The 55,421-nt window shown below is 36.4% G+C and carries 57 protein-coding genes and 3 pseudogenes (1 of these 60 cut by a window edge); 11 read left to right on the top strand and 49 right to left on the bottom strand.

The window, feature by feature from the left end:
- The 9 genes from BM146_RS01225 to BM146_RS01185 all read right to left on the bottom strand — a co-directional run.
- Nucleotides 1-539, bottom strand: a 539-nt coding sequence (locus BM146_RS01225) for a GDP-mannose 4,6-dehydratase (protein ID WP_143087396.1), incomplete at its 3' end; no start/stop codon positions are given.
- Between the two features lie 181 nt (nt 540-720).
- Nucleotides 721-1,284 carry a rubrerythrin gene (gene rbr, locus BM146_RS01220; protein WP_074883138.1) on the bottom strand — a complete coding sequence of 188 codons (564 nt, stop codon included), beginning with the start codon at nt 1,282-1,284 and terminating at the stop codon, nt 721-723.
- Between the two features lie 231 nt (nt 1,285-1,515).
- Nucleotides 1,516-3,063: a hypothetical protein gene (locus BM146_RS01215; RefSeq protein ID WP_143087395.1), complete on the bottom strand. Its 1,548-nt coding sequence runs from the start codon at nt 3,061-3,063 to the stop codon at nt 1,516-1,518.
- Nucleotides 3,064-3,270: 207 nt separating this feature from the next.
- Entirely contained in the window at nt 3,271-4,296 is a 1,026-nt protein-coding gene (locus BM146_RS01210; RefSeq protein ID WP_074883130.1) for a DarT ssDNA thymidine ADP-ribosyltransferase family protein, read from the bottom strand.
- Complete coding sequence (locus tag BM146_RS01205; RefSeq protein WP_177201558.1) at nt 4,289-5,143, bottom strand: macro domain-containing protein; 855 nt, start codon at nt 5,141-5,143, stop codon at nt 4,289-4,291. The genes BM146_RS01210 and BM146_RS01205 overlap by 8 nt, the downstream gene beginning before the upstream one ends.
- A 14-nt stretch (nt 5,144-5,157) precedes the next feature.
- Complete coding sequence (locus BM146_RS01200) at nt 5,158-5,379, bottom strand: hypothetical protein (RefSeq protein ID WP_074883123.1); 222 nt, start codon at nt 5,377-5,379, stop codon at nt 5,158-5,160.
- 245 nt (nt 5,380-5,624) lie between these two features.
- Nucleotides 5,625-6,140, bottom strand: coding sequence for a hypothetical protein (locus BM146_RS01195; RefSeq protein WP_143087394.1), 516 nt, complete (start codon nt 6,138-6,140; stop codon nt 5,625-5,627).
- Nucleotides 6,141-6,178: 38 nt separating this feature from the next.
- Entirely contained in the window at nt 6,179-7,498 is a 1,320-nt protein-coding gene (locus tag BM146_RS01190; RefSeq protein ID WP_074883116.1) for an ATP-binding protein, read from the bottom strand.
- Nucleotides 7,499-7,669: 171 nt separating this feature from the next.
- Nucleotides 7,670-7,909, bottom strand: coding sequence for a hypothetical protein (locus BM146_RS01185; RefSeq protein WP_143087393.1), 240 nt, complete (start codon nt 7,907-7,909; stop codon nt 7,670-7,672).
- On the opposite strand from BM146_RS01185, the gene BM146_RS01180 reads away from it, so the two are divergent.
- Nucleotides 7,848-8,399, top strand: coding sequence for a flavin reductase family protein (locus tag BM146_RS01180; RefSeq protein ID WP_083413346.1), 552 nt, complete (start codon nt 7,848-7,850; stop codon nt 8,397-8,399). The two genes, BM146_RS01185 and BM146_RS01180, sit on opposite strands and share 62 nt — an antisense overlap.
- Nucleotides 8,400-8,522: 123 nt before the next feature.
- Here the strand turns inward: BM146_RS01180 and glmS are convergent.
- From glmS to BM146_RS01150, 6 genes and pseudogenes are all read right to left on the bottom strand, one after another.
- Nucleotides 8,523-9,680: pseudogene (gene glmS / locus BM146_RS01175) on the bottom strand (glutamine--fructose-6-phosphate transaminase (isomerizing)); the annotation flags it as partial.
- Between the two features lie 112 nt (nt 9,681-9,792).
- Entirely contained in the window at nt 9,793-10,488 is a 696-nt protein-coding gene (locus BM146_RS01170) for an HNH endonuclease family protein (RefSeq protein WP_177201556.1), read from the bottom strand.
- A 39-nt stretch (nt 10,489-10,527) separates the two neighbouring features.
- On the bottom strand, nt 10,528-11,835 hold the full coding sequence (locus BM146_RS01165) for an AAA family ATPase (RefSeq protein WP_143087392.1): 1,308 nt from the start codon (nt 11,833-11,835) through the stop codon (nt 10,528-10,530).
- Between the two features lie 296 nt (nt 11,836-12,131).
- Complete coding sequence (locus BM146_RS01160; protein ID WP_074883105.1) at nt 12,132-12,911, bottom strand: hypothetical protein; 780 nt, start codon at nt 12,909-12,911, stop codon at nt 12,132-12,134.
- 1 nt (nt 12,912) lies between these two features.
- On the bottom strand, nt 12,913-14,118 hold the full coding sequence (locus BM146_RS01155; protein ID WP_143087391.1) for a hypothetical protein: 1,206 nt from the start codon (nt 14,116-14,118) through the stop codon (nt 12,913-12,915).
- A gap of 297 nt (nt 14,119-14,415) precedes the next feature.
- A complete protein-coding gene (locus BM146_RS01150; RefSeq protein WP_074883099.1) occupies nt 14,416-15,042 on the bottom strand; it encodes a hypothetical protein in 627 nt (208 codons plus the stop codon).
- A 145-nt stretch (nt 15,043-15,187) separates the two neighbouring features.
- Between BM146_RS01150 and tnpA the strand changes: the two genes are divergently transcribed.
- The gene (tnpA, locus tag BM146_RS01145; protein WP_074883096.1) at nt 15,188-15,385 is read left to right on the top strand and encodes an IS66 family insertion sequence element accessory protein TnpA; all 198 of its coding nucleotides are present in this window, start codon (nt 15,188-15,190) and stop codon (nt 15,383-15,385) included.
- 655 nt (nt 15,386-16,040) lie between these two features.
- On the opposite strand, the pseudogene BM146_RS18975 reads toward tnpA, so the two are convergent.
- Both BM146_RS18975 and BM146_RS01130 read right to left on the bottom strand, forming a co-directional pair.
- A pseudogene (locus tag BM146_RS18975) lies at nt 16,041-16,877 on the bottom strand (transposase).
- A gap of 159 nt (nt 16,878-17,036) precedes the next feature.
- Complete coding sequence (locus BM146_RS01130; protein ID WP_143087390.1) at nt 17,037-18,521, bottom strand: IS1634 family transposase; 1,485 nt, start codon at nt 18,519-18,521, stop codon at nt 17,037-17,039.
- A gap of 5 nt (nt 18,522-18,526) precedes the next feature.
- Between BM146_RS01130 and BM146_RS19310 the strand changes: the two genes are divergently transcribed.
- Nucleotides 18,527-18,775 (top strand): hypothetical protein, encoded by a 249-nt coding sequence (locus BM146_RS19310; RefSeq protein ID WP_177201555.1) that lies wholly within the window; start codon nt 18,527-18,529, stop codon nt 18,773-18,775.
- Between the two features lie 185 nt (nt 18,776-18,960).
- On the opposite strand, the gene BM146_RS01125 is transcribed toward BM146_RS19310, so the two are convergent.
- The 5 genes from BM146_RS01125 to BM146_RS01105 form a co-directional block, all read right to left on the bottom strand.
- Complete coding sequence (locus BM146_RS01125) at nt 18,961-19,893, bottom strand: glycosyltransferase family 2 protein (protein WP_074883087.1); 933 nt, start codon at nt 19,891-19,893, stop codon at nt 18,961-18,963.
- Nucleotides 19,894-19,945: 52 nt separating this feature from the next.
- Entirely contained in the window at nt 19,946-20,494 is a 549-nt protein-coding gene (locus BM146_RS01120) for a hypothetical protein (RefSeq protein WP_074883084.1), read from the bottom strand.
- A complete protein-coding gene (locus BM146_RS01115; RefSeq protein WP_074883081.1) occupies nt 20,481-21,743 on the bottom strand; it encodes an AAA family ATPase in 1,263 nt (420 codons plus the stop codon). Before BM146_RS01115 ends, BM146_RS01120 begins: the two co-directional genes overlap by 14 nt.
- Nucleotides 21,744-22,075: 332 nt before the next feature.
- Nucleotides 22,076-22,519, bottom strand: a complete 444-nt coding sequence (locus BM146_RS01110) for a hypothetical protein (protein WP_143087389.1) — start codon at nt 22,517-22,519, stop codon at nt 22,076-22,078.
- 438 nt (nt 22,520-22,957) lie between these two features.
- The gene (locus BM146_RS01105; protein WP_083413349.1) at nt 22,958-23,794 is read right to left on the bottom strand and encodes a transposase; all 837 of its coding nucleotides are present in this window, start codon (nt 23,792-23,794) and stop codon (nt 22,958-22,960) included.
- Between the two features lie 215 nt (nt 23,795-24,009).
- Between BM146_RS01105 and BM146_RS01100 the strand changes: the two genes are divergently transcribed.
- Nucleotides 24,010-24,306: a hypothetical protein gene (locus BM146_RS01100; protein ID WP_074883070.1), complete on the top strand. Its 297-nt coding sequence runs from the start codon at nt 24,010-24,012 to the stop codon at nt 24,304-24,306.
- Between the two features lie 22 nt (nt 24,307-24,328).
- On the opposite strand, the gene BM146_RS01095 is transcribed toward BM146_RS01100, so the two are convergent.
- The 12 genes from BM146_RS01095 to BM146_RS01045 form a co-directional block, all read right to left on the bottom strand.
- A complete protein-coding gene (locus BM146_RS01095; protein WP_143087388.1) occupies nt 24,329-25,222 on the bottom strand; it encodes a hypothetical protein in 894 nt (297 codons plus the stop codon).
- Nucleotides 25,223-25,326: 104 nt separating this feature from the next.
- Nucleotides 25,327-25,617, bottom strand: a complete 291-nt coding sequence (locus BM146_RS01090) for a hypothetical protein (protein ID WP_074883064.1) — start codon at nt 25,615-25,617, stop codon at nt 25,327-25,329.
- 30 nt (nt 25,618-25,647) lie between these two features.
- On the bottom strand, nt 25,648-25,842 hold the full coding sequence (locus BM146_RS01085) for a hypothetical protein (protein WP_074883061.1): 195 nt from the start codon (nt 25,840-25,842) through the stop codon (nt 25,648-25,650).
- Nucleotides 25,843-26,099: 257 nt separating this feature from the next.
- Entirely contained in the window at nt 26,100-26,939 is an 840-nt protein-coding gene (locus BM146_RS01080) for a S1 family peptidase (RefSeq protein ID WP_177201554.1), read from the bottom strand.
- 43 nt (nt 26,940-26,982) lie between these two features.
- Nucleotides 26,983-27,738 (bottom strand): hypothetical protein, encoded by a 756-nt coding sequence (locus BM146_RS01075; protein ID WP_207649885.1) that lies wholly within the window; start codon nt 27,736-27,738, stop codon nt 26,983-26,985.
- Nucleotides 27,739-27,769: 31 nt separating this feature from the next.
- The gene (locus BM146_RS01070) at nt 27,770-28,045 is read right to left on the bottom strand and encodes a hypothetical protein (RefSeq protein WP_074883051.1); all 276 of its coding nucleotides are present in this window, start codon (nt 28,043-28,045) and stop codon (nt 27,770-27,772) included.
- A 304-nt stretch (nt 28,046-28,349) separates the two neighbouring features.
- Nucleotides 28,350-28,550, bottom strand: coding sequence for a hypothetical protein (locus tag BM146_RS01065; protein WP_074883048.1), 201 nt, complete (start codon nt 28,548-28,550; stop codon nt 28,350-28,352).
- A gap of 4 nt (nt 28,551-28,554) precedes the next feature.
- Nucleotides 28,555-28,770: a hypothetical protein gene (locus tag BM146_RS18970; protein ID WP_083413343.1), complete on the bottom strand. Its 216-nt coding sequence runs from the start codon at nt 28,768-28,770 to the stop codon at nt 28,555-28,557.
- Between the two features lie 81 nt (nt 28,771-28,851).
- A complete protein-coding gene (locus BM146_RS18965) occupies nt 28,852-29,082 on the bottom strand; it encodes a hypothetical protein (protein ID WP_083413342.1) in 231 nt (76 codons plus the stop codon).
- Entirely contained in the window at nt 29,060-29,620 is a 561-nt protein-coding gene (locus BM146_RS01055; RefSeq protein ID WP_074883045.1) for a hypothetical protein, read from the bottom strand. Before BM146_RS01055 ends, BM146_RS18965 begins: the two co-directional genes overlap by 23 nt.
- Before the next feature lie 139 nt (nt 29,621-29,759).
- Nucleotides 29,760-30,440, bottom strand: a complete 681-nt coding sequence (locus BM146_RS01050; RefSeq protein WP_074883042.1) for an RloB family protein — start codon at nt 30,438-30,440, stop codon at nt 29,760-29,762.
- The gene (locus tag BM146_RS01045; protein WP_074883039.1) at nt 30,441-31,631 is read right to left on the bottom strand and encodes an AAA family ATPase; all 1,191 of its coding nucleotides are present in this window, start codon (nt 31,629-31,631) and stop codon (nt 30,441-30,443) included.
- Nucleotides 31,632-31,844: 213 nt separating this feature from the next.
- On the opposite strand from BM146_RS01045, the gene BM146_RS01040 reads away from it, so the two are divergent.
- From BM146_RS01040 to BM146_RS01030, 3 genes are read left to right on the top strand one after another with little or no spacing between them, the layout of a single operon-like run.
- Nucleotides 31,845-33,041 (top strand): nucleotidyltransferase domain-containing protein, encoded by a 1,197-nt coding sequence (locus tag BM146_RS01040; RefSeq protein WP_074883036.1) that lies wholly within the window; start codon nt 31,845-31,847, stop codon nt 33,039-33,041.
- Entirely contained in the window at nt 33,041-33,703 is a 663-nt protein-coding gene (locus tag BM146_RS01035; RefSeq protein ID WP_074883033.1) for a YecA family protein, read from the top strand. The genes BM146_RS01040 and BM146_RS01035 overlap by 1 nt, the downstream gene beginning before the upstream one ends.
- Nucleotides 33,687-34,538, top strand: a complete 852-nt coding sequence (locus BM146_RS01030; protein ID WP_074883030.1) for an S-4TM family putative pore-forming effector — start codon at nt 33,687-33,689, stop codon at nt 34,536-34,538. The genes BM146_RS01035 and BM146_RS01030 overlap by 17 nt, the downstream gene beginning before the upstream one ends.
- 418 nt (nt 34,539-34,956) lie before the next feature.
- On the opposite strand, the gene BM146_RS01020 is transcribed toward BM146_RS01030, so the two are convergent.
- From BM146_RS01020 to BM146_RS19110, 5 genes are all read right to left on the bottom strand, one after another.
- The gene (locus tag BM146_RS01020) at nt 34,957-35,199 is read right to left on the bottom strand and encodes a hypothetical protein (RefSeq protein ID WP_074883025.1); all 243 of its coding nucleotides are present in this window, start codon (nt 35,197-35,199) and stop codon (nt 34,957-34,959) included.
- A gap of 14 nt (nt 35,200-35,213) precedes the next feature.
- Complete coding sequence (locus BM146_RS01015; RefSeq protein WP_074883022.1) at nt 35,214-36,935, bottom strand: IS1634 family transposase; 1,722 nt, start codon at nt 36,933-36,935, stop codon at nt 35,214-35,216.
- 715 nt (nt 36,936-37,650) lie between these two features.
- Nucleotides 37,651-39,237: a hypothetical protein gene (locus tag BM146_RS01010; RefSeq protein WP_074883019.1), complete on the bottom strand. Its 1,587-nt coding sequence runs from the start codon at nt 39,235-39,237 to the stop codon at nt 37,651-37,653.
- Between the two features lie 9 nt (nt 39,238-39,246).
- Nucleotides 39,247-40,563, bottom strand: a complete 1,317-nt coding sequence (locus tag BM146_RS01005) for an MBOAT family O-acyltransferase (protein WP_207649884.1) — start codon at nt 40,561-40,563, stop codon at nt 39,247-39,249.
- Nucleotides 40,564-40,861: 298 nt separating this feature from the next.
- A complete protein-coding gene (locus tag BM146_RS19110) occupies nt 40,862-41,119 on the bottom strand; it encodes a helix-turn-helix domain-containing protein (protein WP_242949315.1) in 258 nt (85 codons plus the stop codon).
- 309 nt (nt 41,120-41,428) lie between these two features.
- Between BM146_RS19110 and BM146_RS01000 the strand changes: the two genes are divergently transcribed.
- Nucleotides 41,429-41,872 carry a hypothetical protein gene (locus BM146_RS01000; protein WP_074883013.1) on the top strand — a complete coding sequence of 148 codons (444 nt, stop codon included), beginning with the start codon at nt 41,429-41,431 and terminating at the stop codon, nt 41,870-41,872.
- 285 nt (nt 41,873-42,157) lie between these two features.
- A pseudogene (locus BM146_RS00995) lies at nt 42,158-42,799 on the top strand (IS1634 family transposase); the annotation flags it as partial.
- 303 nt (nt 42,800-43,102) lie between these two features.
- Here BM146_RS00995 and BM146_RS00990 read toward each other — a convergent pair.
- Together BM146_RS00990 and BM146_RS00985 are read right to left on the bottom strand one after the other, a co-directional pair.
- On the bottom strand, nt 43,103-44,044 hold the full coding sequence (locus BM146_RS00990) for a glycosyltransferase family 2 protein (RefSeq protein WP_074883182.1): 942 nt from the start codon (nt 44,042-44,044) through the stop codon (nt 43,103-43,105).
- A 187-nt stretch (nt 44,045-44,231) separates the two neighbouring features.
- The gene (locus tag BM146_RS00985) at nt 44,232-46,178 is read right to left on the bottom strand and encodes a DUF2142 domain-containing protein (protein ID WP_074883007.1); all 1,947 of its coding nucleotides are present in this window, start codon (nt 46,176-46,178) and stop codon (nt 44,232-44,234) included.
- Nucleotides 46,179-46,817: 639 nt separating this feature from the next.
- Here BM146_RS00985 and istA point away from each other — a divergent pair.
- Nucleotides 46,818-48,368 carry an IS21 family transposase gene (gene istA / locus BM146_RS00975; RefSeq protein ID WP_074883001.1) on the top strand — a complete coding sequence of 517 codons (1,551 nt, stop codon included), beginning with the start codon at nt 46,818-46,820 and terminating at the stop codon, nt 48,366-48,368.
- A complete protein-coding gene (gene istB / locus BM146_RS00970) occupies nt 48,365-49,141 on the top strand; it encodes an IS21-like element helper ATPase IstB (protein ID WP_074882995.1) in 777 nt (258 codons plus the stop codon). The genes istA and istB overlap by 4 nt, the downstream gene beginning before the upstream one ends.
- Before the next feature lie 89 nt (nt 49,142-49,230).
- Here istB and BM146_RS00965 read toward each other — a convergent pair whose 3' ends face one another.
- From BM146_RS00965 to BM146_RS00935, 8 genes are all read right to left on the bottom strand, one after another.
- On the bottom strand, nt 49,231-49,560 hold the full coding sequence (locus tag BM146_RS00965) for a hypothetical protein (RefSeq protein WP_074882992.1): 330 nt from the start codon (nt 49,558-49,560) through the stop codon (nt 49,231-49,233).
- On the bottom strand, nt 49,535-49,690 hold the full coding sequence (locus BM146_RS19300; RefSeq protein ID WP_177201552.1) for a hypothetical protein: 156 nt from the start codon (nt 49,688-49,690) through the stop codon (nt 49,535-49,537). The genes BM146_RS00965 and BM146_RS19300 overlap by 26 nt, the downstream gene beginning before the upstream one ends.
- Nucleotides 49,691-50,051: 361 nt before the next feature.
- Nucleotides 50,052-50,561, bottom strand: a complete 510-nt coding sequence (locus BM146_RS00960; RefSeq protein WP_074882989.1) for a hypothetical protein — start codon at nt 50,559-50,561, stop codon at nt 50,052-50,054.
- A gap of 339 nt (nt 50,562-50,900) precedes the next feature.
- Entirely contained in the window at nt 50,901-52,022 is a 1,122-nt protein-coding gene (gene aepY / locus BM146_RS00955; protein WP_074882987.1) for a phosphonopyruvate decarboxylase, read from the bottom strand.
- 35 nt (nt 52,023-52,057) lie between these two features.
- Nucleotides 52,058-52,777, bottom strand: a complete 720-nt coding sequence (locus tag BM146_RS00950; protein WP_177201551.1) for an NTP transferase domain-containing protein — start codon at nt 52,775-52,777, stop codon at nt 52,058-52,060.
- Between the two features lie 19 nt (nt 52,778-52,796).
- Nucleotides 52,797-53,927 (bottom strand): 2-aminoethylphosphonate aminotransferase, encoded by a 1,131-nt coding sequence (locus tag BM146_RS00945; protein WP_074882986.1) that lies wholly within the window; start codon nt 53,925-53,927, stop codon nt 52,797-52,799.
- Between the two features lie 63 nt (nt 53,928-53,990).
- Complete coding sequence (gene aepX / locus BM146_RS00940) at nt 53,991-55,289, bottom strand: phosphoenolpyruvate mutase (RefSeq protein ID WP_074882983.1); 1,299 nt, start codon at nt 55,287-55,289, stop codon at nt 53,991-53,993.
- Nucleotides 55,290-55,334: 45 nt separating this feature from the next.
- Nucleotides 55,335-55,421: the 3' end of a hypothetical protein gene (locus tag BM146_RS00935; RefSeq protein WP_207649883.1), read on the bottom strand. The gene runs 738 nt beyond the window's last position; 87 of the gene's 825 nt are visible here — the last part of the coding sequence; its start codon lies beyond the right edge, outside the window — the gene reads right to left on this strand; it ends in the stop codon at nt 55,335-55,337.

Below are 55,421 nucleotides of genomic sequence, written 5' to 3'. Positions count from 1 at the left end.
TTGAAAAGAATACCTGAGCAGCAGAACATGTTATAAGCTTCTCTGTACTCTTTGATAATCCAGTAGCCATAGAGCTTAGCTACAGCATATGGGCTATATGGATGGAAAGGTGTCTTTTCATTCTGAGGAACTTCCTCAACCTTTCCGTAAAGTTCTGAAGTTGAAGCCTGATAGATACGGCATGTGTCTGCAAGGCCGCACTGACGTACTGCCTCCAATATTCTCAAAACGCCTGTAGCATCAACATCTGCTGTAAATTCAGGTGAATCAAAAGAAACCTGAACGTGTGACTGAGCTGCAAGATTGTAAATTTCATCAGGACGAACCTTACCAATTACACCAAGGATACTCATTGAATCACCAAGATCACCATAGTGAAGATGGAAATGTGGCTGACCTTCAAGGTGAGCGATTCTCTCTCTATAATCTACAGAAGATCTTCTGATTATACCGTGAACATCGTAACCTTTTTCCAAAAGAAACTCTGCAAGATATGAACCATCCTGCCCTGTTATACCTGTTATTAAAGCTGTTTTCATAACAATCCTTTCTCATAAAGACAAACATATTAGTATTCATAAAGCTAATACATTTTATACAAAAAACAAATAAAAAGCAAATTATTTATTTGCGACAGGCTGTAGACAAAGTGGTCCATAAACCTGAACTTTCAGTGGCATTTTTTAATACAAAGCCCGTAATATAACAGTCATTATCCTTTTAATAATTCTCTGCCTTAAGCTGGAAATAATCTCTTGGATGATTGCAAACAGGACAAACTTCAGGAGCTTCTTTTCCAATAACGATATGTCCGCAGTTACTACACTGCCATACGCAATCCCCATCTCTTGAGAATACAAGCTTGTCCTCGACGTTCTTGAGAAGTTTTCTGTAGCGTTCTTCATGTTCTTTTTCAATTGCAGCTACGCCCTCAAAAAGCTCAGCAATCTCATCAAATCCTTCCTCTCTTGCCTTCTTTGCAAAAGAAGGATACATTTCCTTCCACTCATAGGACTCACCTTCAGCTGCTTCCTTAAGGCAGTCTATTGTGCTCCCAATGCCTGTAAGAATCTTATACCAGATTTCAGCATGTTCTTTTTCATTAGCTGCTGTCTCTGCAAAGATATTTGAAATCTGTACATAACCCTCTTTTTTAGCTTTTGATGCAAAGAATGTGTACTTATTCCTTGCCTCTGACTCACCTGCAAAAGCTGCCTGAAGGTTCTTTTCTGTTTCTGTCCCCTTTAGATCCTCTGCTCTACATCTCCATTTGTTTTCTGCCATAGAAATCTCCTTCCTATTATTCAAAAACTTTGCCTTTCCATGTTCTTTTTATTAAGAGTATTATACATTATCAGATGATAAAGAAACATATTGAATCGACTTACGAAATTCTTTTTCTATCATCAAAAACTGCTTCCAATATAAACTCATAAATGTATCATTAATCATCAGTCCCCACTCTCCTATTAGCATAATATATTGGTGTTAACTTTTCGTTCTGAAACAGCGTACTTATTCATCATCAGATGAGCCAGAATTAATCCTATATAAATCCAAATATGTATCGCTTAATCCCGGATCCAAAAACCTCTTAAACCAAGCATATCTATCATAGCCAAACTCTACATGCTCAGCCTGTTGTTTATATCCTTCTAAAGTTTCTAAATACTCTGCATATTCCTTATTATTTCTACCTGTAGGTTCAAAAGTTGTCAGCGCAAATACATCTCCGTCCCAGTTTTCCCATATATCCTTCCAGTTTGGATTCAACTGCTGTTGCTCAAATTGTTGATAACCTTCAAGCAATATGACGTTATATCCCTCATTCCTCAGATAGTAAATAATTACCGCATCTTTTGAGATAACAAGCGTAGAGTCCACATCTTCAGTATTGTCATGAATATAATCTATAACCTCTGCAAAAGGCATATTCCACTGATTCTTTGTAGTATCTGTATGCGTGATGACATTATAAAGTCCTCCAACAGTGCCTAATACGGTCAATACAAGAACTATATTCTTAACCACTTTTTTATGCATATTAGCAAAAACAACACTCACAAAAAAGCCTTGTAATGGAAAGATTCCTGTATAATTCCTTAAAGCCCCCAATCCAGATACCATATAAATGATGTATGTTCCAAGAAAAAATTGATTGTATTCATTAGATACAATTTTCTTAATATTTAATACAAATGATATAAACAAGATAAGATTGGCAAAAATCAGGAAAATTCCCCAAATCGATACCGGCATTACACCTTGTCCACAAAGCATATTCTCCGCACCATAAATTACCCCCTTTAATATGCCTCCTTTAGCACGGTCATAGCCATAATTATTTACTCTAACAGTAAAAAAAATGTAAAACTGATGTGCCATGATAAAAAGTGTAGCTAATCCAAAAAGAACAATCGGTAAAATTTCCTCCTTGATTTGCTCTTTTCTTTGAAATAGAAGTACCATAAATGAGATTGCAATTATAATTGCCGTCGTATTCTCCAAATAAAATATCCATGCGTACACAACATAAACCATTTCCCAAAAAAGCCACTTATTTATCTTGGAATGATTCATCAATAACCCCAGTACGCAAACACATGGGAATACATATGTAAACCACCTGATGCTTGTCCCCCACATTAGTATCGCTGGATTAAGGCAGGTTACTAAAAATGAAAATATTGTATTAACCAATATTCCATTTGTGTTATCCAATCTATTGACAATGCATAGTTTCCAAAACAAAAATATAAAAACAGCATTTACAATCCCACTAATCATCCTAACCAGATGCCAATCAGATGTAATCTTCCATAAAAAAAGACAAATCAAATAACTTCCAGGTGGATGAATATCAACTGAATTATTAATCGCTAGCTGTTGCGCAAATGTCGGATATGACTCAACATCAGCAATCGTATAAAACTCATCATCATAGCCATAACTGCTATATCCTACATACCCATATAGAAATACCAAGAATAAGAACAACGTAGCATACATAAATACAGCACGTTGTCTTACCATTATTTCACCATATTCTTTATTCGTTGCCAACCACATAAATCCTCCTCTGGCATCAAGTATAGATTATTTACGAAGATTATTATTTTCCTTCTAACTTTTTATATAAATAGTGTATGCTCAGCAACCGGCTGATTTTTCAGCCGACACTTTCGCATAAAATATAACAACAATTGTACCTTAAGTATTATTGAAGTATACTGTTTTTTCATCACCCATGTCTAATAGTTCAGTATTTTTTTACAAAACATCTCCCTCATTAACCCTGTACTTCATAAAGCACACTATATTTGAGTCAAAATATACCTTTACACTCATGTCTTTTGCACCCTGGATGGTTGGAATATTACTAAACGTAAGTGAATGTGGATTCAAATATGGCATATCTTTTTTGAAACCTCTACGAAACAGAACTCCATTTCTATTGTGCCATTCAAATTCAACTATAACCTGTGTAGTAAGAGCATAAATATCAATGCTTTCTGATTTTGATGCAACTTTTTTTGCATAATCATATTTGTTTTTCGTATCAGAAAATCGAATTGCTAAAGAGGTACCATCATAATCACAATCAGTCACAAACAACCCATTATATTCAAAAAGATCATCTCGTACTACTCGAATCATGTCTTTATATTTATAAAATGACTGTCGATTTTTTTCCTGTAACATATTGAGTAATGACTGTCTTTCAAGTTCAGTTCGACAAGCTATCCCTACTAAAGCTCTGTCAATATCATAAAAGTCAGGGTAAATAATCTCTGCATGCTTATAAGCCACTTCATCTTTCGCTGGAATTGGATTATATATTTTTTCAAAATCAAATTTTGCGAACTCTTCTTCAGAATTACATGTTTTATTTCCATGTCCTGCCTGACCGAGTTCAGAAAACCTTGTTGACGGATCTTCTAATACTTTTTGTAAATCAAAAAATAAAAAAATCGGTACAGGAATATTAGCATTGTCATCACTGTCATATCGTAGTTCTCTATGCTTATACCCTTCATTGTGATACTGTGTAGGAGTTAAAGGTCGGAAATAAAATCTAACAAAAGACATCACTTCTTCGCTGGTCATATCTATAACCTGCTTACTGGCATTGTCATTTTTCATTATCTTGAATTGTTTCGCACCAATTCTGCTATACAATCTACCAAGCGCTAATATGTTTACTGCATTCCTAATATCCGTAAAATGATAGGCATATTTGGGCCACCACCTGATTGCAGCATTTGCCATGTTTTGTTTAATAATATCGCTATACATTTACTGTTCCTTCCAATGAATAATATCTTCCAATGCCTTCATTCAACTGATAACCTTCCTTTTTATCATTGCCATCCACAATGTATATTTTAGTAAAGTATCCAAGTGAAAATATCATATCTAAAATCACAGTTGGAACTTGCTCATTTTCTCTATACACCACATCTTTTCTTCGTATCTTATCCCAATACTCATACAAAATGTCTTCCGATATGTTTTTTTCTTCAACCCCATCATTCATTTTTATTCCATCATTCCAAACAATCTCTATCTTTTTTTCTTGACTATAAAAAACATAAGGAATAATAGAGCAGTTATACCTTATATCATCACAAAAGCCATCAAATGAAATGTCTTTTGCATTCTGTTTAAGCCAATTACTCATATTATTTTGATCCTTGTGTTCTGGTAAGCTATCAGACACGGTGCTTGTGTAAATATAAACATCAATTGGCAAAGTCTTAAGATATTTCTCCATTAAAGGCTTTACCACATCCCAGTTCAATTCTCCGTTTCCACATCCCAATTTAGGAAATGCGATAGATGTAATTCCATACTCCGCATATGTATTGCAAAACTTCATCAGTCCCTGTTCAATATATTCAAGTCTCGAAGGATTCCTCCAATGTTCCTTGGTTGGAAAAAGTAAAGCCCAATGGTCAGCTTCATAACAAAGCATAAGATTACCTATTTTTAGCTTCTTTTTTTCACATGCAATTTTATATTTTTCAAACATACTGGGATATCTTTTTTTAAATTCTAATGCTATTCCTTTTCCCATTACCCCAACTGTATTTACAGTATTAACTATTGTCTGTGCAGGAGTAGCAAAAATATCACCTTCCAAATATCTGATCATTTTCAGTCCCCCAACTCTATTCTTTCACCATCAGGTAATACAAATGCACATTCGAGCTTGCATCCTGTAACCATTGCAATATCTTGTAATTCTGCAACTGTAAAATTATTTCTTTTGCACTTTTGACTAAATGATTGCGGAGATTTATCCAATCTTCTTCCAATCTCTGCTAATGTTGCGTCTGATTTTACTGCAAGTATTTTCAACTGTTTATCAATTCTCATGCGGCACCTCTAAAATAAATAATAAACGTATTTGTTTATTGATTCAACATTTTCAAATATAAAAAATCTGCCAGCATCCTCAAATGCTAGCAGAATTTTTACATTAACAGGCTTCACAATTATAGCCTTTATTTCCCAATATCTCTTCTATTTACTCTACAGTTACACTCTTTGTGTCTGTCTATTTGTTGTGCCTCAAATTATATTTAGATAACTATAAATAAAAAATTAATGCATTTATATCATTATTCCTCTTTGCAACAACCGATGTCAGCCTTTTCTTTTCCCCCAAAATACTTGTCTAACACACTGATTAGGTTACTTTTCCCCTTACCGTACACCTTTGCTTTTAGGTTATCTGCCTTAACTTTCCTATTCTTGCTGTTGGCAAAATATTTCTTCGCAGCGTCTGTCTTTTCACTATTTTCAACTGAATGCCCCAGAAATACTTCCTCTACATCATGACAAAACCAAACAAAATCATATCCCTTATCCTTACAGAACTGTTCTTCAGTTCGAATAATTTTGGCATCTTCAGGGCTACTGTCATATTTGTCTGTATCAAAGCAATATATCACATATGTATCACCATTGACTTTATAAGCATTGATAGCTTTGTTAACATCCTTTAGAACTTTAGGTTGATCATACTTCCCTTTGCCCGCCATAAAAATTGAAGTGAGCCTTACATCTTTTCTTGCCAAAACATTATAGTAATCCAACAGTATTGTTCTGATATACATATAATCTGTTTTTGACACTTTATCCGACTCCACTACAAACACAATTTAAAATGCCATCATTTCTCCCCCTCAAAAACTCTGATAAAATCAGTAGAATCTATATTGAAGGGCATACCAGCTATCAGTCCATTTCTAAAGCTATTATCCGGAGTATAATGTCCATTTTTTACCCACGGAACTATTTTATTATCACTGGTAAGAAAATCTATAGACTTACTGTTTTCCTTCAGCACTGTCATAGGGTCCAAATTATGTGAAGTAAAGCATATCTGCCCTTTTCCGTAATACTTGAAGTATTCCAAAAGTCTACAAAGATATACATCATTGATATTTGAGTCTATTTCATCAATAAAAACAATAGAGCCTTTGCTTGCCAATAGCATAGCATCAAATAAGGACATCAATTTCTTAATTCCGGTACTTTCAAACTCCTTGTCGACTCTATAGCTACCATAATCCATTACAAGTCTACATTCAAAGAATTCCTTGCTTTCCTTTTTATCTATTTCTATTCTCTGTAGTTCAGGTTTAAATAATTTGATAAAAGCTTCAAGCTTCTTAACCTTCTTTTCATACTCAGCATAAAACTCTTTAGCTATACGCTTAGAACCTGATGTAATTGTAGTCTCAATCTCCTCTAGTACTTTTTCAATGCTTGGTGTGTCTTTTTTTAAATTACTGAGTTTAATATGTCTATAATACTCTTCATGTATGTCTTCCCTATCAAAATGAGTTGTTAGCATAAAAAAGAAAACCATAGCACAAGTCAACAAGATCAGCAATTCGCTATTCTTTTCATCCCCAATAACTGCATCAATCATTAAGCTAAGAGCCGATTGCTTACCCAAAAGATTTCTAGTCTTATCTAAAATAGCTTCACGCTCTATTCCTTCAGCAATCAGTACTGTAAGCTTTCCATCGTCATTATTAAATATTGTAGCAGTCTTATTCTTACTACTATTTTGCCGGTACTTTAGAGATTCATGCGAAACATATATTTCATCATCATCACCAATAATAAAGCATAACTCATATGTATAGATAAACATTGCACCAATTCGAGAAACAAATTCACATTTAAATGTGAATTTCCTTGTATTCTTATTAATCAGTTCTCTTAACAATAATTGGCTCTGATAATCCCTTAAATAATTGTCCATGACTACAAATTTCTTAACTATATCTACTGCAGTGACAATTGCAGATTTACCCACTCCATTTTCTCCATATATTCCCTTAATCTTGTATTTCTCAGGATTAAAGTCCTTAGAAACACTCTTGCCGAAAAAGTCAATCTTAATCTCTTTTTCAATATTCTTAATACCGGAAAGGCTCATATTTAGTAGATAGAAAATGTTATCCATTGGTTTTTTCATTATCAACCCTCCATTTCAGTCTAATAATATTCATTATGTATATTTTTGCATGTGCAACTACCATTGTCAACATTTTAAGATTTTTAATTCTTTACTTCCAATGATTTTACCACTCAATAATTTAAGCCCTACGCAGATGCTCATTATAGTCATCCTGTAGGGCTTTGTTTTTTATTCAAACAAAAATTCATCAATATCTTCTAATGCTTCTCTTAATTCCGGATTACGCTCCTGATTAATGTATCGTTCAAGCTGTAATGCTTCCCACTCTTCAGGCTCGCACTCCATGGTGTAAGAGAGATCAACTAAATCCCACACTGCTGTAAGAGGTGAAAAGAAAAACGGCTGCATTACCAGCACTGCAGTACAGATTGCGTCTGACCCCAATCGCATATCTGTAGCTATAAACAAGGCAAACTACACCCACAAAATGATAAAAGATACTGGGCTTTGCAATATATCAGTCATTAGCAAAGAAGCTTCTTTTGACCTGTTCAAACACTTCGGTTTCCAGTCCGGCAGGAACATGGATAAATTTGACAGTTCTTTTCCAACCTCATCATATGAAACTGCTGATAATGGTATTCCTTGCATCATCACAGGGACCAATGCATATTTTTCGCTTAAAGTCGAGAAAGAAATAGATCTTGGCTCCCACACTCTTTTTATTTGTGAACCGACGTTTATGACGGTATTATCAGATATTCCATCCTGTACATATGAGTTCTATCAAAGTAATATCAAGCCAAAGCCTGAAAAAGTCGGTACACCCCCAAAGGGCGAGACTATCTGGAAATGCCTTATCTGCGGTTACGAATACGTTGGCGAGGACATGCCCGATGATTTTATATGTCCCATCTGTAAACACGGCAAGGATGATTTTGAGAAGATAATACGGTAAAAGAAAAAATGCTTAAATCCATACCTGTATCAATGGAATAAGTCTGTTTTTCTTCTAGAAGATATTATTGATTTACACTTAAAATTGACCCCCAGTGGGTCAATTTTACTTGACAATCAACAATTACTCAACCGTAACACTCTTAGCAAGGTTTCTAGGTTTATCCACATCAAGTCCCTTAGCAACACTTGTGTAGTATCCAAGAAGTTGCAGTGGAATAATGGCAAGGCTGCCAACAAAATGTTCATCTACCTTTGGAACATATATGGTGAAGTCACACTGATCCTCAACATTGTATCTTCCATAGGTTGTAAGTCCAACTAAGAATGCTCCGCGGCTCTTACACTCTACCATATTAGATACTGTCTTTTCATAAAGATTTGACTGGGTAAGGGAGCCTATTACCAGAGTTCCATTCTCAATCAGAGAAATAGTTCCATGCTTGAGTTCACCTGCAGCATAAGCCTCTGAATAAATGTAGCTTATTTCCTTCATCTTAAGGCTTCCCTCAAGTGAAACAGCATAGTCTATTCCTCTTCCAATAAAGAAAATGTCATGTGCATTAGAAAGTTTCGATGCAAACCACTGAAGTCTTTCTTTCTCATCTAATATCTTCTTTATTTTAGCAGGAATACTCTTTATCTCATTTATATAGTATGTCATCTGCTTCTGATCTGTAAGCTTGCCTCTTGCTTCCGCAAGCTTAAGTGTCAGTAAATATCCGCAGATAAGCTGTGCGCTATAAGCCTTTGTTGTAGCAACAGATATTTCAGGGCCGGCTATAGTGTACATCACATGGTCAGCTTCTCTTGCTATCGATGAACCAACTACATTGACTATTGCAAGAGTTTTAAGACCTTTCTCATTAGTCATTCTAAGCGCTGCCAAAGAATCTGCCGTTTCTCCTGATTGAGAAATAACTACAGCCAATGCATTGGGATCAAGACTCATAGTACGATACCTAAACTCTGATGCAAGTTCAACTCGTACTGGCACTTGGGCCAGTTCTTCAAGTACATATTGTATCTCCATGCCCACATGCCATGCAGAACCACAGGCGATTATATATACCTGCGAAATGTTTTTAGCATCCTCTTCAGTAATTCCTACTTCGGACAAATTAATCTTGTCACCTGAAATATATTTAGCAATGGTATCCTCAATTGCCTTAGGCTGCTCATGGATCTCCTTCATCATAAAATGCTCGAATCCACCCTTTTCAGCCGCCTCGGCAGAGAATGAAACAGTTGAAATCTCTTTTTCAACCTCGTCACCATCAATTCACATGTTTTTCAAACTAACGCTTAACTATTTTTCATCCTAATAAGGCTACCACTATGGTCTATTTTGCTATAAATCTCCATATAATAAATGCAAGATAATATATTAAGCGTCATGATATATTTCGCAGTCTCCGCCTAAGAAAATACAATGTTACTCCAGCAAATTCAGGAAATTCATCAGAGTTTTCTATATTATTTATCATCTTTTTAATTTCAGCATACATTCTTTCCTTATTTCCAAGCTTCTTATTTAATCTTTCCATCTGATTTGCAAAAGAACGATAAGCAGCTCTTCTACCAGCTACAATCTGTGTAGCAGTATCATACTTAAGATTTCCCTTCTCATCACGTAATCCATTTAGACATAGCACACTATTTATTTCCATGTCAGCTCTATAATCACTTGAAGCAATAAAACCATCATGAGTATACTTTATACTCGAAATAAAATTTTCATCTTGTAAATTTATTGTTAATTCTCTATCTTTTTTAGATGCATCACAACATAAAATCTTTCTATCACTCTTTATAATATTTCTTCCACCATCACAGCATCCATACATATTCTGATAATCTAATGCAAATTCTTTATTCTTTATTGACTTGAAATGCTCGATTACAATAGTATCTTCTTTTCTAATACGTTTCATACAGTAGGCGCATAACCCATGTTGTTCATCTACAAGATTATCTCTTATCAGCTTTTTGTCCAGAGAATCAAAATAGCTTCTAATCACATTTACGTCATTTTCATTAAGTCTTTGCCATTCTTCTGTTTTTTGTATTCTTATAACCTGTTCGCTCAAACTTTTTGGTGTACAGCGTTTCATTATTCGCAACATATATTACACATCCATCCATGAATTCAATTTGTACATCTGATATAACTCGTTATAAAATGCAGAATTTTCACCATATTCAGATAATGCCTTTTCTAATATTGCACGAGCACGATTATCATCTGCTTCGTCCAAGGCTCTATCCAATTCATCTAACTGTTTCTTGGCTTCCATAGGCATTTCGGTTGTTCCCTGTCGAAGAGTTAACACATCTCCAGCTGAAAAACCATATGCTGACTCTAAATATGTTACTCCATTGTCAACATCAAGATTTATTATATTTACATTTTGCACGGAAGCTATAACCATAGGTGAATGCGTTGCTACAATAAATTGAACAGATGGAAAAGTAGCCTTTAAAGCATCAAGTATTCTCCACTGCCACTTAGGGTGAAGATGTGCATCTATTTCATCAATAAGAACAATTCCCTCTATTCTTTCTATATCATCACAAATTTCAGGATTAAGGATAACTGATCTATAGGCAAGTTCCATAATCATCGACATAATTGCTCTATATCCTGTACTTAGATCATATAAAGGCAATCGTGAATCTCCTGATTCATATACCAAACTACCAACCTCAGAAGAGTAGTATACACTTATTTTTTGATTATTATCTTCTAACTCTTGTATAAACTTCTCAACAATTCTCTGAAATGCCTTAAATTCCCTTATCTCCGACTTTCTTTCATACTCCATAAGCGCCATTGTAAGGCACCACTTCTGAATTATATCTTCATATCCTGTCCCGGACAAACAATCCTCATATCCTGACTCTCTTGTAACTGTCCCATATCTGACTACTACTTCACCTCTATTTTCATTTGCCTGCAATTTCCATTCACGATCAAAACGTTGATAACTGATCAAAGGATATACACCATTCATAACTGCTATTATCTCATCCTTATGATTCCATCCATCAATTCCTTGTAAATTCAAAACATCTAGAATATCCTTTCCAGTTTGACCAAATTGCAAGGATATCCCATTAAAATCAATGGTGCTCTTGGCCTCTATCGGAAAAGCCTGCTTTGATTCCACTATTGATTCACTAACTCGCCTTTGAACACATCTTACATCATTTTGATTAAAATGTAATACTTCTCCTCCCGAAAGAGAAGCAGTCATAATACTAAGCGTATTTGCAATAGCTGATAGAATGCTTGTTTTACCAGCACCATTATTTCCAATTATCAAATTAATACCATCATTAAAATCAATATTTTGAGCTTCTATCCCTCTGAAATTTTTTAATTCTAATTTTTTTAAGAACATGTAAATTATTCTCCCATTAACACATTTCTTCAAATCAATTCTCGTCTAGTACCAGTGTCAGTACTCTGCAACTTCAAAATCTATTGTATTATAATTTTCTTAATTTCAATTACAGGTTAAGCGCCAATAATAAACGCATTTTCAAAATCACCTTCAACAACGAATAGGAGAAAGGATACAGTTATTTTAAACTTCGAACAACTTCCACCTCATATGGCTTATCATTCACTAAAATCAAAAGTTCATTCAAATGAATTTATATCCATTGTCCAAAACCATATCAATAAAGTAATATATTACTAATATACGGTCAATGGTGGATTTGAAAATTAGTCTTTTCCAGTATTTCCGCTAATTGTTAGCTTTCCTTCATCATTAAATTTAAACATTTTAGCTACATCTACATCAGATACCGTTCCAGTCATTTGTCTTTGCTGAACTTCACCTAGAATCTTTACATCCTTTTCATACATCAATCCAAATTTCACTAAATCTATAGCTCGCTGTGTATATGAAAAGCCACCATCGACTTCCATCAAAATTCCAACTGCCCTGAAATCATCTATCGTATCTCGGTCATCTTCTATTGTAGCAGTACCAGTTTTCTGGATATCATCGATAAGAAAAATTAAATCTTCTTCAGTTAAATATCTTACGCAATTACAGAGCTTAAAGAATAGATTTCTGGTAATCTTCATGTTTAATGCTGCTCTTGCCAAATTTGCATAATAAACTGCCTTTTGTACTGTGCTGGCATCATCAATAAGCTTAATCAAGCGTTTTGCATTCTCACGAAGCTTATCGGGACTGCCCTCATACTCAGCTTCCTCATTAGGGGTCTGCTCTGCCAATAATTCTGCGAGCTTTTTTCTGTTATGGTCTCTCAATGTGCCTGTATTCTCATCAAAATCATATACATGAGTAAGAAAAGCGTAAAAGTTCTCCCAGAATATTCCATCTCTAATCGTAAAAGGTAAGCTCCTAATTTGTTGCACCGTAGCCAAGATTGCAGCAGGATCCTTCGTGAACACCCCAATTGCATTTTCGACAAATGTGCCTGCTTCTACTATTATGGTATCAGATTTTACAATCTTTTTAATTTCATCCATATCATTTTATCCGCCCCGTAATAAGAACATATCCTTCTTCAGGAATTTCAACTTGATTCTCTTTCCTTACATATTCAATAATCTGCTCATTGATATAAAGAAGCTTCTCTACTGCATTCCCATATTTTCTTTCAGCTTCTGATTCTTTCTCGGCAGCACCATGAAAAGATTTGTTTCGCACGCCTATAATCTCATCCAAAAGATTTTTATCTATTGTAGAATCATCTCCAAACCTTCTATATTTTTTTATCCCCATCCAATCAAGAATATTCAATAGCTTCTGTGCTCTGCCAGTATCATTCATCTTAAGCAACAAATCTTTAACACTCGACACAATTCTTCCCTTGTTTTGTTCGGTTAGCTCTGATTTTATTACATCTATGATGTGGTCAACTTCATCACTTTTAAGTAAAGTCGCAGCTCCATTATATTTTTCATATTTCTGTTCAACAAATTCAATCATCGTAAATAAATGAAAAAACTTGCTCTTTAGTTTCTCTGATCCCAAGGCGGAGTAGTACTCATTAACCAGAAATTCTACTGTATCATCCTTAGGATAAAGGCACGAACCTAAATCAAACTCATTTGAATTCACAGTTATAGTGGACATAATATACACAGCATCAACCATGTGCATATTATCATGAACTCTAACTATTCTATTTCTTGCACCATCGCCTTCCTCGGTAGCCTTATCTTTAACTGCCATATACTGAGCATATTCTGAATGATTCCACACGGCCATCCTCCAATTTGGTTCAATACGTGGTTGAAACAAATGTCTATTAAAATTATGTCTTATCAAAACAAGGCTCACCTCTTTGCAAATCTTGCCAGTAATTTCTTCTGCAAATTTTATTGCATATTCCTCACCGTCAACTAATATACCATTGATTTCACATGTAATATAAGGAGCTACTGCCCCCTTTATTGATGCAGTCATCCCCGTAACTTTATCTAGATTTTCATCTCTTGTTGTGTATAGCCTTATCTCCAAAGTATCTCTAAAGTCATAGCCTTCGGGATATCCAGTGATATCATATGCTCGAAAAACGACATTGATTTCTGTTACAACTTCATTCTCAATCTCAAATCTTGTCTCTAAGTCTGGTTTATAAGTATTTATCTCAAAACAGTTATAGCTCAGTGGTACCTTCACATTGTAACTGTAAATCATATATTTATCCCTCGTTTCTGTTGTAACCACACCCTGACTTCTTAAGATTTTTTATACAATGCTTTAATACAGTCATAAATTCGCAATCATTCGTACCTGTTTAGTAAATGGTTAACCATGAGTACCTTGAGTTTTTATAGCCGCGCATCGCGCGGCTTTCTCATTTTCTGGTCTATTTTGGGAGTTCTGGTGCCTATGGGAGAAGCTTGTTCAGCAGAAATGTCCAAGCAGGTATAAAAAATATTAGTTCACTTATCAAAGTACTAATCTATGAAATCGTTAGTAAAATGGCGATTTCTTTTTTATTTAGTACTCATGAATGAGGGCTTACATTGAATTTGCGCAACGATAAAACAGTCTATCCTTTACTATTTCCTTTATTGGGACAGGAACTTTCTTGCTAGCATCTATAGCACTAGCAAGAGTTTCCTTAACACTGATTCTTGAATTTCGAATATAACGAGCAGCCTCTTTTGCTGTAACCACCCGTTTAGAACTTCTTATCAAAGCCTCCATAAAGCTCTGAAAAGAATCAATATATCCTTCACGGATACCTTTATTTATATCAATCGCAACATAATTTCTGAAATCAAGTACATTCCTCTTTCCGGGGTTGTTCTGTAAAATTAAAATTTCTGTCTCGCCAGAATAGCTCCAATGTATGCGTTCTTGCAATTTTTCTTTAAATTCAGTAAAAGCTTTCATACTGAAATACCAATCCTGTTGCATATAAACATCCACCTTCCTATAAGAACGCTCACTTGTCTTTGAATAATCATCCGTATATCCAACTGCATAGATCGTACAGTATTTTGCAGAATTATAATGAATATATTCAAATTCTTTTAAAATCTGTTCTTCAGAAGGGCGTACAAAAAGAAAAACAACAATTTCCATGTTTTCTACTTGACTTTCAATTTGCTCTATTTCCTCATATGTACTAGCAGCAAACAATCTCGCACCTCCATCCTCCCACTGTAAGCCCTCAACCGCAAGTACCTTTTAACACTACCACACTCATGAGATGATTACTCCAAATAACAATGCGCGATTTGTACATTTTCAGCAATTCGCGCGTACAAGACAACGGAGGTATCTCATGAACGCAAAACAAAAATTACATCAGGCAAAGCTGGCCAAATTGACTACTCTGATCAATCAACAGTTTGAAAGTGGTCTGCCGATCAGAGAATGGTGCATCCAAAACAACCAATCATTCCATGCCTACAACTACTGGAAACATCTCATCAAGGAATCAATGGTCGATTCCGTCATTCCAGACATCGTTCCAATCTAAGCCTCTGACCTTTGCAATTGCGAGCCTTTGGATATTCCAGTCAAGACTTTTCAATTTCCGAACAATAGAACCAACTTTACTACTTCTATCAAAAAGAAATCTTCGATCTGCGTAAGCATTGTCACTATAAACAACACCATCATATATGGTGTCCGGGTTAAGATAAAATTCCCCTATTAGTGATGTATGCTCCCTATCCACGCGAATGAACAATTCTTAAATACTTCATGTTCCTTTATACAATGAAGTGATAAATCTCCATCTTCACAGCTAGCTACTATAAACTCTATATCATTGTTATTACCCTCTAAATGAATCTCATGGGCCTTATTAACAACATCTTTCGTAGAAAAGGTTCTCATCTCATAGAGGCGATTAAACAATTTTGACGCAAGGAAAATATTATTTCCTGCAAATGCTATAGCAATCTCAGAGCAGATTACAGAGACCTTAACTATTCCATATTTAATAATTGCTTCAATTTATTCTTTCGAAAAAGAAGCTCCTACAGATCCATCTAGGCCCACTTTAGTGTCACACATTATGTCTAATGTGTCATTTATTTTTTCAGCATATACAAAGCTCATATCTCCCTATTCCTTTTCATACATTAAGCATACCTAGATTAGTGTATGCTCAGCAACCGGCTGATTTTTCAACCGATGTTTTCGCATAAAATATAACAACAATTGTACCTTGAAAATATCAAAATCAATTTTTGGAACAAAGAAAGCCTTAGTAGGCTATCAAGGTTCATTGAGATGATCGACAGCACTATAGAGCTGCGTGTAGTATCCTCGCGCTTTGTCATGATCAAGCCCAGTCCATGACTGTGCTTTGATAATCCAAATTTACGCCGGGCTTCAATTCTGTCTGCGCTATCAATGTACTCTGTCCGCTTATCGATGACTGTGTCCTTTCCAGGCCTTCCAAGTGCCGGTCCAGCAAGCCTTATCCCATGCTCTTTGCAGTACGCAAGATTGACTCTGTTTCTGTATATCTTATCTGCAAGAACTCTTTCGGGATAATGTCCATTACGCTTGTAGTAGTTCTCTATTGCTGGAATCAGCACTTCGCTTTCGTTGTAAGCTTCAAAGGGTATCTTTTCTATCCTGCCAAGACCATTCTCTACACTTAGGTCAAGCTTTGCACCAAATTCAACAAGCAGTGATGGTGCAAATGGTTGCTCTAGCTGGAATCCAGGTAGACCGATGAAATACTGATAATACGGATTCTCCTGGATCTACTCTACAAGCTCTCTGTCAGAATAGTCATATTTCTTCTGAATGAGAAGTGCACCAAGAGCCATCCTCAGAGGTTTTGCCGGCATCCCACAACCTGATGGGAACAGATCAGCGTATTCTTCTTCGATGTCATACCATGGTATCATGGCAGCTTTCTTTATTCATTTGTTCTCAGGATTTAGCTTCAAGCCAAGTGGCTGATTAAAATCCTTGAGTGTTATTTGACGATTTTGATTCTTTTTGTACATAAGATTCTCCGCGAAAAGTGCAAGGTTTTTGAAGTAATAGTAATGATTTCCTTGCATCTATTATCTCACGGATTGCCCGCAAAGTCAGTAAATATCAGTGGTTATTAATTGTTGAGCACGCGCTAAATAAATAAGTAAATGGTTAAACATGAAACCTTTTTAACACTTTGCTTTTAACACTTTCTTAAGCCATGTAATTGTTTCGTTATAATTTGAAAACTTTCTAAGAATCAACCAGTACAGCAAAAATGTCAATGAGAAACACATTATTGATTTAATTAGTAGTGTAATCACTATAGATTGTAAAACAACAGCACCGCAAATTGTATATACAACAGTCCCTATTGCCACAGTAATCAATAAATATTTCAAATGATCCAGGAAGAATTCCTTCATGCCATAATGAAAATAATACTTAAAGACCACCAAACTAGAGCCAAAAAAAGCAAGGCTGAACGTTGCATTCATTCCGAACGCCTTAAGTATCGCTTTCTGGGTAGCACTCACTGCATGATCTATCCTGTATGTGTTGTCAGAGGACTTTATCATCTCTATCTTTTCTAGTTCCTTAAGTGCTGCAGGAACTGTCATATAATTCTCTTTCCGTCCGCTCTCCTTTGCTTCTTCCGCTGTCATGGACTCTGATGTGATAAGCACAAAGTATCCGCAGAGCGCTATCTCCCTGTCTATTACATCTGTGCGTTCACGCCATGCAAGAAGTCGTTCATCTTCTTTGCCCTCGTTGTAAATCTCAAGCTTGAAGTATTTCTCAATGTTAGGACTTTTGGGAATCTTCTTGCCCCTGTTCTTTTCCAGGAACTCGACTATCCTGTCTATCTTCCTTTCGACATTCTCGCGTTCTGCTGCATGTTTTCTGTCATTATAGTATATATGGAAATATCTGTCCTTTTCATCAGAAGGGAACAGCTGCATCTTAACTATCACTCCATTGACTTTATAAGATTTTATGCTATTTGCCCTGCTCTGTTCAAAGCTGCCTTTATGTTTTAAAACGAGCGCACTTACAAGATCCTTCATGCCCTTGACCATGATCACAAAGCCGTAACCATGATGGTCCATGTAGTGAATGTTTGCCTCACTGAAATATCCCCTGTCGAGAATGAATCCTATATTTTTATAGCCATAGCCTTCAACTTTTTCCAGCATGTACTGAAGCTGTGACACGTCGTTGATGCTACCCGGATAGCCCTCATAGAAAAGAGGTTCATTGTTATTCCTGTCATAAGCTACAGTACAATTGAATATTGGCTTATCCTGCTTATCCTTTTCATGACCTATCTTGGCAAGGTCTATATCGCCAGCCTGGCAGTGCTTGTTAGTTGAATCATAAGAAACATATATCTTGGATCTATGATTCCTGCTCTTATTCCATTCATTAAGAAAAGCAATCCTTGCACCTGTCATATCCTGGCCAATGAAGTCTGAAACCTTGGAGTCACTATAGACATGCATCCCTTTTGTAAAGAGAGGATGTTTATAAGCATAGTCAGGATAATACTGACCCGCATTGTTCTCAGTCAGAATACTGTATGCTGCAAGATCAAGAAACAGTCCTGCATCCTTTCCAACAATACGACCTATCATCTCGTCGATATGATAGCTGGCAATGATCTTCCTGATCACAAAAAATGCGCCAACATTCAGGCAACTGCTGCGACTGGTATCCCCTTCCAATTCTTCAGGAATCTCTATATCAGAAAAAACTTCATGCAGTTGGCATAAGGATACATCATGTCAAGGTGCTCATCATCACGTCTTTCGATGGATGTGGTCTTGGGGACAGAATACTTCTTCTCGGACGCAAGAACTGGGTAACAATGTATCCAGGATCTTCTTCCATGGTCCAAGAATATCCAAAAGCAGTTCCATCTCCCTAAGAAAAAATCTTAATTTTATTATCAATGTGCAAATTTATGAAACCACCAGTAAAATGGCGGTTTCTTCTTTATGTGGTACTCATGATTGAGTGCTTACTATCAGTATCTCTTCGATGGCATTTCTTTATTATTCAGAAAAGATTTATGATCATAAACAGATCATTCAACGCTCACCTTCAACACAATCATCTATCCATTTTCATCTGCATTTCAGAAGTTACCCTATACAAATCCATCTCAAAATCCTGTCTATTCTTCTGATATATAGTCTTGAGAACCACACCTGCAAAATAAGATATAATAGCAGCTATCATAACAAAACCACATACTATCAATGTTGGGAACTGTGCTACCTCGCCTGTTCGCTTAAATGCTGTAAACACAGGGATAAAGAAAGCAGCAGAGATGATTGCAAGAACCGCTGCAATTACTCCAAAGAATACTCCCGGTCTATATGTTCTAAACAAACGCATAATAGTTTTCAAAACTTTAAAACCATCAGAATATGTATTCAGTTTAGATTCACTTCCTGCCGGTCTGTCTCTATAATCTATAATGACATTCTCAACAAACATATTCTTATCTATAGCGTGTATACTCATCTCAGTCTCAATCTCAAAACCCTTGGATAGAACCGAGAAAGTCTTAACAAATCTATAGCTAAATGCCCTATATCCAGTCATTATGTCCTTGATATCATTCTTGAAAAGAGTATTGATACTCCACCTAACTATTGAATTTCCAAAATTGTGGAAAGGTCTCTTGTTCTCTTCAAAATAAGTAGATGATAATCTATCACCAACTATCATATCCGCCCTGTCACCAAGAATCTTCTCAACCATTTCCGGAGCTGCTTCAGCCGGATATGTATCATCTCCATCAACCATAAGATAACACTCGGCATCAATTTCTGAAAACATACGTCTAATGACATTCCCCTTACCCTGCTGATGTTCATAACGTACAACAGCTCCAGCTTTTCTTGCTATTTCATCTGTTCCATCAGCTGAATTGTTATCGTATACATAAATTGTAGCTTCAGGTAAAACTCTCCTGAAATCCGTAACTACGTTCTCTATTGTTTTACTTTCATTGTAACAAGGAATAAGAATTACAATTTTGTCACTTTTTTCTTCTCTTCCTTTTCATTTAATTTTTGTAATAAAAAAATCAGCTAATCGAAACTATTTCATTTATTATGGATGATTTTTGAAATTGTTCCTTTTCATAAACAAGAATCTTGTCATAATAAAAACCCTTGAGTTTCTCAAGACCAAACACAGCAAAGTCGCCCTTTCCTCTATTGGCCTTAGCTATAGCAATCTTATCTCTAGTCTCTATTTTTCTCACTTCACCATTATATACTAAAACCAAAATCACACTGTTTCTAATACAATTAACATCTTTCTTCATTATTCCACTTAGTACAAAGGCACTGTCCTTGGCCTTTTTAGTTATGTCTTTACTGTTAAAATCACCATTTTTAAATTCTATCAGATAAAATTTATTCTTATCTGCAGTAAAGCATAATGAATCTGCAGAATCAGCATACTCTTCAGACTTGCCTAAATCATTACAGTAATTTGTTTTAGCTTGATCAAAGTCTATAACTCTTTTTTCACAGTCAGTCATATATGCATCGCCTGTACTATCCCAGGATGTTTCCTTTAGAGTTTTGATAGAATGATTACCACCAAATTCAATATCATTTATTTTCATTTATACAATCTAACTCCTCACTGATTCTCAAAAAAGATCTGCTTAAATTAGAATAAATAACCTCTAATTTATCACTAACCTCATCTATATCTGTAACCAAACTATCATTTTCATTTTGTTTAAGCCAATAATACTTTGTTTTACCATCAACGTTATATTTCTTTGTAAAGAATTCAATGAAACTTAAAAACTCTGAATTATGAGTGCTAATCAAAAAATTGATTCCAAATAATTCATGTAACCTTACAACTATTTCGGCATAAATTAACATCCAATCTGGGTTGAGGCGTGTCTCAGGTTCATCTAAAATCACTATTCCATTCTCTTCAAGACAACCATTTTGAAGTAGTGTTTTAAGAATAACAAACGGCTTTATTCCCGTGGAAATATTTACTATAGACATATCTTCTTTCAGACCACTGTCTGAATATGAAAATCCTTTTTCTGAATTGTTGATTAAATTTCCAACAGAAATAGAGTCAAATTTTGCATATATACTCTTTAGTCTATTATCTGTAATAACGTCATCAACTGCAGATGTTTCTTTCAATTCTATTTTTCTAAGCTTATTTATAAGATTATTTGTATGTCCCATATTTCGATCAACAAAATATCCATTTTGCATGTTGTCTAAAACATAGGGATCATCTATGTATACTATATCTTTAATCAATCTAATTTTTTCTAAAATATCAATACTTTCATCAGCTTTGAACGCATAGGATATCTTTTCATTCTTTAATTCAAGTTCTATCCTAGATTCTTTATCTCTATAGTTCACGTGTCCAAGTTGTGAACCAAATTCTGCCTCAATACTTCTAGAAAGAATAGCTTTTAATATCTCCGTGTCATCTGCATTTAAGACTCCTTTAATTCTTGAAAAAAGCTCACCTTCCAGATCTTCTTTTGATGTTCCAACAACATCAATTAAATAATCTCTTAATTTATCATCATTTTTTTCAAAACAATATGCGTCTATCAAATCACGTATGCTTTTCCTTAAATTCTGTATACCAAGTCTTGTAATCGTCCTATTAGAACTGATTATTCTAACCAATCTAAAAATAGAGTTTTCTCGTTCTTTTACTATCTTTTCATCATAATCATGAAAAGAATTAAAAGTACAATACAATGCCTTTCCTATAGTACTCTTACCTGTTCCATTTTTTCCAGCCAAAACTGTTATTCCATTAATATCAATTTCAGCTTCATTTATAATTCTACCTACATTTTTTAGTCTTAACTTCATAAGTTTAAAATCTCCAATTTAATTAAGCAAATAAAATCACTAATTCTATCACATTACAGTACGTACATAATAATACCATTAATCTCATGAGGGTCTCTCAACTGGTTTCTATATTTCTCAAAGCAACTTTCCACTCTTCTATGCGCAATCTCTCTAGTCCTTGATTTATCTTTATTAAAACCTTTCTGCCAGTTTCTCTGTCAATCTTCTCCAATGGGCTAATAACATCAAAAAGCTATTTAATCTTCTTGTAGAAAAAATCTTAATTTTGTTATCAATTCGCAAATTCATGAAATCAACGTCAAAATGGAAGTTTCTTCTTTATGTCGTACTTATGATTGAGTGCTTACACTTTCTATTTTTACCTGATCCATCAGTATTATTGCTTTATTTACAACATTCTTTCCTTCTTCTGTTACAAAAAACAAACCGTCTTGGTCACAATCGATGAGCTCATATGCTCGTAAGAGATTCACAAGTTCTTGTACTGCATTTTTCTCAAGCATCCCCGGAGCAGCATTCACTAAAGTCGCATATCTCCAATACATATCTTTATCAGTTTTGTTCTCAAGTGCCCTCTTTGACATTTCAGCAGCAATCCCAATAAAATCACTCTTACCATAATTGCTCTCCATAAAGAGTTTGAGAAGATCTAATGCACTATAATTAACCTCAATCACAGAACCATTTGGGTTTGACAGCTTTGCTTTCCTTTCCCTAAGTACTGCTTCTAAAATCCGTGAAACACCTTGATGTTCATTTTCATTTATCATCATTCCCATCTCCTCAACTTTCTCTAACAGGATCTATCAATTGCTTATTTTATACTCAACAACCGGAAGATTTTTCAGCCGATTGTGAACTTCCTATCTTTTTACGCCTAAAAAGTATTTCTTGATGTTTTTTAACCTGATTGCTGTCAAGTTATCCTCTGATTATTATAGCGCCAAGCCATGCTTGGCGCTACCTCTTTGTGTAACATCTTTTAATAACCCCCTGCTCTGCTGGGGTGATGATTCTTGTAACATCCGGACAGGATTCTTGAATTATCCGGACATGTAATCTTTTATTATCCGGACAAGCATTCTTGAAACATGCGGACAACTGTTCCTGAAATATTCGGACAGCCATTCCTGAATCATCCGGACAAATGGCATCTCAGATTGATCTTCTTAGAATGTAATTAGTGTATGCTCAGCAACCGGCTGTTTTTTTCAGCCGATGCTTTCGCATAAAAAATAACAACAATTGTACCTTGAAAATATCAAAATCAGTTTTTGGAACAAAGAAAGCCTTAATAGGCTATCAAGGTTCATTGAGATGATCGACAGCACTATTGAGCTGCGTGTGGTATCCTCACGCTTTGTCATTATTAGGCCCAGTCCGTGACTGTGCTTTGATAATCCAAATTTACGTTCAACTTCGATTCTGTCTACGCTATCAATGTACTCTGTATGCTTATCGATGACTGTATCCTTGCCAGGTCTTCCAAGTGCTGGGCCGGCAAGCCTTATTCCATGCTCTTTGCAGTACGCAAGATTGACTCTGTTTCTGTATATCTTATCTGCAAGAACTCTTTCGGGATAATGTCCATTACGCTTGTAGTAGTTCTCTATTGCTGGAATCAGCACTTCGCTTTCGTTGTAAGCTTCAAAGGGTATCTTTTCTATCCTGCCAAGACCATTCTCTACACTTAGGTCAAGCTTTGCACCAAACTCAACAAGCAGTGATGGTGCAAATGGCTGCTCTAGCTGAAATCCCGGGAGACCTATGAAGTACTGATAATACGGATTCTCCTGAATCTGTTCTACAAGCTCTCTGTCAGAATAGTCATATTTCTTCTGAATGAGAAGTGCACCAAGAGCCATCCTCAGAGGCTTTGCCGGCATCCCACAACCTGATGGGAACAGATCAGCGTATTCTTCTTCGATGTCATACCATGGTATCATGGCAGCTTTCTTTATCCATTTGTTCTCAGGATTTAGCTTCAAGCCAAGTGGCTGATTAAAATCCTTGAGTGTTATTTGACGATTTTGATTCTTTTTGTACATGAGATTCTCCGCGAAAAGTGCAAGGTTTTTGAAGTAATAGTAATGATTTCCTTGCATCTATTATCTCACGGATTGCCCACAAAGTCAGTAAATATCAGTAGTAATTAATTATTGAGCACGCACTATATAAAGAGTACCTCGTCTCCAAGAACAAAAAGGATTTCAGGGAAAGACGCAGGACGGAGCTCACCCTGTTCGAAGCTGCCCGTGATTATTTGAAGGAACATGCTCCAAAAGAAGCAACAACAGATGGAAAATTGAAATTCCGCACTCCTTCTATCAAATCGCTACGGGCCGAAAAAGAAAATCTCACTGCCCTGAAAAATCAGCAGTATGAAGAATTCTCATATGTTCGAGCCAAGTACCGTGAGCTTCAGACCGTAGCTAACAATGTGAACCAGATGCTAGATCTGGAACATCCGATACAGAAAGAACTTCAACGAGAACGTCAATCAGAAGCTTCGCAGAAAAACAAATTCTCTCAACAAAAAGAAACGGGGCAGTCATTATAGGCTGTCCCGTTCGCATCTTAATTCAAATTTTAGCATTCACAGTGAATTCTTTTTTTCCAATGTCAAATCCAGTCAGATAGATAGCCATCGGACACTGAACATCTTTTTTACATTGTTCCCATGGCTTAGCAGTACATATGGCTTCTTCAGCCACATCTATACGACTATACCTACAGTATTTTAATAGCGGGCATCCTTTAGATGGTGTCATGAAAAACTGCAATATTGCAAGCGGAACCGGCATCATGGAAAGATTATCTATCGCACCATACAATTCATGCTTTATATCATCAAGAAACATAGGCAAAGGAAATGTCTCTACCCAACTGATTATTTTTTCCACTGGCATCTTTTCCTTAAATAATGCAGAAATAAAAAAATGATTATGCTGTCGCATAGAATAACCTGCCTCAAAGTACGCCTTTACATATTCATTCGGCACAAGCATATATGGAAAACCTTTGGGATACATGACATTCACGTTATCATCAATCTCATCAAGCAATACTTTATGATTTTCAAGAAACGCCTTTACCGTGGCATCAAAGTAATCATAAAATTCTTCAAGATTTTTTAAATGAATTCCTTCTTTTGCCAAATGACTGACAAGCATAAAGAATTCGAAGCCACTATGATAATGCATCAGGGACAACTCACAAATAGCAACTATTATTTCCGGCGTACTCAATAGTTCCGGATAGAAATACTCGCATACCATTTCACAGGCATTATACGGAAATTCTTTTTTCCTCTCTTCTGCCCCAAACAGATATCTCTCAATCAGATACGCCATGCTCTCTTTCACATAGTGAGAACCAAATACTGTTGGCATATCCGAATCATTGTAATATATACAAATCTGATATATATCGTCTCCCGGATATGTCGAAGATTCTAATCGCAATATCTCCGTCATCAATTCTTCTTTTTCACATGTAACTTTGTTTATGTGGTGTATCTTTTTTTCTAATGCGTCGCCCTCATAAAATGACAATAGCTCAGTTTGCGCATAAGCATTATCTACTCCGCAGTTTTCAAGGTCAACCGGCAGATTAACAACGGCATTTTTTGAAACATACTGAAATGGAGCTGTAACAATTTGGCTTTGTGATTATAGTTCATCCCTCCAGCAACAGTAGAGATATCCTGCAAAAAGTGGATGTACTCATGTACAAATGTCGCCATCTCATCTTGGGTGAAATCACTATATTTCATCCCATCAAAGAATTTTTTCGATATACCAATAAAAAAAGTCCCAGGGTAATATACGCCTTCAACTATTTTACCAAAATCAAACAATTTGCTTTTCATTCATCTATTTCCCACTTAACAATTGTCCACTTATATATCTCCAAAGATCCTTCCAGCAATTTTCAGATAATGGTCTCTTACTGTTTCGTAAGGCACAGCATCCGAAATCCGCTTTAATGTCGTATCCTCAAAATCTGCTTTGTAAAAATCCGTAACACAAACAGCTTTCACCATGGCCAGTATATCCACATCTTCTCGGGCAGAAGGAGCAATCCTTTCATCCATTTTCTGCCTGTGCTCTCTTACCTCGGCAACTAATTCTTAACTTCCAGTATTTTTTCCACTCAATGATTAAAATAGTTGTAGCCGAGATTGGCATTACAATCTCAGCTACTGTTTATTTTATGTTTGATCAAAAACAATCCAACATTCACGGTGACATGCACCGGAATTCTCACAAATTCAAAGCACCCTTAGCTGAGCTCACTGACAGGCACCAATGATTAATGTAGGTCGCACTGACAAACATCAATATTCTGCCATCAGCTGTTACTGGTATTGATTGTCCTATTTCGCTGATCAAAGGCAATATCCATCAATTCTCGAATTCTCTGCGCTTTAATCACATATCCCAGATTCAATGGTATTTCAGTCTCACTATAAAGAGCTTTTGCTGTAGGAACATCTTTAACTTTAATGTCCCCATTTTGATTCTTAATAACCATAGCATGAACTATTCCAGCTAAACAATACGAGGTTTTGACTCCCAAAGTTAAGCTTTCATTATTCACTTTTTGACCCAAACCTGTTGTTTCAATAAATACTGGAGAACCGCTTGATCCGTGGAAACAGGCAATATCAATCATAAACTCCTTTTTACCATTATAGTCAGTATCTACACTAGTAGCAGTCAGTCCCTTCCTTACTACTGGCTTGTTATTTTTCTCATCACAAAATCCTTCCGGATATCCAATCATTACAACATCTTCAATAGCAGTCATATGTTGCTCAAGATTGGCATTTATAAACAATTCCTCTGTAATGCCTCTAAAGAACAGCTCGTGTCCAGCGTTGCGTGCCTCCTCTATCTCATTCATAATATCTATGAAACAAAGATCTACTGAGTCATTGGGATAATAAATGCATCGTTGCTGCAAATCATTTATTTTGACAATGATATGCTGATTATCAATTGGATTGCCGTCTTTTCCAGTGGCACAAAACCGAAATTGTCCAATTTGATAATCACCCACAACATGCTTATTTGTGGCAATATATAACAGCCCCTTATCTTCACTAATTTTTCTCAAAACCAAAAAGCCAGTTCCAACAGAAATCTCTTTACCATCTGTGGCTACAATACGTACTGTTGAATATATCAATTGGTTTTGTATATTATCGATTTTTATTATCTTTCTGTCCTTTCTATCTTTTCATTCTTCGCAAAACTTCAGCCATCATTTCATCCTCAGACACATCAATACTCTTATCCTTATACTCCGATTCAACCTCTTCAAGAATCTTTTTCAACTTATCCTGTATGTTTCTAGCTTTAGCATCTCTATTTTGTTCTCGCTCAAGTTTCAATTTTTCCCTTCTTTTCAAGAATAACTTAAATTCTTCTTCATCCATTTTAGGTGTATCATCTTTTATCTCACGAAAACATTTATAATAATATGAATAATATGCCTTGGATTCATCTGACAAATCTGATATATCTGATCCAGAATTTAAATCAGAAAAATAACCGGTTAATTCCCGTATAACCGCATTACTACGATAACTGCTAAGAATTATAAGTATGAAATCATATACTTTCTTATTCCACTTATTATCACTCATATCATAAACAAGTTTGTTATGTATACGTGCAACCATATCTGCAGCTTCTGGTCTCAAATTTCCAATATCATACTTTCTATCTCTTTCCAGCAAAAATCTCACAGAATTCATCTCATTATCAAATTGAACTCGTGTCTTGCTTTCATCAGAAAATAGTTTGCCAAAAATGATATTGTATCTTTCATTATCAATTTTCTGCCCGGTCTCAAATAGTTCAATATATTGATTTAATGTAGGGCGAGACAAATTTAGTTCTTGCGATAATTCCGTTTTGGTCTTCTTGATACTTTTTAAATAATCACTAATATTCATGGCACCTATTTTAAGTTGAGCGCACATACTAACTAATGTAATATGTGCGCTCTGAAAATTATTTTACTACACGTACCAAATCTGCATCACACACTTCAAATGGATTTGTATTTGTATAGCTATTGCATGATGCGCAAAGCGGGACAATATACCACTCATTTGAACCATAAACCTTCTTGACATGTCCGCCAACAACCGCCCTTTGGAAACATGAGGTACAAGAACATGAAGAAAACTTCTTGTTCTTCGCTTTTTCCCAGTACTCTTTCCATGATGAACAACCTGAAGGTGGGGTGTTATCTGCTGATCCATGTATGTTTTTTACAAGTGCCAAATTGTCAACCTCCTTTCTTAGTCTAAACAAAAAGGTTGACAACGGCTCTCATATCATAGAAAATAGACTTGTTCAGGGTTCATTTTTTATGAACGATGGGAGTCTTTGACTCCCTTTTTGTTTGCATAAAAATATTACCACACTGCAGGCAATATGTCAATATGTTAAATTGTAAATCATTTTACAATATTGGCAATAATATTGTTAACTTCCTATCTTTTTAACTCTCGTCATCACTTCCGGTGAATTCACTCAAAAAATCTCTTAATACAGGGTTGATGTTTTTTAGTCCTCCTCATCAACGTCACCATTCATGAATTCTATGATTTCTTTCAGTGACTTCTTGCTCTTCTCGAAAAGCCTTTACCAATTCCTTGCTCTCAAGTTCCCTGCACTTTGTTATGTGCTTGTCCAATTCCTTAAGTTCTGCTTCATATCTATCCTTTGCCTTAAATACTGCTTCTTCCTGTTTCTTGATTCTATCGTCTAAGCTTGTTCTTGCCATGATATCAGTCCTCCCTATCCACATTTTCCTTAACAGTTACTTTCTTCAGATCTTCACCAAGCGCTCTTCCCAGTATCTTTATATCTGCTGCATTCATTCCGAATGCCTTCAGTATCGCTTTCTGGGTTGCACTTACCGCATGATCTATCCTGTATGTATTGTCAGAGGACTTTATCATCTCTATTTTTTCAAGTTCCTTAAGTGCTGCAGGAACAGTCATATAATTCTCTTTCTGCCCGCTCTCTTTTACTTCATCCTTAAGGCTTGTATAGATTTTGTTGCGTATTATAAGAGCTATGAATTATATAAAAAGCTTGGTCTCCAGGGATTCATTGCCATACACCCTTTCTGTCCTTACTCCCATATATGATTTATCACCACGCAGCAGTTTCTCTGAAACATCCCTGCTCTTATATAGGTTAATTGGTTCTTCCGCTGTCATGGACTCTGATGTGATAAGCACAAAGTATCCGCAGAGCGCTATCTCCCTGTCTATTACATCTGTGCGTTCACGATGCAAGAAGTCGTTCATCTTCTTTGCCCTCGTTGTAAATCTCAAGCTTGAAGTATTTCTCAATGTTAGGACTTTTGGGAATCTTCTTGCCCCTGTTCTTTTCCAAGAACTCGACTATCCTGTCTATCTTCCTTTCGACATTCTCGCGTTCTGCTGCATGTTTTCTGTCATTATAGTATATATGGAAATATCTGTCCTTTTCATCAGAAGGAAACAGCTGCATCTTAACTGTCATTCCATTGACTTTATAAGATCTTATGCTGTTTGCCCTGTTCTGTTCAAAGCTGCCTTTATGTTTTAAAACGAGCTCACTTACAAGATCATTCATGCCCTTGACCATGATCACAAAGCCGTAACCATGATGGTCCATGTAGTGAATGTTTGCTTCACTGAAATATCCCCTGTCGAGAATAAATCCTATATTCTTATAGCCATAGCCTTCCACTTTTTCCAACATGTACTGAAGCTGTAAAACGTCATTGATGCTAGCCTTATATGTGATTTCTGTCCGTCGGACCAGAGATTTGCTTGCAGCTTCCTTCAGATTCCACCTCACGATGGACACCCTTGCTGTTCAGCTATACACTTCCCACTATCTGGGCGTGTTCGGGACTTGCACCCGTTAGAGCGCGCCCATGGCGCGCAAACTTAGAAGAGGCTGTTATTTTGCAGCCTCCCCTTTGTGAAATATATATTTATTTCAAATAAGCCTTAAGTTGTTCAACTAAAAGGTATACCATGGTGCCAGGTGCGTATGAGGAGGGAGTATCAATTCCATCTCTGAAATTCTCCATCCTGCGTTTTGCATTTTTGATTGCTGCATCAACGCCACCGATAGAATCCAGAAGATCGTATAAATCTTTTAGATTTTTTTCATATCCGTCTGCAGACAGATTATATTGTTTGAAAAGCTCGTTAAGTTTTTTGTTCCATTCATGCCGGTGTAAATCTGCATCACTATAACTAAAATGCAGATAAATCCAGTATTCAAAGCTTTGATTACTCCAACCTATGGCATATCCTTTGCTTTTTCCTGTGGCTATAGCAGAGTCAAAATCCGGAAAATCATCTTTATCAAAAATAACCCAAATGTTTTGGTAGATAATTTTCGCCTTGTTTACACATTCCTCTGTAATTTCGATTAGTCGCCCAGTAGAAGATCCCTGTCCATAAATGTCAATTTCCGGAACTTCAATAATATCAACAGTTCCACCAATTTGTTCAAGGACTTGTTTTTTTAGACCATTGAAGTAATAAGGCTCAGTTTTTTCACCTTCTGTAATGATAAGAAACGAGTTTGCCTTAGGCGTTTTAAAATCATGGGTACGCTTTTTTCTATCGGCCCGTCTCTTTTTAAAAATATCATCGCTTCCCATTCAATCACCTGCTTCCACAGTATAGTCAGATAATGAAGGGATTCCTCCATAAACTCCGGATAAATAGTCTTTTTCAAACGATGCATCAGAACGAATCTTGAAATCAGATAAGGCAGAAAGGCTGGAATACCCATAATCATCTTTTTGAACAAACCAGATCTGATCTCTTCTGAAAAATTTTCGATCCAAAAGAGTTGTGTCATGTGTTGTATAAATAAGCTGGGCACTAGAATCCTTATTGTTAAATAAATCAATTACAAATTTAAGAAGTAGAGGATGCAGCTTAATATTCAACTCATCTACAATCATAATTCCATCTCGCATAATGATTGAAGAAGCAATAATAAAAATAATTATGCTTTTTAAGGTACCTTGCGATTCGTTATACAGATTTAGCTTATATTTCTTTTGATCCTTACCATTATGATATGTAAAAAACTCTATCTTTTTGTCGATTGTATCGTATGAAATATCCCTGATACCAGTATCAATAGCAGTGAGAAACCTAATGAGCTCATCTTTATTATTATCAATTACATCTGGCAGAAATCGTTCCATAACACGAGGATTTTCATAAAAGCGAGTATCTACTATCATCATGTGAGAAATTTCAACAAATACTTTGTGAAATACTTCTGTTTTTAGAGATAATCTGCTGAAAAAGGTTAGGGCAAGAGCTTCTTTTGAAATCTGATTCTTATATCGGTCACATTCTCTTCTGATCGAAGCCCCCATTTTAATTTCTTCAGTACTGCGTTCCAAAATTATTGATTTACGATTGCTCGCAAAATCCCGGACATAAAACCATTCACTAATAATTTCTTTATCATCAAACTCAAATCCATAGCTATATTCTGCAGAATCATCACAGACAATAATTTGATATTCAGATGGAGAAAAATCATCATCAAAAGCAAAGGGATTATAATATTTTTCCAGAATGTTATCCTCAATCTCACCGACGGCATTCATAGAGCGCATAACTATGTTTTGGAACATCTGTATACCATAGTAGAGGTTTGATTTTCCACTTGCGTTTGCACCATAGATTGCTGCTACTCGTAAGAACTTTTCTTTTGTTCCTTGGATTAGATTGTACTGATGTTCCTTATATGCTGGTATGGATGTCATATCAAGAGTGATTTCATCTTTAAAAGACAAAACATTCTTCATAGAAAACTGAACTAGCACGGCATGAACCTCCTATTATTCCTATTCTGATAATAAAATAACATTTTATGCATGCTACGTCAACAAAATTACGAAAATTTCACAAAAATATTGACATAAACAACATATAGTGATATTCTTCATATAAATCAAATAAAAACACAATATCTTGTGCAAAACCTAAAAGCTGCATAGGGATAATTGAATATATGAAATAAGAGGGGAGAGAAAGTCATGATTAGAAAAAGTGAAAGACAAAAAGACATTTTAAGGGTTATAGAGAGCCTGGATATCACGCCTTCAATGTATAAGAATGCTGATGAAAAGTACCATGCGTTGGCAAAATACTTATCTGAACACACAAATGTTACTTTGGATATGTATGCACAGGGGTCATTTGCGTTTGGTACGGTTGTCAGACCATATAAAAATGATAAGGATGGTGCCTATGATCTGGATTTTATCTGTGAAGTAGATATAGAAAAGGGTAATATAACCGCGGAACAGCTGAGAGATTGTATAGAGGATGCTATTTCCGAGGGGGAATTGTATGGCGGAAAGCTTGAGGTTTCTGACCAGTGTTTTACCATTCATTATGCTGATGAGGGAGGGGCTTCATTTTCTATAGATATAGTTCCTGCGGCACATGAAAGCGAAATGAAGAAAAAGCTCCTTAAAGAAAAGTCCTCACGTCGGGATTTAATTGATACAGCAATCGCCATTCCTATGAAGGACAGTAATAACTATAAATGGAGAACCAATAATCCTAAAGGATTCGCTAAATGGTTTAGAGAAATAAATGAGCCATACAAAGCATATATACGCACAGAATTCAGAAAATCTCTGTTTGAGAGCACTGACATTTATGACAAGATCGAGGACATACCAGAGGGAATGGAAAGGTCAGCAGTGCAACGTGTTATTCAGCTTCTTAAGAGACATAGGGATTTGTACTATAGCCATTTAAAAGAAGATAAACCGATATCAGCCATAATAAATGTTCTTGTTGCAGAGGTTGCATCAAGTCTTCATCCGAGTACAGATATTTTTACCTTACTAGAGGCGGTTCTTAATGAGATTAATGAAAGCTCAAAGTTTTATAATGATCGGATTAAAGGGGAAATATTGTTAGAAAATAGAGCTGTAGCCCGTAAAAATCGAGAATGGTACATAGAAAACCCGGCAAATCCTGAGGACAATTTAGCTGATGCTTGGAATAAGTCAGAAGATATAGCAAAGGGCTTTTTCAAATGGGTGTCCGTAGCTAAGAAAGATCTCATCGATTCAATGGATAAACCAGATGATGAATTCAGGGCATTGTCAGAGAGTGCTTTGGGACAAGATATTATAAAGAGTGCGTGGGGTGACAAATATGAAGACAAAGCACCAACACCAATATCTGCTTCATCAAAGCCATGGAGATGTTATTAATGGTTTTAAAAAGTCTGAAAAGAATAGAAGAACTTTTAGCAGAATATCCCGAACTACATATTGAAAATGAATCAGAAGATGATATTAAGATATCCGGAAGAATTAGTATTCATAGAAGCATCAAGCAGTTTGTGCTTAAGAAGGCGTATGAGATAGAGATTTTTATTCCGAAACATGAAGATATGCTTCCCTATGTTATTGATAAGGGGAAAGCTATTAACATTGAGTACCAGCACATATATGAAAATGGGCAACTGTGCATAGCGACAGATGTTGATATGCAGCTGGCATTTTCTTCGGATCCATCACTTGTTAAGTGGATGAAAGATTTTGTTGAGCCATATTTTGTTTCGTATGAGTACTACGAACGGTATGGAATTTATCCCTTAGGAGAACGATCACATGGAGCAGATGGTATTATTCAGTCTTACATGGATATTTTTGATGTTGATGAACGAAGCGCAAAACAGATTATTTATTTTTTATCATATAAACAATATCGGGGCCATCAGCCATGCCCTTGTGGTTCAGGTAAAAGAATGAGAAGTTGTCACCGTAAACTGTTACAGCAGTTTTTTGATAATCCTACACTTCATGAACAGGTTAGAACAGATTGTATGAATATAGTAATGGAGGCGATGAATAATGAATTTACCAGATAGTACTGAAATAAAGAAAAGGCAGAATGAAGAAGAAAACATAATGATGCAGTGTGCATCTGGATATTACTTTAATATTGGGGAAAGAACAAATTATATATGTTGGGTTTTCTGTTTTTTATCTGCGGCTATTTCTTTTAAAGGCGATCAGATATTCGGCGTGATTGCTATGCTTGCATTGGATATTTTAACCATAGTAGCAGGCTACATAATGACATGGAGTGTAAAAATTGCAGCAGACTTAAGAGAATTATTTGATGCTCGGGTTTTGTTTAATAATAACGAAGCATTTGATTCTTTAAAAAGACAATATCTAAAGGAAAAAGCACTCAGAATCATTAGTGTGCACAAAGATCATTATGAAAAAATATCCAAGACAAATGGAGAATCAAATCCTCCAGGTAAAATGGATTGGTATACTTTTAATAAGGATTTTTCGCCAATATATTCTCAATTAGAGTGTCAACGGCAGAATAAATGGTGGAATAAAAAGATGGTGAAGATACGTAAAATCATTTTGGTAATAATACTGGTTACTTTAGTAGGCACTGGAATTATAGTGTTTAGCAAAGTGACTTTGTCTGCTATTGGGTTGATTAATGCTTTTGGAATAGTGATGTTCAGAGTGCACGAAAGAATGAGAAGTCATTTCAAATATCATGACACATCAGTTAGTATTGATACGCTTTATGAATCAGCGTCAAAGAACATCTCCATAGAGAAGATTGAGAATTTGCAGAAATATATAAATGAGAGACGTCATCTTCCTGTTTTTGAAATGAATATTGTACACAGGTTATCAGCTACAAAATATACAAAACTCTATAACCAGATATGAGTAAAAGGCTATATGGATGAGGAATGGACAATGTAAAATAAAGTGTGTAAGTTAAGTAACCACTAACTTACGCACTTTATTTTACATTGTCTATTTATTCGGTGTCTAATTCTTGTTATTCTTGACTTCCTGTCATTTTACCACTCAAAATCAAAGCCCTGCTGAAATGCTTTCGGCAAGCAACTCAGTAGGGCTTATTTTTATCCGAATAAAAACTCATCAAGATCCTCGAGCGCTTCCCTTAGCTCTGGATTTCTTTCTTGATTTATATAACGTTCTAGTTGTAGCGCCTCCCATTCCTCAGGTTCACACTCCATATCATATGAGAGTTCAACTAGATCCCACAAAAACTTACTCTTCTTTGTGCTTTTATGAGTCCTGCAGTATTGTTCAATCAGTATTCTCGAGTACTCTTGCATTATTCATCCTCACTTTCAGTGGAACCTTTTATGAACGCCATGATCTCTTCATAAGAATGTTCACTCTTGATAACTGCAGCCATGAGCTCATCCTTTCTGAGTTCGTTGCGAAGCTTGATAAGTTCTGCAAGCGCTTCATTCTCAGTTTCATATTTAAGCTTGGCTTTTTCCATAATAGATTTCTGCTGCTCAATCTTTGCATCAAGTGAATCTGTTGATACCTTCTTGCGTCCTCGCGCCATTGTCACATCCTCCTTCAGATTTTTACTGTCTTTACTTTGGGATTCAGCCAGTCGCTGATCTCTTTTGTCTTACGCTTTATATAGTTCGCATCAATTCCAAACGCCTTAAGTATCGTCTTCTGCGTTGCAGTTACTGCGTGATCCAGTCTGTATACGCCATCGGCCTGTCTTATCATTTCTATCTTTTCAAGCTCTCTTATAGCTGCAGGAACATTCATGTAATTCGGTTTCTCAAGCATTTCTTCCTCTGCATCCTTAAGCTTTGTGTACATGCGGTTTCTGATGATGAGTGCCACAAATGCTATCAGCATCTTGCCTTCCAGTGCATCACCTGTATATACCCTGAGGCTCCTGTTTCCAAGAAAACTCTTGTCGGCTTTGAACAGTTTCTCTGATGCATCCCTGCTCTTATACAGCTCCAGTGCCTCTTTGGCTGTCATCTTGTCAGAAGTGATGATACAGAAGTACCCGCGCATCTCCAGCTCAGCCTCAACGACATCCGATTTTTCTATTGCACAGACAAAGCACTGATCTTCCTGACCTTCATGATAGTATTCAAGGCTGTAGTATTTTTCATAGCTCTTATCTACAACTACCGACTGACCTTCAAGCCTGCTCAGATAAGCCGCCATTCTGTCAAGTCGTGCTTCCAATGCTTCGCGTTCTGACGCCGCCTTTCCATAACTGTAATAGATATGGAGATATCTGTTCTTCTCATCCGAGTAGAAAACGGGTGTCTCAACAGTTGTCCCGCTTACCTGATACCTGCGGATTGAGTATTCCCTCTTGTCCTCAAAAGTTCCTTTCACCTTTTTTATTTCTTCATTGATGAAGGACTTCATTCCTTTTACCATGATTACGAAGTCGTACCCGCATTTGTCCATGTACCTTATGTTTTCGCGGCTGAAGTATCCTCTGTCCAGAATGAATCCTGCATTCTTGTAACCATAGGCAACCGCCTTGTCAAGCATCATCTGGAGCTGGGATATATCAACAATGCTTCCAGGATATGTCTCATAAAAAAGGGGCTCTCTGTTATTGCTGTCATAAGCAATGGAGTAGTTTATGATGGGAAGCCCCTTGTCATCCTTGGCATGTCCGAACTCAGCCAGATCTATATCACCAGCCTGGCAGTTCTTATTAGTTGAGTCATAGGATATGTAAATCTTGTCCTTATGTTTCTTAATGGAGTTCCACTCATTCTGGAATTCGACGCTGTCGTCCACAGTTATCTCACTGGTGAACTTTGAAACAGTAGAATCACTATAAATCTTATAGTTCGGAGTAAAAAGCGGGTGGTTGTATGCATAGTCAGGATAGTACTGGCCTGCGTTATTCTCAGTGACTATGTAATAAGCTGCAAGATCAAGGAACAGTCCGGAGCCGCGGTCGTCATTGTATATGCTGGCAATGATCTTATCCACCAGGCTTTCTATCATCAGTTTCTCAATCACAAGGAATGAGCCGACACGAAGGCAGCTGCTCTTTTCATCATGGCCTTTATCTTTCGGAAGTTCTGCATCCGGGAAATAGGTCAGGTAGTTAGGATTGGGATACATCATGGTGGGATCGTCGTCACACATCTTACCAATAGTAGTCCGCTTTGGGATGTTGTACTTCTTGTCAGGCTTATACACCCTGTCGTACTCGTAGTTGATGTAGACAACTCCCTTGATCGTCTTCGTGTAAATCTTGCCCTTTTCTTCCGGGATCTTCACTCTGAAATCGTAGTACATAGATCACTTTTCTCCTTGATAATAAGTATGTATACCCACTCAATAATTATAACAAGAAAAGCCCGGAAAATCAACAGAATTGCTGATTTTTCTGGGCTTTTTGCCGTTTTTAGTTGATTGAGTTTCAAAACTTACTGGAAGTTAGGAATTATTCTAAATTCGGAATAATATCCCTGCACACTGTTCCTATGCCGAGTTCATAAAAGCAGTAGATGCCTATTTCGAGTGGATAATACGCAGGACAGGCTATAAGGCCATTTACCATTGTCAGAAAAAACTTTGTCCGCGGAAGTGCCGTTTTCAAAGCCATAAAACTGGCTGTGGTGACAAAAAATATACTCAGTACGGTGTGTCGCAAGCAACTCACCTACCTGGGCGGGATTTCACCCTCGACCTGACAAAGGAGCTCTGCTCCCTTGACCCACGGTTGCGAAAATGTGTGCACTCATTTTCACAAGCAAGCTTCACTAAACTCGGCTTCGCCTTGTTAAGTGCACTTGCATGGCTCGCACTAAGCTCAGTAAAAACTTCGCTAAGTGCTCTGCACAGCAAAGAGAATGCTTCTCTCTGCACTCTTGCTCCAGAGCAAAGAAAAAGAGATTATCTCTCCACGGGATAATCTCCTTTTCTTCGTTCTGGTGTTTTTGCAAAATTCCTCTACGGAATTGTTGCAAAAAGAAAGACAGTGAACTGTGCCACTGTCTTTCTAAAAACTTTAATACATATAAATATTACTAAAATGATAATTTGAATCCGGACTTCCAGTGTGATCAACATATCCGCCATTCAAAACAACCGTAACATTTCCGCTTATTGTAGACAAATCAATAACATATCGATGAACCTCAGTATCTAAGTCTTTATAATTAGCTTCAATCTGTCCTACTAAGTTTCCATCTTCATCATAAACATATGCCGTCAGCCTTCCATGATCTACTATTTTCTGGCCGTCAAAGCAAAGGTAGTTATAACCCTCATCCAAGTTTACAGTAAATTTTATTCCAATAAATTCTTTATCCTTAAGGTAATCTGCTAATGTATCTGTATTATTATCTCTTGACAATGCACCATGACAATTAACAATACTATTCCTTCCGGTATCATCCGTGATATACTCTGCTCCGTTAATAGAAACATCTACCTTATCATCATTTAAAACATCTAACGGATCAACTCCTGTAAGCTCTTTATTAAGCAATGCAGCTGCATAAAAATCTGCTTCATAATCCACCTGACCATTTACACTTGCATAGTCAAATGTAGTATAGAAGTCATACTCTTGTTTAAGATGTTCTTTGTAATTATTCTCTGTCAGCTGATATTGTCCTTCGTGCATCCACTTAAGCATCAGTGAGTTTATCCAACATGCGTAATGTGGAGCATCTTTATAGTTATTCAAATCTGTTGTTATATCGGTTCTATTATTAAAAGAAAACAAGTGAATGTTTTTATGCGGAACTATAAGTTCAGTTATGTATTCCTCAGCCTCAAGCATTTTATATAAAGTTCCAGCTGCTCGCCATTCATTCCATGAAAGAACACTGTAAGGAGAATAAAAATAATAAAAATCCACATCTGGACGCTCATCGGCAACGCTTGTAACATTAAGGTCAATGTTCTTTTTTATTACTTCCTTTTCTTCATCTGTTAAATGAACTTGCTCTTTTTCTTCTAAAGTGACACCATTGGGGCTGACAGTATTTATACCAAAGACGAATGAAGACTGCCACCTTGAGTAATCATCAAAGCTTGTTATCCCTGGTTTGAAGCCTTCTTTATCGTTGTCCAATGTCATTTGATATGCTCTGCCAAAAGCTACATCTCTATTTAAAAGATACTCCACGTCATTAAATGGATTACTGTCATATAAATATGTTGGATAATCCCCTAAATCAAGTCTCATCACATCATACGCATCATAAAACCTTCCCATATCTAAACATCTTATAACAAGTCTTAGATTATCATTTGCAGCAAGGGCTTTTTCAATGTTATCATTGATTTCTTTATATGATCCCCCAGAATATGCCACTTTTATGGAATTACATCCAAATATCTTATCTGCCTCTGTTGTCCTGAAATTCTCAGTCATAGAAGTTCCTGATATTAGAGCATCATAATCAAAGTATTTACTAATACCGTCATTTTGACTCCGCTGATTATTCAACGGATAAAAATATCCCTCTAAATCAGGCTTATGATAATGAAAAAAAGGATCTATTTTATATACCCAAAATCCTAAAACGCTCAATGCTGATACAACAATAATCAACCAGCTTATTAACCAAATCTTTACTTTCATATTTCCCTCTTAAAATCCAAAATACACGAATGTCGATTCTGCTCCCAAACACAAAACACCCCAAATAAAGGCAACTGAAGCAACTACCAACGTTCCTATACTCAATTTATCCTTGTTCCTGTAATTGTTCCCTGGTACAAAACATATGAAACACGCAACAATTATAAATATAAGCATATTGAAGCCGCGAACATTTGTAGGAAGCCAGTTTAATCCAAACAAGTTATACAGAAATTGATTTTCCACCAGATTAAATGAGGAAATCATCCCTTCACTGACTTCCGTACTCTGCATAAAAAGAATCTTAAACAGAATTGTTCTCCACTGTTCCACTGTCGATGCACTAAACAATAACCACAGCACACTTACCACTCCAAATGTACATAACCATCTGACTGGCATAAAAACTCTTTCTTCTAGTTTTTCAAACATTCTGTCAAAACAACTGAACAAGCCATGTAACAATCCCCATAGAATGAATGTCCAATTAGCTCCATGCCATAAGCCACTTACAATGAAAACAATAAGTGTATTTATATATGTGAAAATTATGCCCTTTCTAGATCCGCCAAGAGGAATATAGATATACTTTGTCAAAAACTTCGTCAAAGATATATGCCATCTTTTCCAAAAATCCCTAATAGAAATTGCTTTATATGGCGAATCAAAATTTATGGGTAAATCAATATTGAGCATAGATGAAACACCTACTGCCATGTCACTATATCCACTGAAATCAAAGTATATTTCAAAGGTATAAAACAATATCAGTAAGATGCAATCCATAGCTGTTGTTGCATCAATATTTGTATATGCCCATGAAACAGCTTTGGCGAATGTATCTGCCAAGAGCACTTTCTTTATAAGCCCCAAACTAAAAAGCTTGATACCTATTGTAATATTGGTTATATCAGCTTTTTTTCTTTCAACTTGATTGATCTGCGAAATATAATCTACCGGATCAATAATTGGTCCCATTACGAGTTTAGGAAAATATAAAATATAAGCCATATAGTCAATAATATTATTATTTTCAAGATTACCTTGCTCTGTCGCGACTATATAAGCTATTTGCTGGAATGTGTAAAATGATATTCCAAGCGGTAAGATTATCTCCTTAAGCTCTATTTCTTTACCAAAGAAGATATTTACATTTGTGATAGCAAAATTCATATACTTGAAATATAGCAATAATCCCACATTCACAATAATAGGTAATGCCGTCAAGAACTTCGTTTTTATTTTGAACTTCCTGATAGCCAAGGCAGATCCATAATTGATCAGCATGCTTATTCCCAAGTAGCCAAGCATATTTATTCTGCCCATCGAGTAAAAAATAACACTAGCAACGACTATTACTATTTTTCCTATAATTGGATTAATCTTATTAGCCACAAAATAGAGCAATACCGTAATTGGCAAGAAATACAGTATAAACTCATAGCTATTAAACTGCATAAAACACACTCCCATCTTCTATCTAAAAGGTGTACCTTTTTGGATTTATTTTTTTATCAAAACACCGTTTTTGATTATATCATAACAGCCACTGTTTATGTGAACTTTAATGTTTTTTGACGCGCTGGCTTTTACTGTCTTAAAAGGTACACCTTCTTGTATTTTTTCAGTCATCTAAATATGTGGAGTTCTTGTACACCTTAGCTTTGAAATAGAATGTGGATCTCGGCATATTGCACTCTCTGGCAGCTTCCGCAACAGATAACTTCCCCGATTTCCATTTCTGATATGCTTCATGGAAGTTCTCGGGTAGTTGCTTCGGTGGTCTACCAAACTTATAACCCCTTGCTTTTGTAGCAGTGATACCTTCTGCCTGCCTCTGATGAATTGTTCTATACTCGCTCTCTGCAACATATGAAAGCAAGGCAAGATGGATATCAAGTCATTTAAGAAGATACAGAGAAGAACAGGATATCCGTGATACTCTGAGCGCACTAAGCGATGATGAAAAGGAAGAATATCTTGCTGAACTAAGAGGCGAAGACACTATTAAAAGCCTGAAAAAGCGTCTCGATGAACTACTTTACAAAACCGATGTATATGAAAAGGTCCTCCAGAAACATAACCTTATTGAAGAGGCTGAAACTCTGATGGAAGAAGGGTATGCTCTGTCTAGAGCGTTTGATGAATGGGCTGAAGCGGAAATGGGTAAGCTTCCGGAAGGAGAACTGTCATGGTTAAAATAAAAGATAGAAATCTTCCGGAACTTGCAGAAATATACAATAGTGGCGGCAAAGATGCTCTTTATCAAAAGCTCCGAGAGTCATTTGGAATAAAGTATCCGTGGTCAACTCTGGACAGGATGAAAAACATAGATTATCTGGGATATAACGAAGCTACAGACAGATTTTGTGTCGCACGATGTGAGAAAGCTGGCGAAAGCCTATTTATGTCGATTGATGAGCTTTGTTCACCGGTAAAGCCACAGCATATATGCGAGGATAAAACAGAAAGGAACGCCCCTAAAGCAGAAGCAATGGAAAAGCTTGTTAAAGAGCTTATTGGGGACAGGCTTCTAGAACTTAGTAGATACGTTGTCATTGATACAATAAACAAGACAATGATCATAGACAAAACAGCACTTACCGATGCTGGATACACACTGGTAACTCATTAAAAGGTGGGTCAATTCACAGTGTAAAAATCGAGATTTATAAACAAAACTGACCCGCCTCCAAAATCACAATGACGGATCCAAGGGTGGGTCAGATTTAAGTATAAAAGTGGGTCAATTTTACTTGACAATCAACAGCTCTCTTTGTGGACATCCATTCCGATATAAACTATAGTATTCATATGTGGCCTCCTATTGTAAACGGTAATCCCTGTTACCATTAATCTCAACAATTAATAGCTTACAGGTAAATCCACGAACCTACAATCTGGAGGTCACTTCATATTGTCTCCCAAATACAAAATCTATCAGCGTAAGATCAGGCAGGGGCAGGTAGACAGGGCAATAGCTATTATCAACAGCGGGAAATATAAACAGCGTCCCAAGAATCAGAATGATCCACACAGATTTATCGGAAAGGAAGTCATGACTGAAGATGGCTAGGCATGTACAAAAGAAGTTCCGTATCTCAAGACAGACATCATAGCTGAAGAAGAAAAATATGATGGATTCTGCGCAGTTTGTACCAATCTTGATGACATGAATGTTGCTGAAGTGATACACATCAATAAGAAACGCTGGGAAATAGAAGAATGCTTCCGGATAATGAAAACCGAGTTCAAGGCAAGACCCGTTTACCTTCAACGGGAAGACAGGATAAAAGCGCATTTCCTGACCTGCTTTATATCACTCTTCATATACAGACTGCTTGAAAAAAGATTGGGCGAACAGTATACCTGCGAAGATATAGTCCACACCCTCAGGGACATGAACATGTACCGTCCTGGAGAAAAACGCGGATATATCCCATCATACACAAGAACAGACCTGACAGATGCACTTCATGAGACCTCTGGATTCCGCACAGACTATGAGATTCTTACTGACCTAAGCATGAAGAAAGTCATCCGTGAATCCAAGAAAAAGTAATAATATATAGCTACACTTTTAACCTAAAACTAATGCGAGGTTTCCGCACAATTACTGCGGTTCCTCGCATTTAAACTGTCAATGATGGGACAATAGTAATGATTTCCTTGCAACTATTATCTCACGGATTGCCCGCAAAGTCAGTAAATATCAGTGGTTATTAATTGTTGAGCACGCACTAATTAAGATTCATATTCAACTATTGGTTTTTACTTAAAATTGATCAACAACAATAAACTAAATGGCAGATTAGAAACTGCTTACTTACATCAACTTCTTAATCCGCCATATAAACACTCTGTATTATTCTCCAATTTTCATCTTCATCTCAGAAGTTACCCTATACAGATCCATCTCAAAATCCTGTCTATTCTTCTGATATATAGTCTTGAGAACCACACCTGCAAAATAAGATATAATAGCAGCTATCATAACAAAACCACATACTATCAATGTTGGGAACTGTGCTACCTCGCCTGTTCGCTTAAATGCTGTAAACACAGGGATAAAGAAAGCAGCAGATATGATTGCAAGAACCGCTGCAATAACTCCAAAGAACACTCCCGGTCTATATGTTCTAAACAAACGCATAATAGTTTTCAAAACTTTGAAACCATCAGAGTATGTATTCAGTTTAGATTCACTTCCTGCCGGTCTGTCTCTATAATCTATAATGACATTCTCAACAAACATATTCTTATCTATAGCGTGTATACTCATCTCAGTCTCAATCTCAAAGCCCTTGGATAGAACCGGGAAAGTCTTAACAAACCTATAGCTAAATGCCCTATATCCTGTCATTATGTCCTTGATATCATTCTTGAAAAGAGTATTGATACTCCATCTAACTATTGAATTTCCAAAATTGTGGAAAGGTCTCTTGTTCTCTTCAAAGTATGTAGATGACAATCTGTCTCCGACTATCATATCAGCCCTGTCGCCGAGAATCTTATTAACCATTTCCGGAGCTGCTTCCGCTGGATATGTATCATCTCCATCAACCATTAGATAACACTCGGCATCAATTTCTGAAAACATACGTCTAATGACGTTCCCCTTACCCTGCTGATGCTCATAACGTACAACAGCTCCAGCTTTCTTTGCTATTTCATCTGTTCCATCAGCCGAATTGTTATCGTATACATAAATTGTAGCTTCAGGTAAAACTCTCTTAAAATCCGTAACTACTTTCTCAATTGTCTTGCTCTCGTTATAGCAAGGTATAAGTACTGCTATTTTATCCATTTTTGCACTCTCCAAAATATACTTATTTGTCAAAACTCTATTAGGCCATCTATCTGATTTGGTTTTATTTCTTATAAATGACATAACATAGATTTTTATCTCAAAATTATTGTTAAAATGGGCAACGAAATCATCACAAAAATCCTGTAGCGGCATTTACAATCATTTTGCGCTTGCCCTTAAACCTTTAAATCCAATAGTATTTTATTATTTCAAAGTAATACACCCCTATAAAAATCAAACTTAACATCTCTACATCACGTAATTCAATTGTATTTTGCGTTTTCTTAGCCAAAGCAATAATCGTCAAGAATTCTATCGGGTGCAAATATCTTCCTTGTATTCCCCAAATGTATCCCAATTGAGGTGTCCCAACAAAATAGAAAGCGCCAACAATAGCCATCCACATAAAAACTGCTGTTCCTATCAATACATTTTTGGTCAATGGCTTTTCCTCACAATCTTCTGCTTCTCTTGCTAAAAGCATTACATATACAATAAACGGAATTGTAATGTATTCAAATGTTGGGAAAGTAATCGATTGCGAAATATAATTAGGTAATGCAATAATACATTCAGAACAGTACATAACTAAAAACTTAACTGTATTATTTGCGATATAACTCACATGTGACATGCTAATTTCGGTGGAAGATGCAGCGCCAGGCGCAGAAGCAAATGGGTTATTATCTAGCAAATTATGGCTTATCTTATATATTAGTAGCGCTACAGTAAAACTTACTATAAAATATATAATTCTCCCATGTCCGTGAGCATTTCCACGTCTACCAAAACAAAAGTAATCTTTTGGAATAAAAAATATTATTAAAAGAATAAGCAAATAGGGCAATTTTATAAGACCTATTATTGCCGCCAGTATAGAAAGACAAAAATAATCCCTCTTACGTAATTCGACCTGATTAACACTTATCGCCAAAGCGTATGCAACGAATAGCATAATAATACTCAAGAAAAACCCATCAGTTGAATCAGTACTTCTTAAAAATACTATTGATGGGCAAAAATAAACTGCCATATATATTTTTTTGTATTTTGGTATAATTTTAAATCCCAAGTAAGCCAAAATAGATGCTATTACCATGTTAAAAACTCGAGACATATAAAACACAATAATAGGGTTACATCTCAATACTTCCCCACATATTATACCCATCGCCTGAGGGAGGAAGGCTATTGCACTAGTCGTATAATCTCCAAATATAGGAGTTTTATTTTGCTTGCCGCTGAAGAAATTTGTAAATTCATTTAAATATGCATCTATTGCAATTTTACTGTTGGTCTCATTTGCATAATAAATTGCATTTTGTTCACTTAAAAGCTTTAATCTAAATAACTCGTCCGGCAAATCACAAACCGGAAACAATTGACCATCATACTCATCACTAGAATAATAATTTGTGCAAACGATATTACCCTCAGATATATCATATGCTCTTGCAAAATGTCTTAACTCATCAGGGGCAGTATACGGCGGAATTATTATTATAAACACTAATCCAACAATTATCGAAAGGATCAAGAATGATTCTTCACGCTTTTTCAACAAAAAATAGCATAGTCCTCCTACAAGCGCGATAATACACCAGCCCATTAAAGTAAATAAAACTGCCTCATCTTTATATCCAAACTCAATTATTTGAGAATTATTAAGGGTATTATCTTCATCTATTGATACTAAAACATCCGACTCTGAATCATTTATAATAGTAAGTAAATATCTTCCTTTAGAAAGTCTATAATCCTCTACCGAGATATTCACTATTTCTCCTTCAGAACATACATTATCCAAAGAAAAAATACTGCCACTATCCTCTTTCTTCAGGAATAATTTAATCTTACCTAAATCGCCAAAATCACAACCGTTCAAAGAAATCATTTTTGTGTTTGTTGACACAACATTTATATAAAAGCTTTTTTCTTCCGAACAACTTATTTTTTCATACTCATAATTGACCGCTTCTACATGATATGTATAACTTTGTTTTTCTGTCCATCCATTGTAGCAATTTGCAAATATAAGTAGTCCTAACATGACATATACTAAAGAAAAAATCAATCCCCTGATATTTCTCGTTGGCATACATCTTTCTTTATAAACACCTTGCTTACGCATCCTATTAATTATTTCCTTCACATTTACTTCGACTTATATAGCTTTGCATTCAATTGTACTCATAAATGAAGGCTTACCAATTCTCTATAATAATAGGTAGTTCCTTACTTAATAGAAACTACCTATTATTGGTGGTAAACGCCACTTGGTAACTTGACGTAAAATGTACTACATTGGGAACGGGTACCTATGTGGACTACTATCAAGCCAACTGTATTATTAACACTAATTATTTTCTAATCCGTCACCAAATGAAATACTCTGTAATGGTAACCATAATGGCTTAAACTCTTCATCAATACAATGGAATGGATTCATAACACAATTCATTTCTTGAAAGCCATTAGTCTTATAAAACTTCTCTGCTGTAGGGACTGAATGCAAAAAAATCGCTTTCACTCCTATAAATGACTGGATACTATTTATGATATACTTCAAACACCAAGCTGCAATGGGAATATTAATTCCACCATATTTGAATAATCTGGGGCTATTTGAGCCGCCTGTCCGGTGAAAATGAGCCATCATTCCGTTTTGGGATGAGCCACTCTACCGGTGTCATTGAGCCACTATCTTGATCTAACTAAAATGAATATATGCGCGTTATTGCGTAAATTCATTTTAAGGAGGGTCAAGTTTATGACCAAATATCGAGAAATCCTAAGACTTAAAAGTCTGGGATTCAGCGAACGGAACATTGCTCTATCGGTTCCATGTTCGCGAAACACTGTGTCCAAGGTTGTAAAAAGCGCAGAAGAAAAAGGAATCTCCTGGCCGCTACCTGAAGGCACAACTGATGCGGATCTGGAGAAGCAGCTTTCCTCATCACCGGCATCAATAACCACTAAGCGAATGCCTGATTTTAACTACATTCGCAAAGAACTTCTGAAGAACGGCGTTTCCAAGAAGCTCCTGTGGACTGAATACATGGAAGATTGTCGCCAGGCTGGCGAAGAACCTCTTATGTATTCCCAGTTCTGTTATTATATCCAACAGGACGAAAACAAGCGTCGTGCTACCATGCATATCAACCGAAAGCCCGGTGAACAGGTTGAGGTTGACTGGGCTGGCGATACAGCCAAGCTTGTTGACCCGTATACTGGCGAAATAACCGAAGTATATATCTTCGTTGGTGTAATGACATACAGTCAGTATGCTTTTGTTGAGGCTTTTCCTGATGAAAAGCAGCAGTCATGGATAACCGCTCATATCCACATGTATGATTACTTTGGCGGTGTAGCCAAGATCCTTGTTCCGGACAATTGTAAAACTGCAGTGATTCACAACAACAGTTGGAAGGATCCGAGGATTAATGCGATATATCACGAACTTGCCGAACATTACGGAACTGCCATTATACCTGCAAGAGTAAGAAAACCAAAGGATAAACCTAATGCTGAAGGAAGCGTAGGCAATATATCCACATGGATCGTAGCTGCTCTACGCAATGAACAGTTTTTTACTCTGGCAGAACTCAACGCCGCAATAATGAAAAAGCTGGAAGAATTTAATCACCGCCCCTTCCAAAAGAAAGAGGGCAGCCGATATGAGCTCTTCCACGACGAAGAATTACCATTGCTGGTCCCATTACCTGCTACCCGCTATGAACTGGCGGAATGGAAACAAGCCACCGTTCAGTTCAATTATCACATAGCAGTTGATGGAATGCTATACTCAATTCCTTACGAATACATCGGCAAGAAAGTCGACGTAAGGATTACAGGAACCATAATCGAAGTTTTCTATAACCAGAACCGTATTGCCTCTCACAGGCGTTTATACGGCCGACAAGGTCAATATAGCACTGTTACAGAGCACATGCCTGAAGAACATCAGCACTACCTTGAGTGGAATGGTGATCGTTTCCGTAAATGGGCAGAAGGGATCGGTGATAACACAGCAAAAGTCATAGATGCAATCCTCCGTTCAAAACGGGTAGAACAACAATCGTACAGAGCCTGTATGGGACTGTTAAAAATGGCAGATAGATATTCGCCAACACGTCTAGAAGAAGCCTGTAAAACAGCTCTTTCATACACACAGAGCCCAAGCTATAAGAGCGTAAGCAACATCCTTGCAGCATCAAAGAAAAACGCTTCAGAAAGCGAAGGCAAAAATTCTGATACCCATAAATCAAGCGCAAATGGCATCACCAGAGGCGCTGATTACTACAGGAGGAAACGCTCATGACAAACCAATCAACAATAGACAAGTTAATCGAAATGAGACTTACATCAATGGCGGATGCATTCCGCGTTCAGGAAAAGGATCCTTCCATGAAGGAAATGTCCTTTGAAGACCGATTTGGGCTTCTTGTTGATACAGAATATACCAACCGTAAGAGCAACAGGCTCAAAAGACTCATCAAGAACGCTGAATTTGACCAACCGTCCGCGAGTGTAGTGGATATAGACTACACTTCGGGAAGAAAGCTCAATAAGGAACTGATAAAGAGACTTGCCAGCTGTGAATATATCGCAGATTACCGCAACATCTTTATCACCGGAGCCACAGGCAGTGGAAAAAGCTATATGGCATGTGCCTTTGGAATGGAGGCATGTAAGCATTACTACAACACCAAGTATGTAAGACTTCCAGATCTTCTTATAGACTTAAGAACAGCCAGAGAAAATGGCACATACAAAAAGGTGTTATCCAAGTATTCCAATCCTACGCTCCTTATCCTGGATGAGTGGCTATTAATGAAACCTACACCAGAAGAGCAGACAGACATCTTTGAGCTGCTCCACAGAAGGAGAAAGAGATCCTCCACCATCTTCTGCTCTCAATATACAAAAGAGGGTTGGTATGAACAGCTCGGAGGAGATGATTCCCCTCTGGCAGATGCTATACTAGATCGTATCGTACATGACGGATACGTCATCAACATCGTTCCAATAGATCCATCCAAGGATCTTTCCATGCGAGAGGTTTATGGTTTATCAGAAACTGACCGTATGTAATTGTAAAGGTACAAATAAAGGTGGCTCACGCTTGTCCGGACACGTGGCTCACGCCACACCGGATAGGCGGCTCCGCCGCACAAGAATATTCAATATTCAAAAAACACATCTTGATAGTGCTCATCAACTGCAAACATCCTAATTTCTACTATTGATATCCCCCACATTTGTGACTCATTCTCACAGATGTAATTGTATGGAATTGCTCCAGCGCTAATGCAATAGAATGCTACAACATCATCACCATTTTTAATTAAATATGTTACTCCATCACCATTCAAAAAATAATCTTCCACGTCATACGCTAGAAAAGAATTAAAATTACTAAATTCTTGTCCTGCATTGAATGGAAGATTACATTTATCTGTTATTTTAACTATTTCAGGCGTGAAACTATCTATTTGTCTTTTTTCTGACATTGAATAGCTCACCTGCTTTCTTGCATGATTCCCTGAATTCTTTGCTAGGTAAATTAGAATTAAACTTTTGCACGAAGGATTCCTTATTGTCTGATCCAAGGACAATCATTGGTCTAGGTTTTGCTACCATATAAATCCCTCCCTTCATTTTCCCTTTGTATATATATCGACAAAAAAAGTGGCTACCTTATGCCACATGTCTCTGTCTAATTTACTTATATCATAAAAATATTATATTAACAAGTAAAATATTTGTAATGATATCCTATGGATTATTTGTTTGTACGTAAGCCCTCAACCACAAGTACCTGTTTTTATTTGATTGAGTTTCAAAACTTACTGGAAGTTAGGAATCTATCTGATTTGGTTTTATTTCTTATAAATGACATAACATAAATTTTTATCTCAAAATTATTGTTAAAATGGGCAACGAAATCATCACAAAATCCTGTAGCGGCATTTACAATCATTTTGCGCTTGCCCTTAAACCTTTAAATCCAATAGTATTTTATTATTTCAAAGTAATACACCCCTATAAAAATCAAACTTAACATCTCTACATCACGTAATTCAATTGTATTTTGCGTTTTCTTAGCCATAGCAATAATCGTCAAGAATTCTATCGGGTGCAAATATCTTCCTTGTATTCCCCAAATGCATCCCAATTGAGGTGTCCCAACAAAATAGAAAGCGCCAACAATAGCCATCCACATAATAACTGCTGTTCCTATCAATACATTTTTGGTCAATGGCTTTTCCTCACAATCTTCTGCTTCTCTTGCTAAAAGCATTACATATACAATAAACGGAATTGTAATGTATTCAAATGTTGGGAAAGTAATCGATTGCGAAATATAATTAGGTAATGCAATAATACATTCAGAACAGTACATAACTAAAAACTTAACTGTATTATTTGCGATATAACTCACATGTGACATGCTAATTTCGGTGGAAGATGCAGCGCCAGGCGCAGAAGCAAATGGGTTATTATCTAGCAAATTATGGCTTATCTTATATATTAGTAGTCATATTGCAACAGAAGATATGGAAGGTGACAAAAAACTCTAAGCATGCCGTGTGGATTAAGTTGTCTTTTTAATTTGGATTCTCACTTAAGCAGAAAATTAAAGAAGTCCGCAATCATGTTCCTCGTTTTGAACACCGTTTATTAGCCCGTGAACTCGATATTTTCAAACAACTCCTATAGCATATCTCTTCACGAGGACAGTAATCCGCTCTTACAAGTTGCCCGATAGGGAATGCAAAGATACTATTCATATTGGCGAATAATTAGCTAAATGGTATTGCCAATTTTGATTAAGAAATTATCTTTTTCTTCATAATGTACGCAAATAATCCATAAAATTCTGCTTATTCTCAAGTGCAGTTGTAGTTGGTCTTCCTAAATTCTCTCTAGCCCCTATAGAACACTTTACTTCAATAAGGCTTAGCGCATTTCTATGCTTTGCACTTTCAAGCTCAGCATCCAACGCTTCAAAGCTATCAACAGAAACCGCATAAGGATATCCACACGCCTTAGCAATAGCTACAATATCAATATCTGATGCTACTGTAGGCATTCCTCCAACAGTCTCATGCGCTCCATTATTGATTACTACATGAATCAAATTCTTAGGCTTGTTGCTCCCTAAAACAGCCATAGATCCCATATGCATGAGAACAGCACCATCACCATCTATACACCACACGCGTGTTTCAGGTTTGTTTAAAGCAACGCCTAGAGCTATAGAAGAACTATGCCCCATAGAACCAACAGTTAGGAAATCATATTTATGGCTCTGATTATTAGCTTCTCTAGTCTCGAACAATTCTCTACTTGCCTTACCTGTAGTCGAAACAATTGGGTTCTCTCCAGAAGCAGCTACAATATGTTGTATAATTTCTTCGCGAATCATCTTATTATCATTCTTGTATTCAACCGTTGGTTCATTGGTAAGTGCCCCTTTCCTGATTACAAAAGCCACATCCTTACCGGTAGCCAAGATTTTTCTGAACTCCTCCATCTTAGCATCAACTTCTTCATCAGTTGTTTCGGATCCAATAATAAAAGACTCAATTCCCATATCATCAAGGAGCTTAACTGTTACTTCACCCTGATAGATATGCTGAGGCTCGTCATGAATTCCGGGTTCACCTCTCCATCCGATGATGAATATTACCGGAATAGCATATACCTTATCGTTCAAAAGAGATGCCACTGGATTAATAATATTGCCTTCCCCTGAATTCTGCATATAAACTACAGGTACTTTTCCAGTTGCAAGATAATAACCTGCAGCAAGAGCAGTGCAGTTACCTTCATTAGCTGCAATAATATGATGCTTTGGTTCAATACCATATTTATCCATCAAAAAATTACAAAGCGCCTTTAATTGACTGTCTGGAACCCCTGTATAAAAATCTGAGCCTATAATTTCAACTAACTTTTCTACTTTCATCTAAATAATTCATCACTTTCTTAAATACAAATAAATCAGAATGCACTGTATGACCTATCAACCTCAGCTAATTCGTTAATCGTATCAATTTCGGTAATCTGAGTTGATTGAATCTCATGAACAGCCAAATCGAGCTTATCAAGATTATGATTCACAACGTCATCCCAAAACAAATCCTCATAGCCAGCTTTACCATAGGCATCTTTGATCAACTGTCCAAGTAACTTCGCATCCTCTTTCTTAAACCAAGCCACACCAACCATATTAAATTGATCATCGCCGACTTTTCCAACTCTGGTAATTCGACCATATTCATTCACATCGAATACCCAATCCTCAGAATGTCCCTGTACCAATTTTCCAAAATAACAGGAATGATTAAGTTCTTCTGCAAACAGTTTCTTATCACTCACATACAGGTCAGCTTCACAAATGAAACAATCATTCTCTGTAGTTATCAACTCTTCAGCTACTGTTCTGATTGATGATATATTATTGATAGTCTGATAATCCTTATTCTCCACAATTTTCAGATTTTCATACTTCTCTTCAAGATACTTAAACTGCTCTCCAAGATATCCAACCACAACAAGAAACTTACTAACGCCACGCTCTTCAAGTCCATCAATCACCGTTTCAATCATGGGTTTACTATTAACTGTAATTAACGGCTTTGGCTTCGTTTCAGTAAGTGGTCTCATACGTGTTCCCATCCCAGCAGCCATCAGTATCGCCATCTCTGAATTATTACTCATAATTACACTCTATTCTTTTTTAGTCATTGTATCTAATTGGTATTTGAACATTATGAATCCGAAGTGCTTCTTCAAATACGTTCCAAAATTCTACTATATCCGCTTCATCAATAGCTCCTAAAGCGCATAATCTAAATGTCCCTTGCTTTTCTATCTTTCCAGGGTAAATTGTAAATCCACGTTCATAACAGTAATCGTGAATTTCCTCGAAATTCCAATTCTCATCATTAGGATACTTTACAGCAGAAACAAGACCAGACTGAACGGAGCGATCAAGAATCTCTTTCAATCCCAACCTTTCTTCTCCAGCATGAATCGCATCCATCACGCGCTGATGCCTAGTCCACTTTGCTTTTTCGCCTTCATTCCAATACTCAACCAGCGCCTGTTTTGCAGCATAAATTGTCTGAACCGGTGGTGTAAAATGCATCTCCCCAGTTTTTTCAAAATATTCATATTGCATATACAGGTTGCAATAATATGAACGCTTTGGATAATTCTTACTTTCTTCTATGATGTCTTTACGACCTATTACATATGAAAGGCCTGTCATTCCCATGATTCCCTTTTGGGCAGAAGCCATGCAAAAATCCACATTGTCTTCATATACGTTGATAGGAATCATTGCATAAGATGATGTTGTATCTGTTATAAAGAATACATTATATTTATGAGCCAGTGCTCCTACTTCTCTTATAGGATTTAGAAGTCCACTTCCAGTCTCATGATGTGTCATATATACATAGCCAATATCATTATTAGCTTTCAAAGTTTCTTCAACCACATTTAAATCAGGTGTTGTATTTATTGGTTGCTGAAGATCAATAACAGGAAGGCCATAATAATTAAGCACATCTACAGCTCTCTGACTATATGATCCATTGTTAATTACTAGAGCTTTCTTACCTGCATCCAACAATGAATTCAATGTTATGTCTATACAGATAGTACCCGAACCGCAGAAAAGAACAGACGTATAATCATCACCACCATGAACAATCTTAACCAAATCTCTTCTCATTGGAGCCATAATTGACTGAAAATCTTTCTCACGTGGACATATATCAGGAACAACCTGTGCATATTTTACTGTATCCGTTGTTGTTGACGGTCCCGGATTCAAAAGAATATTTCTCTTAACGCTTTCCATTTTATATCTCCTTTTACCTTTCAACTACTGTCAAATCACAAATAGTAAATGGAATAATCAGATTTAAATCTCATCTATCAATGTAATTATCTGCTTAATGGGTAATAATCTATCATCAACCTCTTTTGCTCTATGATATTTTAATATATCCATAGCAGTCTGCTGCATAGCAGGGAATGCCGATCTAGTAAGCTGGTTCGCATATATAACGATATTTACACCATGTTCTGCAAGTTCTTCTTCTGTAATGGTGTTAAAAGAGCTTGGAACAACAACAATAGGGGTTTCTTTATTGTCAGCTCTAAACTTATCACAGAATTCAAGAATTTCTGCTGGATCACTCTTTCGGCTATGAATCATTATTCCATCTGCACCAGCTTTTACAAATGCATGTGCTCTCTCTAATGCATCATCCATTCCCTGTTCAAGAATAAGAGACTCAATACGTGCAATTATCATGAAGTCATCAGTAAGCTGTGCCTTCTTTCCGGCAGAAATCTTAGCACTAAAATTCTCAATAGAATCTTGTGTCTGACTTACCTCGGTGCCAAACAAGGAGTTCTTCTTAAGCCCCGTCTTATCCTCAATAATCACAGCTGATACACCAAGACGTTCTAGCGTTCTGACTGTATATACAAAATGTTCAGTAAGTCCTCCTGTATCTCCATCAAATATAATCGGTTTAGTAGTAACCTCAGTAATATCCTCAATAGTTCTGAAACGTGAAGTCATGTCTACAAGTTCTATATCAGGCTTGCCCTTTGCGGTACTATCGCAAAGAGAACTTACCCACATCGCATCAAACTGATCAAGTTTACCATTATCACCCTCTATAACTGTCTTTTCAACAATTAGTCCTGTAAGTCCAGAATGAGCTTCCATTGCCTTAACTATAGGAGTCATCTGCAACAATTGCCTCAATCTCTTTCTTCTGTACTCAGGCATAGAAAGCTTTTCTTTCAATTGAAGATCAATTTTCTTTACATCATCATTATATGTGTATGGTACATCTATAATTTCTCCGCCATATATGGATACTAGTTTTTCAACATGTGAGCGTATTGCTGCTTCAGCGCCAACTTTCCAGTTATCGCCATGGATCACATAATCAGGATGCAAATACTCAATCACATCATCATATAACATATCGTTTTGTAGTATAACTGAATCAACTCCCTCAATAGTCTTATATAGTTCAATACGTTCATTCTCCGGAATTGTTGGAAATCTATTGTATCGAATTGAAGCTTTATCACTAAGACAGCCAACTACTACTCTGCCATATTTTTGCGCTTCGTTAATAATATTTAAATGACCTTCATGAATCACATCTGTACTAAAACATGTATAAACTGTTTTCATTAGAAAAATACTCCTTTTTTTACCCAAAACATGGTTCACTGTATTCTATGATGGAAAGTTATACAAATATGAACTTAATTTTTTTTCAATTATTTGTATTTCGCCCTTACTCTCAGGAAATTTCCTCCACAC

The sequence above is a fragment of the Butyrivibrio proteoclasticus genome, assembly GCF_900115735.1.
Taxonomy (GTDB): domain Bacteria; phylum Bacillota; class Clostridia; order Lachnospirales; family Lachnospiraceae; genus Butyrivibrio; species Butyrivibrio proteoclasticus_B.
This window is presented reverse-complemented; position numbering and strand designations above follow the sequence as displayed.

Bases quoted from the DNA above. Each gene is read 5' to 3' on its own strand.
- rbr (WP_074883138.1), bottom strand. From the start codon at position 1,284: ATGGCAGAAAACAAATGGAGATGTAGAGCAGAGGATCTAAAGGGGACA.
- BM146_RS01210 (WP_074883130.1), bottom strand. From the start codon at position 4,296: ATGTATAGCGATATTATTAAACAAAACATGGCAAATGCTGCAATCAGG.
- BM146_RS01200 (WP_074883123.1), bottom strand. From the start codon at position 5,379: ATGAGAATTGATAAACAGTTGAAAATACTTGCAGTAAAATCAGACGCA.
- BM146_RS01190 (WP_074883116.1), bottom strand. From the start codon at position 7,498: ATGAAAAAACCAATGGATAACATTTTCTATCTACTAAATATGAGCCTT.
- BM146_RS01160 (WP_074883105.1), bottom strand. From the start codon at position 12,911: ATGGATGAAATTAAAAAGATTGTAAAATCTGATACCATAATAGTAGAA.
- tnpA (WP_074883096.1), top strand. From the start codon at position 15,188: ATGAACGCAAAACAAAAATTACATCAGGCAAAGCTGGCCAAATTGACT.
- BM146_RS19310 (WP_177201555.1), top strand. From the start codon at position 18,527: ATGCGCCAACATTCAGGCAACTGCTGCGACTGGTATCCCCTTCCAATT.
- BM146_RS01120 (WP_074883084.1), bottom strand. From the start codon at position 20,494: ATGAAAATAAATGATATTGAATTTGGTGGTAATCATTCTATCAAAACT.
- BM146_RS01115 (WP_074883081.1), bottom strand. From the start codon at position 21,743: ATGAAGTTAAGACTAAAAAATGTAGGTAGAATTATAAATGAAGCTGAA.
- BM146_RS01110 (WP_143087389.1), bottom strand. From the start codon at position 22,519: ATGATGATAAATGAAAATGAACATCAAGGTGTTTCACGGATTTTAGAA.
- BM146_RS01105 (WP_083413349.1), bottom strand. From the start codon at position 23,794: ATGTACAAAAAGAATCAAAATCGTCAAATAACACTCAAGGATTTTAAT.
- BM146_RS01095 (WP_143087388.1), bottom strand. From the start codon at position 25,222: ATGACGGAGATATTGCGATTAGAATCTTCGACATATCCGGGAGACGAT.
- BM146_RS01090 (WP_074883064.1), bottom strand. From the start codon at position 25,617: ATGAAAAGCAAATTGTTTGATTTTGGTAAAATAGTTGAAGGCGTATAT.
- BM146_RS01085 (WP_074883061.1), bottom strand. From the start codon at position 25,842: ATGGATGAAAGGATTGCTCCTTCTGCCCGAGAAGATGTGGATATACTG.
- BM146_RS01075 (WP_207649885.1), bottom strand. From the start codon at position 27,738: ATGTGCGCTCAACTTAAAATAGGTGCCATGAATATTAGTGATTATTTA.
- BM146_RS01065 (WP_074883048.1), bottom strand. From the start codon at position 28,550: ATGGCAAGAACAAGCTTAGACGATAGAATCAAGAAACAGGAAGAAGCA.
- BM146_RS18970 (WP_083413343.1), bottom strand. From the start codon at position 28,770: ATGACTGTTCCTGCAGCACTTAAGGAACTTGAAAAAATAGAGATGATA.
- BM146_RS18965 (WP_083413342.1), bottom strand. From the start codon at position 29,082: ATGAACGACTTCTTGCATCGTGAACGCACAGATGTAATAGACAGGGAG.
- BM146_RS01050 (WP_074883042.1), bottom strand. From the start codon at position 30,440: ATGGGAAGCGATGATATTTTTAAAAAGAGACGGGCCGATAGAAAAAAG.
- BM146_RS01040 (WP_074883036.1), top strand. From the start codon at position 31,845: ATGATTAGAAAAAGTGAAAGACAAAAAGACATTTTAAGGGTTATAGAG.
- BM146_RS01035 (WP_074883033.1), top strand. From the start codon at position 33,041: ATGGTTTTAAAAAGTCTGAAAAGAATAGAAGAACTTTTAGCAGAATAT.
- BM146_RS01030 (WP_074883030.1), top strand. From the start codon at position 33,687: ATGAATTTACCAGATAGTACTGAAATAAAGAAAAGGCAGAATGAAGAA.
- BM146_RS01020 (WP_074883025.1), bottom strand. From the start codon at position 35,199: ATGGCGCGAGGACGCAAGAAGGTATCAACAGATTCACTTGATGCAAAG.
- BM146_RS01015 (WP_074883022.1), bottom strand. From the start codon at position 36,935: ATGTACTACGATTTCAGAGTGAAGATCCCGGAAGAAAAGGGCAAGATT.
- BM146_RS01010 (WP_074883019.1), bottom strand. From the start codon at position 39,237: ATGAAAGTAAAGATTTGGTTAATAAGCTGGTTGATTATTGTTGTATCA.
- BM146_RS01005 (WP_207649884.1), bottom strand. From the start codon at position 40,563: ATGGGCAGAATAAATATGCTTGGCTACTTGGGAATAAGCATGCTGATC.
- BM146_RS01000 (WP_074883013.1), top strand. From the start codon at position 41,429: ATGGTTAAAATAAAAGATAGAAATCTTCCGGAACTTGCAGAAATATAC.
- BM146_RS00990 (WP_074883182.1), bottom strand. From the start codon at position 44,044: ATGGATAAAATAGCAGTACTTATACCTTGCTATAACGAGAGCAAGACA.
- BM146_RS00985 (WP_074883007.1), bottom strand. From the start codon at position 46,178: ATGCGTAAGCAAGGTGTTTATAAAGAAAGATGTATGCCAACGAGAAAT.
- istA (WP_074883001.1), top strand. From the start codon at position 46,818: ATGACCAAATATCGAGAAATCCTAAGACTTAAAAGTCTGGGATTCAGC.
- istB (WP_074882995.1), top strand. From the start codon at position 48,365: ATGACAAACCAATCAACAATAGACAAGTTAATCGAAATGAGACTTACA.
- BM146_RS00965 (WP_074882992.1), bottom strand. From the start codon at position 49,560: ATGTCAGAAAAAAGACAAATAGATAGTTTCACGCCTGAAATAGTTAAA.
- BM146_RS19300 (WP_177201552.1), bottom strand. From the start codon at position 49,690: ATGGTAGCAAAACCTAGACCAATGATTGTCCTTGGATCAGACAATAAG.
- aepY (WP_074882987.1), bottom strand. From the start codon at position 52,022: ATGAAAGTAGAAAAGTTAGTTGAAATTATAGGCTCAGATTTTTATACA.
- BM146_RS00950 (WP_177201551.1), bottom strand. From the start codon at position 52,777: ATGAGTAATAATTCAGAGATGGCGATACTGATGGCTGCTGGGATGGGA.
- BM146_RS00945 (WP_074882986.1), bottom strand. From the start codon at position 53,927: ATGGAAAGCGTTAAGAGAAATATTCTTTTGAATCCGGGACCGTCAACA.
- aepX (WP_074882983.1), bottom strand. From the start codon at position 55,289: ATGAAAACAGTTTATACATGTTTTAGTACAGATGTGATTCATGAAGGT.